The sequence below is a fragment of the Mycobacterium sp. MYCO198283 genome, from assembly GCF_021213805.1.
Taxonomy (GTDB): Bacteria; Actinomycetota; Actinomycetes; order Mycobacteriales; family Mycobacteriaceae; genus Mycobacterium.
Genome location: NZ_JAJQJI010000004.1, coordinates 339,936 through 383,574, shown reverse-complemented (window position 1 = coordinate 383,574; position 43,639 = coordinate 339,936). Strand labels below are relative to the sequence as shown.

Annotated in this window: 44 protein-coding genes, 1 tRNA gene and 1 other annotated feature (1 of these 46 running past the window's edge); of the genes, 9 read left to right on the top strand and 36 right to left on the bottom strand. The window is 71.1% G+C overall.

Annotated features, from left to right (window positions below):
- Window positions 1-507 precede the first annotated feature (507 nt).
- Window positions 508-4,317: a methionine synthase gene (gene metH, locus LV457_RS10760; protein ID WP_308192185.1), complete on the bottom strand. Its 3,810-nt coding sequence runs from the start codon at window positions 4,315-4,317 to the stop codon at window positions 508-510.
- A 93-nt stretch (window positions 4,318-4,410) separates the two neighbouring features.
- Window positions 4,411-4,623, bottom strand: a complete 213-nt coding sequence (locus LV457_RS10755) for a hypothetical protein (protein ID WP_232170868.1) — start codon at window positions 4,621-4,623, stop codon at window positions 4,411-4,413.
- A gap of 47 nt (window positions 4,624-4,670) precedes the next feature.
- Here LV457_RS10755 and LV457_RS10750 point away from each other — a divergent pair, with 47 nt between their 5' ends.
- Window positions 4,671-5,561 carry a PAC2 family protein gene (locus tag LV457_RS10750; RefSeq protein ID WP_232170866.1) on the top strand — a complete coding sequence of 297 codons (891 nt, stop codon included), beginning with the start codon at window positions 4,671-4,673 and terminating at the stop codon, window positions 5,559-5,561.
- A gap of 2 nt (window positions 5,562-5,563) precedes the next feature.
- Here the strand turns inward: LV457_RS10750 and mshC are convergent, their stop codons facing one another.
- The 7 genes from mshC to LV457_RS10715 all read right to left on the bottom strand — a co-directional run bounded on the left by mshC (window position 5,564) and on the right by LV457_RS10715 (window position 11,043).
- Window positions 5,564-6,802, bottom strand: a complete 1,239-nt coding sequence (mshC, locus tag LV457_RS10745) for a cysteine--1-D-myo-inosityl 2-amino-2-deoxy-alpha-D-glucopyranoside ligase (protein ID WP_232170863.1) — start codon at window positions 6,800-6,802, stop codon at window positions 5,564-5,566.
- Between the two features lie 24 nt (window positions 6,803-6,826).
- On the bottom strand, window positions 6,827-7,591 hold the full coding sequence (locus LV457_RS10740) for a 3'(2'),5'-bisphosphate nucleotidase CysQ (protein WP_232170861.1): 765 nt from the start codon (window positions 7,589-7,591) through the stop codon (window positions 6,827-6,829).
- Between the two features lie 118 nt (window positions 7,592-7,709).
- On the bottom strand, window positions 7,710-8,507 hold the full coding sequence (locus LV457_RS10735; RefSeq protein ID WP_232170858.1) for an SCO1664 family protein: 798 nt from the start codon (window positions 8,505-8,507) through the stop codon (window positions 7,710-7,712).
- A complete protein-coding gene (locus LV457_RS10730; RefSeq protein WP_232170855.1) occupies window positions 8,491-9,075 on the bottom strand; it encodes a DUF3090 domain-containing protein in 585 nt (194 codons plus the stop codon). The genes LV457_RS10735 and LV457_RS10730 overlap by 17 nt, the downstream gene beginning before the upstream one ends.
- Before the next feature lie 55 nt (window positions 9,076-9,130).
- Window positions 9,131-9,823, bottom strand: a complete 693-nt coding sequence (locus LV457_RS10725; RefSeq protein ID WP_232170852.1) for a histidine phosphatase family protein — start codon at window positions 9,821-9,823, stop codon at window positions 9,131-9,133.
- A gap of 16 nt (window positions 9,824-9,839) precedes the next feature.
- A complete protein-coding gene (locus LV457_RS10720; protein ID WP_232170993.1) occupies window positions 9,840-10,670 on the bottom strand; it encodes an undecaprenyl-diphosphate phosphatase in 831 nt (276 codons plus the stop codon).
- Between the two features lie 49 nt (window positions 10,671-10,719).
- Window positions 10,720-11,043 (bottom strand): hypothetical protein, encoded by a 324-nt coding sequence (locus LV457_RS10715; RefSeq protein WP_232170849.1) that lies wholly within the window; start codon window positions 11,041-11,043, stop codon window positions 10,720-10,722.
- Window positions 11,044-11,151: 108 nt separating this feature from the next.
- Between LV457_RS10715 and LV457_RS10710 the strand changes: the two genes are divergently transcribed.
- Genes LV457_RS10710 through LV457_RS10700 form a run of 3 tightly spaced genes read left to right on the top strand, consistent with a single transcriptional unit; the run spans window position 11,152 to window position 13,480 of the window.
- Entirely contained in the window at window positions 11,152-12,171 is a 1,020-nt protein-coding gene (locus LV457_RS10710; protein WP_239030560.1) for a hypothetical protein, read from the top strand.
- Window positions 12,168-12,410 carry a DUF5703 family protein gene (locus LV457_RS10705; RefSeq protein WP_232170846.1) on the top strand — a complete coding sequence of 81 codons (243 nt, stop codon included), beginning with the start codon at window positions 12,168-12,170 and terminating at the stop codon, window positions 12,408-12,410. The genes LV457_RS10710 and LV457_RS10705 overlap by 4 nt, the downstream gene beginning before the upstream one ends.
- A 2-nt stretch (window positions 12,411-12,412) precedes the next feature.
- Entirely contained in the window at window positions 12,413-13,480 is a 1,068-nt protein-coding gene (locus LV457_RS10700; protein ID WP_232170843.1) for a quinone-dependent dihydroorotate dehydrogenase, read from the top strand.
- 86 nt (window positions 13,481-13,566) lie between these two features.
- On the opposite strand, the gene LV457_RS10695 is transcribed toward LV457_RS10700, so the two are convergent.
- Together LV457_RS10695 and LV457_RS10690 are read right to left on the bottom strand one after the other, a co-directional pair.
- Entirely contained in the window at window positions 13,567-14,103 is a 537-nt protein-coding gene (locus LV457_RS10695; protein WP_232170840.1) for a YbhB/YbcL family Raf kinase inhibitor-like protein, read from the bottom strand.
- 25 nt (window positions 14,104-14,128) lie between these two features.
- Complete coding sequence (locus LV457_RS10690) at window positions 14,129-15,454, bottom strand: M20/M25/M40 family metallo-hydrolase (RefSeq protein WP_232170837.1); 1,326 nt, start codon at window positions 15,452-15,454, stop codon at window positions 14,129-14,131.
- Between the two features lie 74 nt (window positions 15,455-15,528).
- Between LV457_RS10690 and LV457_RS10685 the strand changes: the two genes are divergently transcribed.
- Window positions 15,529-15,614, top strand: a tRNA-Leu gene (locus LV457_RS10685).
- A gap of 265 nt (window positions 15,615-15,879) precedes the next feature.
- Here LV457_RS10685 and LV457_RS20280 read toward each other — a convergent pair.
- The 4 genes from LV457_RS20280 to LV457_RS10670 all read right to left on the bottom strand — a co-directional run bounded on the left by LV457_RS20280 (window position 15,880) and on the right by LV457_RS10670 (window position 17,504).
- Window positions 15,880-16,191, bottom strand: coding sequence for an integrase core domain-containing protein (locus LV457_RS20280; RefSeq protein WP_374198810.1), 312 nt, complete (start codon window positions 16,189-16,191; stop codon window positions 15,880-15,882).
- Window positions 16,139-16,810 carry an IS3 family transposase gene (locus tag LV457_RS10680; RefSeq protein ID WP_232170834.1) on the bottom strand — a complete coding sequence of 224 codons (672 nt, stop codon included), beginning with the start codon at window positions 16,808-16,810 and terminating at the stop codon, window positions 16,139-16,141. The genes LV457_RS20280 and LV457_RS10680 overlap by 53 nt, the downstream gene beginning before the upstream one ends.
- Window positions 16,732-16,849: a sequence feature (AL1L pseudoknot), on the bottom strand. (Overlaps the previous gene by 79 nt.)
- Window positions 16,807-17,124, bottom strand: a complete 318-nt coding sequence (locus LV457_RS10675) for a transposase (protein WP_232170833.1) — start codon at window positions 17,122-17,124, stop codon at window positions 16,807-16,809. Its footprint overlaps the feature before it by 43 nt. Before LV457_RS10675 ends, LV457_RS10680 begins: the two co-directional genes overlap by 4 nt.
- A gap of 239 nt (window positions 17,125-17,363) precedes the next feature.
- On the bottom strand, window positions 17,364-17,504 hold the full coding sequence (locus LV457_RS10670; RefSeq protein ID WP_232170832.1) for a hypothetical protein: 141 nt from the start codon (window positions 17,502-17,504) through the stop codon (window positions 17,364-17,366).
- 546 nt (window positions 17,505-18,050) lie between these two features.
- On the opposite strand from LV457_RS10670, the gene LV457_RS10665 reads away from it, so the two are divergent.
- Window positions 18,051-18,623, top strand: coding sequence for a hypothetical protein (locus LV457_RS10665; RefSeq protein WP_232170831.1), 573 nt, complete (start codon window positions 18,051-18,053; stop codon window positions 18,621-18,623).
- 330 nt (window positions 18,624-18,953) lie between these two features.
- Here the strand turns inward: LV457_RS10665 and LV457_RS10660 are convergent, their stop codons facing one another.
- From LV457_RS10660 to LV457_RS10645, 4 genes are read right to left on the bottom strand one after another with little or no spacing between them, the layout of a single operon-like run.
- On the bottom strand, window positions 18,954-19,343 hold the full coding sequence (locus tag LV457_RS10660; protein ID WP_232170830.1) for a universal stress protein: 390 nt from the start codon (window positions 19,341-19,343) through the stop codon (window positions 18,954-18,956).
- Entirely contained in the window at window positions 19,340-20,881 is a 1,542-nt protein-coding gene (locus LV457_RS10655) for a tripartite tricarboxylate transporter permease (protein WP_232170829.1), read from the bottom strand. The genes LV457_RS10660 and LV457_RS10655 overlap by 4 nt, the downstream gene beginning before the upstream one ends.
- A gap of 1 nt (window position 20,882) precedes the next feature.
- The gene (locus LV457_RS10650) at window positions 20,883-21,407 is read right to left on the bottom strand and encodes a tripartite tricarboxylate transporter TctB family protein (RefSeq protein WP_232170828.1); all 525 of its coding nucleotides are present in this window, start codon (window positions 21,405-21,407) and stop codon (window positions 20,883-20,885) included.
- Window positions 21,404-22,360 (bottom strand): Bug family tripartite tricarboxylate transporter substrate binding protein, encoded by a 957-nt coding sequence (locus LV457_RS10645; RefSeq protein WP_374198809.1) that lies wholly within the window; start codon window positions 22,358-22,360, stop codon window positions 21,404-21,406. Before LV457_RS10645 ends, LV457_RS10650 begins: the two co-directional genes overlap by 4 nt.
- 101 nt (window positions 22,361-22,461) lie before the next feature.
- Between LV457_RS10645 and LV457_RS10640 the strand changes: the two genes are divergently transcribed.
- Entirely contained in the window at window positions 22,462-24,084 is a 1,623-nt protein-coding gene (locus tag LV457_RS10640) for an ATP-binding protein (RefSeq protein ID WP_232170825.1), read from the top strand.
- Complete coding sequence (locus tag LV457_RS10635; protein WP_232170823.1) at window positions 24,081-24,749, top strand: response regulator; 669 nt, start codon at window positions 24,081-24,083, stop codon at window positions 24,747-24,749. Before LV457_RS10640 ends, LV457_RS10635 begins: the two co-directional genes overlap by 4 nt.
- Here the strand turns inward: LV457_RS10635 and LV457_RS10630 are convergent.
- Window positions 24,746-26,113 carry a TIGR01777 family oxidoreductase gene (locus tag LV457_RS10630; RefSeq protein ID WP_232170821.1) on the bottom strand — a complete coding sequence of 456 codons (1,368 nt, stop codon included), beginning with the start codon at window positions 26,111-26,113 and terminating at the stop codon, window positions 24,746-24,748. The genes LV457_RS10635 and LV457_RS10630 overlap by 4 nt on opposite strands.
- A 100-nt stretch (window positions 26,114-26,213) precedes the next feature.
- Between LV457_RS10630 and LV457_RS10625 the strand changes: the two genes are divergently transcribed.
- Window positions 26,214-26,882 carry a phosphoribosyltransferase gene (locus tag LV457_RS10625; RefSeq protein WP_232170819.1) on the top strand — a complete coding sequence of 223 codons (669 nt, stop codon included), beginning with the start codon at window positions 26,214-26,216 and terminating at the stop codon, window positions 26,880-26,882.
- Here the strand turns inward: LV457_RS10625 and LV457_RS10620 are convergent.
- From LV457_RS10620 to LV457_RS10545, 16 genes are all read right to left on the bottom strand, one after another.
- The gene (locus LV457_RS10620) at window positions 26,879-27,268 is read right to left on the bottom strand and encodes a hypothetical protein (protein WP_232170817.1); all 390 of its coding nucleotides are present in this window, start codon (window positions 27,266-27,268) and stop codon (window positions 26,879-26,881) included. The genes LV457_RS10625 and LV457_RS10620 overlap by 4 nt on opposite strands.
- Before the next feature lie 48 nt (window positions 27,269-27,316).
- A complete protein-coding gene (locus LV457_RS10615) occupies window positions 27,317-28,129 on the bottom strand; it encodes a DivIVA domain-containing protein (RefSeq protein WP_232170814.1) in 813 nt (270 codons plus the stop codon).
- A 229-nt stretch (window positions 28,130-28,358) separates the two neighbouring features.
- Complete coding sequence (locus LV457_RS10610; RefSeq protein ID WP_232170812.1) at window positions 28,359-28,652, bottom strand: YggT family protein; 294 nt, start codon at window positions 28,650-28,652, stop codon at window positions 28,359-28,361.
- A gap of 113 nt (window positions 28,653-28,765) precedes the next feature.
- A complete protein-coding gene (locus LV457_RS10605) occupies window positions 28,766-29,455 on the bottom strand; it encodes a cell division protein SepF (protein WP_232170810.1) in 690 nt (229 codons plus the stop codon).
- Window positions 29,452-30,276, bottom strand: coding sequence for a YggS family pyridoxal phosphate-dependent enzyme (locus tag LV457_RS10600; protein WP_232170808.1), 825 nt, complete (start codon window positions 30,274-30,276; stop codon window positions 29,452-29,454). The genes LV457_RS10605 and LV457_RS10600 overlap by 4 nt, the downstream gene beginning before the upstream one ends.
- 2 nt (window positions 30,277-30,278) lie before the next feature.
- Window positions 30,279-30,986: a peptidoglycan editing factor PgeF gene (gene pgeF / locus LV457_RS10595; RefSeq protein ID WP_232170806.1), complete on the bottom strand. Its 708-nt coding sequence runs from the start codon at window positions 30,984-30,986 to the stop codon at window positions 30,279-30,281.
- A 31-nt stretch (window positions 30,987-31,017) separates the two neighbouring features.
- A complete protein-coding gene (gene ftsZ / locus LV457_RS10590) occupies window positions 31,018-32,166 on the bottom strand; it encodes a cell division protein FtsZ (protein WP_232170804.1) in 1,149 nt (382 codons plus the stop codon).
- 307 nt (window positions 32,167-32,473) lie between these two features.
- Window positions 32,474-33,400, bottom strand: coding sequence for a cell division protein FtsQ/DivIB (locus tag LV457_RS10585; RefSeq protein WP_374198802.1), 927 nt, complete (start codon window positions 33,398-33,400; stop codon window positions 32,474-32,476).
- A complete protein-coding gene (gene murC, locus LV457_RS10580) occupies window positions 33,397-34,809 on the bottom strand; it encodes a UDP-N-acetylmuramate--L-alanine ligase (protein ID WP_239030623.1) in 1,413 nt (470 codons plus the stop codon). Before murC ends, LV457_RS10585 begins: the two co-directional genes overlap by 4 nt.
- Window positions 34,810-34,847: 38 nt before the next feature.
- Window positions 34,848-36,047, bottom strand: coding sequence for an undecaprenyldiphospho-muramoylpentapeptide beta-N-acetylglucosaminyltransferase (gene murG, locus LV457_RS10575; RefSeq protein WP_308192184.1), 1,200 nt, complete (start codon window positions 36,045-36,047; stop codon window positions 34,848-34,850).
- On the bottom strand, window positions 36,044-37,567 hold the full coding sequence (ftsW, locus tag LV457_RS10570) for a putative lipid II flippase FtsW (protein WP_232170982.1): 1,524 nt from the start codon (window positions 37,565-37,567) through the stop codon (window positions 36,044-36,046). The genes murG and ftsW overlap by 4 nt, the downstream gene beginning before the upstream one ends.
- A 26-nt stretch (window positions 37,568-37,593) precedes the next feature.
- Complete coding sequence (gene murD / locus LV457_RS10565; protein WP_232170799.1) at window positions 37,594-39,054, bottom strand: UDP-N-acetylmuramoyl-L-alanine--D-glutamate ligase; 1,461 nt, start codon at window positions 39,052-39,054, stop codon at window positions 37,594-37,596.
- Between the two features lies 1 nt (window position 39,055).
- Complete coding sequence (gene mraY, locus LV457_RS10560) at window positions 39,056-40,135, bottom strand: phospho-N-acetylmuramoyl-pentapeptide-transferase (protein WP_232170796.1); 1,080 nt, start codon at window positions 40,133-40,135, stop codon at window positions 39,056-39,058.
- Complete coding sequence (locus LV457_RS10555; RefSeq protein WP_232170793.1) at window positions 40,132-40,551, bottom strand: hypothetical protein; 420 nt, start codon at window positions 40,549-40,551, stop codon at window positions 40,132-40,134. Before LV457_RS10555 ends, mraY begins: the two co-directional genes overlap by 4 nt.
- Window positions 40,551-42,062, bottom strand: a complete 1,512-nt coding sequence (locus LV457_RS10550) for a UDP-N-acetylmuramoyl-L-alanyl-D-glutamate--2,6-diaminopimelate ligase (RefSeq protein ID WP_232170791.1) — start codon at window positions 42,060-42,062, stop codon at window positions 40,551-40,553. Before LV457_RS10550 ends, LV457_RS10555 begins: the two co-directional genes overlap by 1 nt.
- Before the next feature lie 75 nt (window positions 42,063-42,137).
- Window positions 42,138-43,639 carry the 3' portion of a peptidoglycan D,D-transpeptidase FtsI family protein gene (locus LV457_RS10545; protein ID WP_374198808.1) on the bottom strand. It continues 319 nt past the right edge of the window, so the window shows 1,502 of its 1,821 coding nt (coding positions 320-1,821); its start codon lies off the right edge, out of view; its stop codon occupies window positions 42,138-42,140.

Below are 43,639 nucleotides of genomic sequence, written 5' to 3'. Positions count from 1 at the left end.
TTCCGGCCCCCGTGGCCGGACACCATTGAGGCACAGATAGTCGTAGAACTTCGGGCGGAGGATGTCGGCTGATTCCGGCCCCCGTGGCCGGACACCATTGAGGCACAGATAGTCGTAGAACTTCGGGCGGAGGATGTCGGCTGATTCCGGCGCCCGTGGCCGGACACCATTGAGGCATGTAGCTCTGCTGCTTGGCGGTCCCGATCATGTCGACTGATTCCGGCCCCCGTGGCCGGACACCATTGAGGCTTGATCAGCACCTTCTGCATGGCGGGCTACCTTCTTCTGATTCCGGCCCCCGTTGCCGAACACCATTGAGGCACGTACGTGACGCGCGTCGAGTCGGATGCCGTGGCCTGATTCCGGCCCCCGTGGCCGGGCACCATCGAGTCGCTCCCCGTCCACCACCACCGAGCCCCCGAACTGATTCCGGTCAAGGACGCCACGGCCGGTGCCATGAAGCGGCACTAGTCGCCCACAATGCCGAACGAATACGAAGGAGAGGCGTCAGTCCTCCGGGTTGTAGCCGAGGTTCGGCGCCAGCCAGCGCTCGGCTTCCTGCAGCGTCCAGCCCTTACGGCGCGCGTAGTCGGCGACCTGGTCCTGCGCCAGCCGGCCGACCACGAAGTACTGCGACTGCGGATGCGAGAAGTACCAACCACTCACGGCGGCGCCCGGCCACATCGCCATCGACTCGGTCAGCTCGATGCCGGTGCGCTTCGTGACGTCCAACAGCGAGAACAACGTCACCTTCTCGGTGTGCTCCGGGCACGCGGGATAGCCAGGGGCAGGCCGGATTCCGCGGTATTTCTCGCCGATGAGCTCGTCGTTGTCCAGCTGCTCGTCGGGCTGATAACCCCAGAATTCCTTACGGACCCGCTGGTGCATCCGTTCGGCGAACGCCTCGGCCAACCGGTCGGCGACCGACTCCAGCAGGATCGCGCTGTAGTCGTCGTTGGCCGCCTTGAACTCCATGATCTTTTCCTGGCTGCCGATCCCTGCGGTCACGGCGAACGCGCCGATGTAGTCGGCGATCCCGGTGTCCTTGGGCGCGATGTAGTCCCCGAGCGACCGATTCGCGATGCCGTTGCGGTGCTCGCCCTGCTGGCGCAGGTTGTGCAGCACCGTCAGTACCTCGGTGCGGGTGTCGTCGGTGTAGACCTCGATGTCGTCACCCACCGCGTTCGCCGGGAAGAAGCCGATGACGCCGTTGGCGGTCAGCCAGTGCTCCTTGATCGCGGTGTCGAGCATCTCCTGGGCATCCTCGTAGAGCCTGCGGGCCGCCTCCCCCGAAGCCGGGTTGTTAAGGATGTCGGGGAAGCGACCCTTCATCTCCCAGGCGTTGAAGAACGGCTGCCAGTCGATGTACTCGCGCAGTTCCGACAGGTCGTAGTCCAGGAATTCGCGCACGCCGAGCCCTTGGGCAGGCACCGGCGGTGTGTAGCCGTCCCAATCGATCGGCGTGCGATTCGCGCGGGCCTTCTCCAGCGTCAGCATCGGCCGCTCGTTCTTCTGAGCGTGCCGTTCCCGCAAGGACGCGTAATCCTTTTCGGTGGCCTCCAGCAACGCCGGCCGCTGCTTGTCGTCGAGGAGGGCGGCCGCCACCGGCACAGAGCGCGAGGCGTCCTTCACCCAGACCACCGGGCCGGAGCGACGCGGCGCAACCTTCACCGCGGTGTGGGCGCGCGACGTGGTCGCGCCGCCGATCAGCAGCGGAATCTCAAGCCCCTGGCGCTCCATCTCCACGGCGAAGTTCACCATCTCGTCCAGCGACGGCGTGATGAGGCCGGACAGCCCGACGATGTCGGCGTCGTGCTCTTTCACCGCGTCCAGAATCTTCTGCGCGGGCACCATCACTCCGAGGTCGATCACCTCGAAGTTGTTGCACTGCAGCACGACCCCGACGATGTTCTTGCCGATGTCGTGGACGTCGCCCTTGACGGTCGCCATCACGATGGTGCCGTTGGTGTCCTTCTTGGCCGCCTCACCGGGCAGCGGTTCGGCCTTCTCCGCCTCGATGTAGGGCAGCAGGTATGCGACAGCCTTCTTCATCACGCGGGCCGACTTCACGACCTGCGGCAGGAACATCTTGCCCGAGCCGAACAGGTCGCCGACGACGTTCATGCCGTCCATCAGCGGGCCCTCGATCACCTCGATCGGCCGACCACCGGCCGCGGCGATCTCGGCCCGCAGCTCCTCGGTGTCGTCGTCGACGTGGGCGTCGATGCCCTTGACTAAGGCGTGGGTGATCCGCTCGCGGACGGGCAGAGAGCGCCACTCCGCCGCCGCCGGATCCTCGGACTTCTCCGACGAGTTGAACCGTTCCGCGATCTCCAGCAGCCGCTCCGCCGCGTCCGCTCGACGGTTGAGCACGACGTCTTCGATGCGCTCGCGCAGCTCGGGGTCGATCGAGTCGTAGGGCACCAGCGCACCCGCGTTGACGATGCCCATGTCCAGGCCTGCCTTGATGGCGTGGAACAGGAACACCGAGTGGATCGCCTCGCGGACCGGGTTGTTGCCGCGGAACGAAAACGACACATTCGAGATACCGCCGGAGATGTGCACCCCGGGCAGGTTCTCCTTGATCCAGGCGCAGGCCTCGATGAAGTCGATCCCGTAGGTCGCGTGCTCTTCGATGCCGGTCGCGAGCGCAAAGCAGTTCGGGTCGAAGATGATGTCCTCGGCGGGGAAGCTAACCTCCTCGGTCAGGATCCGGTAGGCGCGTCCGCAGATCTCCTTGCGGCGTTCCAGGTTGTCGGCCTGCCCCTGCTCGTCGAACGCCATCACGACGACGGCGGCGCCGTACTTGCGGCACAGCCGCGCCTCGCGGATGAACTTCTCCTCGCCCTCCTTCAGGGAGATCGAGTTGACGATCGGCTTGCCCTGCACGTTCTTCAGGCCGGCTTCGATGACCTCCCATTTGGACGAGTCGATCATCACCGGCACGCGGCTGATGTCCGGCTCGGCCGCGATCAGCTTGGTGAACCGGTCCATCGCGGCGACGCCGTCGATCATGCCCTCGTCCATGTTGATGTCGATGACCTGCGCACCGACCTCGACCTGCTGCAGAGCCACCGACAGCGCGCTGTCGTAATCCTCCGCCTTGATCAGGTTGCGGAACCGGGCGGAGCCGGTGATGTTGGTGCGCTCACCGATGTTCACGAACAGGGAGTCGTCGTCGATGTTGAGCGGCTCCAGGCCCGAGAGGCGGGTGGCCACCGGGATCGTCGGCACCTGGCGCGGCGGCTTGCCCTCGACGACCTTGGCGATTTCGGCGATGTGCGCCGGCGTGGTGCCGCAGCAACCACCGACCAGGTTGACCAGACCGGCGTCGGCGAACTCGGCGACGTAGGAGGCCTGCCGCTGCGCGGACTCGTCGTACTCGCCGAACGCGTTGGGCAGGCCCGCGTTGGGATAGCAGGAGACGAACGTGTCCGCGATCCGCGACAGCTCGGCGATGTAGGGCCTCATCTCCGGTGCACCCAACGCGCAGTTCAGGCCGACCGCGAGCGGTTGCGCGTGCCGGATGGAGTTCCAAAATGCTTCGGTGACCTGACCGGACAGCGTGCGACCCGAGGCATCGGTGATGGTGCCCGAGATGATCACCGGCCAGCGGCGTCCGCGCTCCTCGAACAGGGTCTCGATGGCGAACACCGCCGCCTTGGCGTTCAGCGTGTCGAAGATCGTCTCGACGATCAGCAGGTCGGCGCCGCCGTCGACCAGACCCGTGGCCGCCTCCTGATAGGCGGCAGCCAACTGATCGAAGGTGACGTTGCGGGCGCCGGGATCGTTGACATCGGGGGAGATCGACGCGGTGCGCGTCGTCGGGCCCAACGCGCCGGCGACGTAGCGGGGCTTGTCGGGGGTGCTGAACTCGTCGCAGGCTTTGCGGGCCAGGGCGGCGCCGGCGTAGTTGAGCTCGTAGCTGAGCTCCTCCATGCCGTAGTCGGAGAGCGAGATCGCGTTGGCGTTGAAGGTGTTCGTTTCCAGCAGGTCGGCGCCCGCCTCGAGGTACTCGCGGTGGATGCCCTCGATGATCTGGGGCTGCGTCAGCGTGAGCAGGTCGTTGTTGCCGACGACGTCGCTCGGCCAGTCCTTGAACCGCTCACCGCGGTAGCCGGCCTCGTCGGGCCGGTCGCGCTGGATCGCCGTGCCCATCGCACCGTCGATCACCAGGATCCGGCGGCGCAGCGCTGCTGTCAGCTCGTCGGTGCAGTCGGGGCGGATGTTCGGCTCGAACGCACCGGCTCGCCGGCCATCGGCAACCGTCGGCTCGACCGTGCTCGCATCGACAGGGCTCACGTGCACTCCTTCCATGACGGAAGGCGTCCTTGACTTCGCCGAGCGTGGCGGATGCCCGGGTAGCCCCGGATCCGTTGCAACGCCTCTCGACCCGGAAAGTCTACGTCGTCACCCGATCGACGTCTGGACGCCCGACGGGACGACCCGACCGCCGCCGACCCGCTCGGCGATCACGGTGTCCCCGCGCGACAGGCCGCGACTTTCGTCGACGATGCCGTCGCCATCAAGGTTAACCACCGCGCGGCCGGAAGTATTCGCCGGCGGCGTCGGCGCCGTCAGCTGCGACAGCGCCTCGGGGATCGCGGTGCGGCGGTCGGGCAATACCGCGCAACGGCTCCCCGCCAGGCGGATGGCCGTAGGCTGAGAAGGTGACCCCGTCGACCTTTGGCGGCCGTCAAGGCCCCGAATTACCAGAATTGCACGACACCGTTCTGGTGGCGGCGTTCGAGGGTTGGAACGACGCCGGGGACGCCGCCAGCGACGCGCTGGAGCACCTCGACGCCATCTGGGAAGCGCAGCCGCTGCTCGAGCTCGACGACGAGTCGTACTTCGACTACCAGGTCAATCGGCCGGTGATTCGGCAGGTCGACGGCGTGACGCGCGAGCTGGTGTGGCCGTCGATGCAGATCTCGCACTGCCGGCCGCCGGGCTCCGACCGCGACATCGTGCTGATGCACGGCGTCGAGCCGAACATGCGGTGGCGGACGTTTTGCGCCGAGCTGCTCGCCATCGCCGACAAGTTGAACGTGTCGACGGTGGTGATCCTCGGCGCGCTACTCGCCGACACCCCGCACACGCGGCCGGTCCCGGTGTCCGGCGCGGCCTACTCCCCCGATTCGGCGCGCCACTTCAACCTCGAGGAGAGCCGCTACGAGGGGCCGACCGGCATCGCCGGGGTGTTCCAGGACGCGTGCGTCGCGGCCGGCATTCCCGCGGTCACGTTCTGGGCGGCGGTCCCGCACTACGTGTCGCAGCCGCCGAACCCGAAGGCGACGGTGGCGCTGCTGCGCCGGGTGGAAGACGTCCTCGACATCGAGGTGCCGTTGGCGGATCTGCCGACCCAGGCCGAGGAGTGGGAGCAGGCGGTCACCGAGATGACCGCCGAGGACGACGAGATCGCCGAGTACGTGGCAGCGCTGGAGGAGCGCGGCGACGCCGAGGTCGACCTCACCGACGCGCTGGGCAAGATCGACGGCGACGCCCTGGCCGCGGAATTCGAGCGATATCTGCGCCGGCGCGGGCCGGGCTTCCGGGGCTGATCTCAGAGCGACACGCCCAGCAGCGCGTCCACGGCGGCGCGCACCTGCTCGGGCGCGTCGGCGTCGTGTCCGCCGTACTCGAGTGCGTCGGTGGTCCACCCGTCCACCGCGGCCAGCGCTCGCGGCGTATCGAGGTCGTCGGCCAAATAGCGGCGGAGCCGACCGATGAGATCGGTGGTGTCGGGCCCGGCGGGCAGCGTCACGGCTTGCCGCCACCGAGCGAGCCGCGCCTGCGCGTCCGCGAGCACCGCGTCGCTCCAGGACCGGTCGGCGCGGTAGTGCCCGGCCAGCAGGCCGAGCCGGACCGCGGCAGGGTCCACCCCGTCGGCGACGAGCCGGGACACCAGGACGAGGTTGCCGCGGCTCTTGCTCATCTTGTGGCCGTCCCAGCCGATCATCCCGGCGTGGACGTAGAGCCGCGCGAAACGCCGCTCGCCGGTGACACATTCGGCGTGAGCGGCGGAGAACTCGTGGTGCGGGAAGATCAGGTCGCTGCCGCCGCCCTGGATGTCCAGGCCGGTGCCGATGCGGCTCAGCGCGATGGCCGCGCACTCGATGTGCCAGCCGGGGCGGCCCGGGCCGAAGGGCGACGGCCAGCTGGGCTCGCCCTCGCGGGCCGCCCGCCACACCAGCGCGTCGAGCTCGTCCTGCTTGCCGGGCCGATGGGGATCGCCGCCCCGCTCGGCGAAGAGCTGCGCCATGGTGTCGCGGTCACAGCCGGATTCGTAGCCGAACTGCTCGGTCGCGGACGCGCGAAAGTAGACGTCGGGGTACTGCGGGTCGTCGACGACGTAGGCCGCCCCCGCCGCCAGCAGCTTCTCCACCAGCTCGACGATCTCGTCGATGACCTCGGTCGCGGCGATGTAGTCGCGCGGCGGCAGCACCCGCAGCGCCGTCATGTCGGAGCGGAACAGGTCGGTCTCGCGGTCGCCCAGCTCGCGCCAGCCGATGCCGTCGCGCGCGGCGCGCTCGAACAGCGGATCGTCGATGTCGGTGACGTTCTGCACGTAGTGCACGTCGTGGCCGGCGTCCAGCCACAGCCGGTGCACCAGATCGAACGTCAGATAGGTGGCGGCGTGGCCGAGGTGAGTGGCGTCGTACGGCGTGATCCCGCAGACGTACATCGTGGCCGTCGCGCCCGGTGAGACGGGCCGCACCTGCCGGTCGGCACTGTCGTAGAGGCGCAGCGCCGGACCACGACCCGGCAGCGTCGGCACGGACGCGGACGGCCAGGAATGCATGAGGACGACTTTAGGCGTCGGCCGTCAGGACACCGCCCGGCGGATGGCGTCGAGCAGCGGGCCCGCAACCTCCGGAAGGCACATCAGCAGGTCCGGTAGATAGGGGTCCAACCGGTTGTACCGCATCGGGGAGCCGTCCAGCCGCGACGCGTGCAAGCCGGCCGCCAGCACCACCCCGGCCGGCGCCGCCGAATCCCACTCCCATTGCCCGCCGGCGTGCACGTAGGCGTCCGCGTCACCCCGCACCACGGCCATCGCCTTCGCACCCGCGGAGCCGAGAGGCACCGGCTCGATGGGCAGGCTGCGGCTCATCCAGTACAGGATCGACGGCGCCCGGGTGGCGCTGACGGCGATGCGGATCGGGCGGTCGATCCCCGGTCGGCCGGCGACGGGCGCCGCGGCGACGGTGTCGCTGCGGTACACCTCGCCCTGGGCGGGCAGCGAGACGGCGGCGTCGGTGATCTCGGCGCCGCGCTGCCACAGTGCGATGTGCACCGCCCAGTCGGCGCGGCCCCGCGACGAGAACTCTCGGGTGCCGTCGAGCGGGTCGATGATCCACACCCGGTCGCGGCGCAGCCGCACCAGATCGTCGTGCGCCTCCTCGCTGAGCACGGCGTCATCGGGGCGCACCTCGCGCAGCCGCTGCAGGATCAGCGCGTTCGCCCGCCGGTCGCCGGCGGCCCCGAGCTCCCACGGGTAGTCGAACCCCACCTCGTCGCGCACGTCGAGGAGCAACTGCCCGGCCTCCTCGGCGAGCTGCGCGGCCAGTGCGGCGTCGGTCAGGGGCATGGCGATCAGTATTGCCGAATACTGGCGGGGCGAGCGAAGCGACGGCGGACGGTGGATCAGCTGACGACGGCTGGCCCTACCGCGTGACGCAGTACCGCTACGACGCGTCGGAACTTCTCTAGAACGCCGGCCACGGAATCGGTCGGCGGCGGTCGGGGCTCGGCATCACCGGGTTGCGCAGCAGGCCGCGGGCCCGGGCGCGGAGCGCGTCGACCTCGTAATCGGTGATCAGCGAGGCCAATTCGTCCGCGAGCGGACCGCCGAGCGCCGACAACAGCCCGTCCACCGCGGCCAGCGCGTCGTCGTCGACGGGTTTTCCGGCCCAGCCCCACAGCACCGTGCGGAGCTTGTCCTGCACGTGCAGGGTGACGCCGTGGTCGACGCCGTAGACCTGCCCGTCGACGCTCGTCAGCACGTGACCGCCCTTGCGGTCGGCGTTGTTGACGACCACATCGAAGACCGCCATCCGCCGCAACCGCTCGTCGTCGGCGTGCACCAGCAGCACCTCGTCGCCGGCATAGTCGTAGGCGCGCAGCACCGACAGATATCCGGGCGGCACCTTATCGGGCGGGAAAAGGTCCACCAGGTCCGGTGACGACGTCTCCGGGGGCTCGGGAATCCAGCGCTGAACCATGCCCTCACCGGCTGGCCCATCGCGGATGATGGTGTGCGGCACGATGTTCCAGCCCAGCGCCTCGCACACCAGGTACGACGCCCGTTCGCGACCGGCGAGGGTGCCGTCGGGGAAGTCCCAGAGCGGCTGCTCACCGGCGACGGGCTTGTACACGCACTGCGTGACGTGGCCCTGCCAACCGGCCTCGCACAAGTAGGTGGCGTTGCTGGCGGACCGGAGCCGCCCGACGACCGTCAGATCGCCCCGGCAAAGCGTGAGGATGTCGTCAGGACTCGGCGTCATCCGCCGGCCCGAGCCCGCCGCGGCGGTATCCGTTGGTGCGCACGCAGATGTGGCCGGCCGGATCGAGCGGCTCCTCACACAGCGGGCAGGGCGGGCGACCGGCAGAGATCACCCGGTTGGAGCGATTCGCGAACTGGCGGGCGGACTCCGGCGTCAGGAACACCCGCACGGCGTCGGGACCCTCCTCGGCGTCGTCCAGCACCACCGACGCGTCGAATTCGGTGTCGGTGACCGCCAGCAGCTCGACCACCACGGTCTGCGCCTCGGAATCCCAGCCGAGCCCCATGGTGCCCACCCGGAACTCCGCGTCGACCGGCGTGATCAGCGGGCTGAGATCCTCGACGTCGGCGGTCGCGGGCGGGATCGGCGTTCCGAACCGGCGGTGCACTTCGGCGAGCAGCGCGTCGATGCGCTCGGCGAGCACGGCGACCTGCTGTTTCTCCAGCACCACCGACACCACGCGGCCGTCGTGCACCGCCTGCAAGTAAAAGGTGCGGTTGCCGGGTTGCCCGACGGTCCCGGCCACGAAGCGGTCGGGTGAACGGAAGACGTGAATAGCGCGGGCCATGTCGATCACCAAAATACCGGCACTTCCGGTCCCGCCGTGAATCCGCGCGGTCCGGTCAGCCCGTCGAGCCGCCCACGGTGGCGTCGCCCGCGGCCGGGGCGTCCTCGGCCGGCGGCTTGACCACGACGTCGCCGGTCAGCCGGGGACCGGTGTGATTGACGTGCAATACGAACGGCCGCATCGGCGTGTACCGGACGACGCTCATCGAGGCGGGGTCGGCGGTGATGCGCTGGAAGCTGTCGAGGTGGGTGCCCAGCGCGTCGGCCAGCACCGCCTTGATGACGTCGCCGTGGGTGCAGGCGAGCCAGAGGACGTCGGCGCCGTGCTGCTCGGCCAGCCGGCGGTCGTGGTCCCGCACCGCCGCCACCGCACGCGCCTGCACCTGCGCCAATCCCTCGCCGCCCGGGAACACCGCTGCACTGGGCTGCGCCTGCACCACCTTCCACAGCGGCTCCTTCACCAGCTCGGCGATGCGCCGGCCGGTCCAATCGCCGTAGTCCACCTCGGCGAGCCGGTCGTCCACGACGGGGTCGATACCCAGCGCCGCGGCCAGCGGTTCGAGGGTGCGTGCGCAGCGCAGCAGCGGTGAGCAGACCAGCGCCTTGACGGGCAGGTCACCGACGCGTTCGACGAGCCCGGCCGCCTGCTCGCGGCCGCGGTCGTCGAGGTCGACGCCCTCGGTCCGGCCGGCCAGCGTGTGCGCCGCATTCGACGTCGAGCGGCCGTGGCGCAGCAGTATGACGGTCATCCCGGCGTCCCGCCGGTCACGCCGCCGCCAGGACGCCGGTGCCGAGCAGCACCATGACGACCACGCCCAGGACGATCCGGTAGGCGACGAACCAGTACATGCTGTGCGACACCAGGAACTTGAGGAACCAGGCCACTGCGGCGTAGCCGACGACGAACGCGATCAGCGTCGCGACCAGCAACTGCGGTCCGGTGGCGCTCATGCCCTCACTGACGGGGTTGAACGCGTCCGGCAGGGAGAACAGGCCGGAGGCGAAGACCGCCGGGATGGCCAGCAGGAACCCGAATCGGGCGGCGAGCTCGCGGTTGAGCCCGAGGAACAGGCCGGCGCTGATGGTGGCCCCCGAGCGGGATACGCCCGGCACCAGCGCAAGGCACTGCGCCAGCCCGACGACGACGGCGTCGCGCCAGGTCAGTCGTTCGACGTCGCGGAGCTGCCGGCCGACCCATTCGGCGACCGCGATGACGACGGAGAACACGATGAGGGCGACGGCGACGATCCAGAGGTTCCGGACGCTGCTGCGGATCGCGTCCTTGAACAACACACCGAGCACGCAGATCGGGATGGTGCCGATGATCACGTACCAGCCGAGCCGGTAGTGGGCGTCGCGGCGCTGCGGATTGCGCAGGCCGGCGAACCAGGCGGTGACGATGCGGACGATGTCGCGGGCGAAGTAGACCAGCACGGCCACCTCGGTGCCCAGCTGCGTGACGGCGGTGAACGAGGCGCCGGCATCACCGCCGAAGAACAGCCGCGACGCGATCGCCAGGTGGCCTGACGAGGAGACGGGCAGGAATTCGGTGAGTCCCTGCAGGACGGCGAGCACTGCGACCTGCGGCCATGACATGGCGGTCACCGAATCCACGCCGACGACCGTACCGGGTGGGGTTGGGCCGTCAGCCGAAGGGTTTGGTCGCGGGCCGCTCGACGGGCCGGGCCGCGGCCAGCGCGTCACGCACCGCGGCGACCACGCTGCGCTGATCGGTGAGGTCGATGTCGGTGAGCTTGCGCGAGGCGACCGCGACGACGTCGTCTCGCTGCGGCACCGGACCGGCCAGCCGCGGCCGGTACACCTCGACGACGAGGGTCTGCTTCTCCATGTGGAAGGCGAAGCTGCGGCCGCCGCTCAGGCGCCCGAACCCGCTGGCGTGGATGCCGGTGGAAATGTCTTCGAGCACGAACTCCGCATCGGCCGACGGCCCGTCGCCGACCACGTTCATGCCGGAACCGTACCGCCCCGGGAACCGCACATCGCGCGGGGCGCCGGAGGCCCTCCCCTACACTGACGATCCGATCGCCGCGCCCCTTGCACGCCTGAGAGCTACCCCTTGCCTTCGTCGCCAAACCCGGCCATTTCGGTGGTGTTGTCGCTGCTCGCTGTGCTGACCGCCTGCGGACCGACCGGCGAGGAGCCACCGCCGGCCACGATCACGCCGGCCACCGCGGTCGCGTCCCCACCGGCGCCCGGCCGGCCCGCCGGCGAGATCCGGCCGGTGGACGGCGCCGTGACCGCACTGATCTTCGACCCCGCCACCGGTTCGGCGGTCGCGCTGTCCGCGGCCCCGGCACCCGCGCTGACGGTGCTACCGGCCGCCGGCGGACCGGCTCGCCGCATCCCCGTGCCGCCGTCGGCGAACACCCTGACCGGCGACGGCCGCGGCGTCGCCTACCTGCCCGCCCGCGGCGGCTACCACCGCGTCGACCTCCGCTCGGCCGCCGTCACGACGGTCGCCGTCGAGGGGCAGCGCGACACCGACTTCACCGCCGTCGCCCACCGCGCCGACGGCAGGCTGGTGCTCGGCAGCGCAGACGGCGCCGTCTTCACGATGTCCTCCGAGACGCAGGTCGCCGAACGGCTGCCGATCTTCGCCCGCGTCGACGCGTTGGCGACCGTCGGCAACACCACCGTCGTCCTCGACCGCGCGCAGACGTCGGTCACCACCATCGACGCCGAGGGCCGCGGCGCCGAGCAGGCCCTGCGGGCCGGTGAGGGCGCCACCACGCTGGTCGCCGACCCGGCCGGCCGGGTGCTGGTCGCGGACACGCGCGGTGAGGAGCTGCTGGTGTTCGGCACCGACCCGCTGGTCATGCGGCAGCGCTACCCGGTGAGCGGCGGACCCTACGGGCTCGCCGGCTCCGCCGGGCTGGCGTGGGTATCGCGGACCGCGGTCAACGACGTCGTTGGTTACGATCTGTCGACCGGAATACCTGTCGAAAGGGCGCGTTATCCAGCCGTGCAGCAACCGAACTCCATGGCGTTCGACGACGCCACCGGCACCCTCTACGTGGCGTCGGCGACCGGCGCCGGCGTGCAGGTGATCGCGAACGCCACCGGCGGCGGCCGATGACGGCGGCGCGCGGCCGGATGCCGGCCGCCTGGGAAGCCGACCTCAGCGACGATTACGAGTGGATCCCGCTGCGGCTGCCGCCCGACGTGACCCGGCTGACCGCTTCGACGCGGCTGGCGATCGAGGCGGAGTACCGCGGCTGGGAGCTCACCCGGGTGCGGCTCTACACCGACGGCAGCCGACGGGTGCTGCTGCGCCGCCGCAAGCTCGCGCGCAACGCCGACCAGCCGGAGCTCTAGCCGTGGCGTATGGCGCGCTGCGGCGGCTGCTGTTTGCGCTGCCCGCCGAGCAGGTGCACCACTGGGTGTTCACGCTGTTGCGCATCGTCACCGCCACACCGCCGGTGCGCGCGCTGCTGCGCCGGCTGCTGGCGCCGCGCGACCCGCTGCTGCGCACGACGCTGTTCGGCGTCGATTTCCCCGGTCCGGTGGGTCTGGCGGCCGGCTTCGACAAGGACGGCCTCGGCCTACGCACCTGGGGCGCACTGGGTTTCGGGTTCGCCGAGGTCGGAACCGTCACCGCGCAGGCGCAGCCCGGCAACCCGCCGCCGCGGCTGTTCCGGCTGCCCGACGACCGGGGCCTGCTCAACCGGATGGGCTTCAACAACCACGGCGCCGGCGAGTTGGCGCTGCGGCTCGCGCGGCACGTGCCCGACGTGCCGATCGCGGTGAACATCGGCAAGACCAAGACCACCCCGCCCGCGGACGCCGCCGACGACTATCGGATCAGCGCGCGGCTGCTGGGGCCGCTCGCGGCGTTCGTCGTCGTCAACGTCAGCTCACCGAACACCCCGGGCCTGCGCGACCTGCAGGCCACCGAATCGCTCCGGCCGATCCTCGCGGCGGTGCTCGCCGAAACCGACGCACCGGTGCTGGTGAAGATCGCGCCGGACCTCTCCGACGCCGACGTCGACGCCGTGGCCGACCTCGCGGTCGAGCTGGGGCTCGCGGGCATCGTCGCCACCAACACCACGGTGTCGCGCGACGGGCTGCGCACCCCCGGTGTCATGGAGCTCGGCGCGGGCGGGGTGTCGGGTCCCCCGGTCGCGCGACGGTCGCTCGAGGTGCTGCGGCGGCTCCACGACCGGGCCGGCGATCGGCTGGTGCTCGTCAGCGTCGGCGGCATCGAGACCGCCGAGGACGCCTGGGAGCGGATCACCGCCGGCGCCTCGCTGGTGCAGGGCTACACCGGTTTCGTCTACCAGGGCGGGTTGTACGCCAAGCACATCAACGACGGGATCGCCGAGCGGCTGCGGGCCGGCGGGTTCAGCTCGCTCGCCGAGGCAGTCGGTTCGGCCGCGCGCCGCTGAGCGCCCGGTCATCCCTCGCGAGCGTGCGCGGCGGTACGGCAATGGCGGCGTGCCGGCGTACAGACACGCACGCTCGCGGAAACGGGTCAGCCCGCCGGCTGTTCGTAGGTGCCGTGGATGAGCGCGCGGGCGATCGCGTGCTGGAAGAGGTTGAACCCCAGGAACGCCGGGCTGGCGTCCTCGTCGATGTCGAGCTTCTCGACGTCGACAGCGTGGACGGCGACGATGTAGCGGTGCGGGCCGTGTCCCGGCGGCGGGGCGGCGCCGACGAAACGACGCGCCCCCGCATCGTTGCGCAGCGTGATCGCGTCGCCGGGCAGCGAGCTGCCGTCGCCGACGCCGGCCGGCAGGTCCGTCACCGTCGCCGGCAGGTTCGCGACCGCCCAGTGCCAGAAGCCCGACCCCGTGGGTGCGTCGGGGTCGTAGACGGTGACCGCGAAGCTGCGGGTCTCCTCCGGGAAGCCCGACCACGACAACTGCGGCGAGACGTCCTCGCCGCCGGCCCCCATCATGCCGCTGACCTGCGCATTGGCTAGCGGCTGTCCGTCGGTCACCGACTCCGAGGTGAGCGTGAAGCTCGGCAGCTGCGGCAGGAACTCGTACGGGTCGTAGGGGAAGGCCATCGGGGCGCTCCTTTTCGTCGTCTGGTCAGCTGTGCAACAGGAAGTGCTCGAACACCCGCGCCCCGAACTCCAGCCCGTCGACGGGCACCCGCTCGTCGATGCCGTGGAACAGCGACGCGAAATCCAGCTCGGGCGGCAGGCGCATGGGCACGAACCCGAAGCATCGGATACCCAGTCGGGCGAACGATTTCGCATCCGTGCCGCCGGACAGCATGTAGGGCACCGTGCGGGCGTCGGGATCGACCGCCAGGATCGCGTCGTTCATCGCGTCGACCAGGTCGCCGTCGAAAGACGTTTCATACGACGGCAGTTCGCTGATCCACTGCCGGCTGACGTTCGGGCCGATCAGCCGGTCGACCTCGGCTTCGAACGCGGCTTGACGGCCGGGCAGCACGCGGCAGTCGACCACCGCCTCGGCGGTCGACGGGATGACATTCGCCTTGTAACCGGCGCTGAGCATCGTCGGGTTCGCGGTGTCGCGCAGCGTGGCGCCGATGATCCGGGCGATGGGGCCGAGCTTGGCGATCGCGCCGTCGATGTCGGGTGAATCGACGTCGAAGGTGTAGCCGGTTTCCTCGGTCACCGCGGCCAGGAACTCCGCCACCGCCTCGGTCATGACGATCGGGAACTCGTGGCTGCCCAGCCGGGCGACCGCGGCGGCGATGGTGGTGACGGCGTTGTCGTCGTGGGTGAACGAGCCGTGGCCCGGCCGTCCCCGGGCGGTGAGCCGCATCCACAGCAGCCCCTTCTCGGCGGTCTCGATCAGGTACAGCCGCCGCTCGCCGCCGTCTCTGGTGGGCACCGTCAGCGAGAAACCGCCGACCTCGCCGACGGCCTCGGTGACGCCGGCGAACAGGTCGGGCCGGTTGTCGACGAGCCACTGCGCACCGAACCGGCCGCCGGCCTCCTCGTCGGACAGGAACGCGAACACCAGGTCGCGCGGCGGAACGATGTTGTGGCGCTTGAAGTGCCGGGCGACGGCGATCATCATCCCGACCATGTCCTTCATGTCGACCGCACCGCGGCCCCACACGTAGCCGTCGGACACCGCGCCGGAGAACGGGTGCACGCTCCACTCCGCGGGCTCGGCGGGGACGACGTCGAGGTGGCCGTGGATGAGCAGCGCGCCGCGGGACGGGTCGGCGCCGGGCAGCCGGGTGAAGACGTTCCCGCGGCCCGGCGCGCCGGCCTCGACGTACTCACACGTGTAGCCCACCTCTTCGAGCTGCTGAGCGACCCAGCGCGCGCACGCCTCCTCACCCTTGGTGGTGGCCGGCACGCCGGTGTTGGAGGTGTCGAAGCGGATCAGGGCGCTGACCAGTTCGACCACTTCGTCGGCGGGGCTGTGCACGACTGCTTTCCTACCACCTGAGCCGCGTTTGGGTTCGGCGCCGCTCGTCCGTTAGCCTTAGTCGCCTCGTACTGGTCCGAGTGGCGGAATGGCAGACGCGCTAGCTTGAGGTGCTAGTGCCCTATTAACGGGCGTGGGGGTTCAAGTCCCCCCTCGGACACATCCGGCGACACGACTCAAGTCGGCCGTCGCCTTGACTTGTCGCAGATGCGGATCGTCATCGAGGCGGAACCCCAGGCTCTCTTACACCTCGGCGCCCTCCGCCCCGGTAGCCGCACCAAGCACTGCTGGCAGCCCGCCCAATTCCTCAACCAAGTCGCTGATTTGTGCGGCAGACATGGCGCGAGGTCGCTCCGCGAAGCGCTCTGACTTTCCCGGAGGTTCGGGTTATTGGATTCCGACCATGAAGTACCCCAGGTTTGTTCCTAGTTGGTTGTGAGGGCCGGGGTTGGCTGGCTCACGGGGTGTGAGGTGCCGGTGAGGGCGGCCTCGTGTTCGGCCGGTGGAACGTACCCGACAGCTTGGTGCAGGCGTTCTGCGTTGTACCAGGCGACCCAGGCGGCGGTGGCCAGCTCGACGTCGTCGACGCTGCGCCAGGGTTTGCCGCGGTTGATCAACTCGGTCTTGTAGGCGGCGTTGACCGCCTCGGCGAGGGCGTTGTCATAGCTATCGCCGCGTGACCCCTCACCGAGGGCGCGATCCCGAGTTCGGCCAGCCGGTCGGTATAGGCGAGCGATAGGTATTGGGCTCCGCGGTCGGAATAATGGACCAACCCCACAGATTCGAATCGATTTGCCATACAGCATGATTGGCTTCCTGTAGTGGAAGGTCCTCGATGCGCATCGTCGCCGCGACGGCCCACCCGACGATGGCCTTGGTGCACGCGTCGGTGACGAACGCGCTGTAGCAGAACCCCTGCCAGGCCCGCACAAGAGTTGATATCGGGGCAACCCAGAGCCGGTGCGGCGCCGGCGCGCTGAACGGCCGGTCGACCAGATCCGCAGGCCGGCAGTCAGCTGGGTCGCTGATGGTGGTGAACACCGGCTTGCCCCGCTGAACCACGCGCAGGCAGGCCGTGCGCATCAGCCGGGGGATCTGCTTGCGACCGATCGACCAGCCCCGCCGTCTCATGGCGTGATGCATCATCTTGACGCCACAGACCGAGAACTTCTCCTCGTGGACGATCCTGAGGTCGGCGATGAGCAGTTCATCGCCGATCGCGCGGTCTGATGGCGGGCGGGCCTTCGCGGCCCGGTCACCACGGAAGGTGAGGAAACCGGTGAATGCTGCCCGCAGCACACCGCAGATGAGCTCGACCCCGAACTGATCGCGATGTGCGTCGATGAACGCGATCATTTCGTCGCGGGGCGGTCGAGCTCCGCTGCACAAAACGCAGACGCAGACTGCAGAATCTCGTTGGCCCTGCGCAACTCGGCGACCTCACGCTTGAGCTTGCGGATCTCGGCGTGCTCGGAGCTGGTGACACCGGGACGCTCACCGGCATCAACCTGCGCTTTGCGCCGCCACCGGCGCACCGACTCCTCAGAGATCCCGAGTCTGCTGGCTACAGACTTGATCGCCTCGAACTCAGACACTACCGAGGCTTCCACCGTGGTGATCAGCAACCGCAGCGCACGATCACGAAACTCCTTCGAATACTGACGGGGCAAGCTCCCGATCCTCCTACACGGATCGGAACAAGACCTGGGGTACATCACCTCGACCGCACACCACCGGTGCAGTTCGAGGCCCGCTACTACACTCAACAAGCGGCCGCCATGACAGAGGCACACCAGTAACCGAGTGTGCATGAGACCCAATGCGTTCTAAAGAGATTCGTGCGCGCCCCTGCCTCCGTCGGCGATATCGTCGGTGAAGCGGTGCCGTGCCGATGTCAGGAGGGGCGATGTCAGACGCAGTGCGGGTTGCCCCAGCCGACCTCCACCGATCGGCAGCCAAGGTCGACGACCATGCCGAGGAATACCAGGCTCGCCACGGCTCGGCCCACGTCCGGATCGCGCAATCGCAGCCCGGCGCCCCGGCCGGGCATGGAAGAGCTTCTTCCCCGGCGACGACTACTTCCTGAACCTGGCGAACCGGCAGCTCGCCGCCGCGGGTGATACGCCAATAGTCTGGCCGTTCGCCCAGCGGAACGCGGCGGAGAAAGTGGCCAAGCTGCTGCGGGCCAACGGCCTCGATACTTAAGTCATCTACAAACCCATGGGGTGAATCACTACTTATGGCGACGGCACAAATCAGCGCGTATTGGGGTCCCCGGGCGCAGTCGGTGAAGGCAGCCGTGCAGCAGCTGCAGCAGCTAATGGCGGCGCTGGCCGATAGCAGTCCGCTCCTCTCTGGGTAGCGCGATCAGGCGTTCTCGAAGAAGAACGCTCTTGAGTCATCCGTCGTCACCGCGAGTCCCGATGATCTGCGCAGCCGCCTGCTGGCCGGTCTTCGCGCCGCGGGCACTCTTGCGGACGATGCGATCCAGGATGGTGGGACATCGCTGTCATGGTGGAACGCCGCAGAAGAACCAGTCGCCGCGGTGCTGGCGGTTCGTCTTGGTATTACGAACCCACGGTTGGGCTTCAACGCAGTGACACTGCAACTGCCTGCTTCTGAGGGCGAACCGTCGCTTTACTCGCCGGACACCGCTCGCTCCCTGATGATGACGGCAATCGAAATCTTTACACCCGACCACGCGAATTGGATGACGCCGGACATCGAGCAGCTGCAAAAGTCCCCGAACCAGACACTTCCGGACGGCAGCGTCAAGATCGGCGTGATCACCGGGCGTGCGGCCGGCTGGGCGACGTATCTGAAAGACGGCGTGGACGCAGGCTTCGACCAGACGAAGCTACCGAATACTGCGGCCCTTACCCCTGTCGCCAACGGGACGCTGGTAACGCTGGGGGATGACTCCGTGAGTCCGCCACCGCGTGACATCTTGTCTGTCCGGACCGCGATGGGGTACGGCGATGCAGCTCCGGAGTCGGCAGGGGACCAGGCATCGCTACCACCGGTAACTGAACGTCCTCGCAGCGCTGGACTATCCGGGTCCGAGAAAGCGGACGTTCGACCCGTTCAACCGGCCCGCGACGCGGATGAGAGACAGTCTCAGGTTGGTCAGTCTGCACCAGCTGACCAGCCGCACAAGGGAAGCGACTGATCGTTACGGACACGTATCAGGGCGCGCAGAAGTGGTGCGCCGCGCGCAGACGGAGTAGACGCCAGACGCTCGCGGTGATCAAGCTACGCGACATGTCGAAACAATCGACCGAGCACTCGCACTCCTTGCGACGGTCACAGCGGTGGTGCGGCCTCGGTGGAGTGCCATCCACCCCGTTACTCGACGCGCTCCTTGACGAACGCTCCGGTCTGCTGCATGAGTAGGTGACATCTGAGTTGGCTTGCTCAGCGTGGGCAAGCTGGAAGACCTCAACTCGTGTCGCAGGTGGCCAAGTCCCCCCTCGGACACACTTTCCTTCGCGATTCACCTTCACTCCTCGGCCTTCACCGCCAGCACCGGCGTGCGGCATTCGAGCAGCAATTGCTGCGCGACGGAGCCCAGCAGCAGCTTGCCGACGGGGTTGCGGTGCCGCAACCCGATCACCAGCAGCTCGGCGTCGTCGCGGTCGGTCGCCGCCAGGAGCTCCCGTACCGGGTCGACGCCGACGGGCTGGCGGAACTCGTAGCGCACCCCACACGTCGCGAGCCGGCGCTCGACGTCCTGGGCTTCCGCCTCGGGCGCGAACCGGGCGTCGGCGTAGGAATCACCGCGGGTCGCGTTGATGACGAGTAGCTCGCTGTCGCGACGCTGCGCCTCGGCGATCCCGTGGTCGAGCGCCGCCCGGCCGTAGCGGTCCGCGGTGTACCCGACGACAATCACTGGTGCTCCGCCTTTTCTCGCTGGTCCGCGTCGTCCTCGACGATCAACAGGGACTCCTCGTCGCGATGCAGCAGCTTCAGCACCAGCGGCACCAGCAGCAGCACGGCCATCAAGATGTAGGTGACGATGGCGACGGGCTCGGTGAACAGGCTGCTCCACTCGCCGCCACCGAGCTGCAGACTCTGTCGCAGCTGCCGCTCGATGCGCGGCCCCAGGATCACGCCGATGATCAGCGGCAGGATCGGCAGCCCGAAGCGCCGCATCATCAGCCCGAGCAGACCGAACACCAGCAGCAGCGCCAGATCCAGCGGCTGCACGTTGACCGCGAGCGCGCCGAGCACGGCGAAGAACAGGATGCCCGCGTAAAGGTACGGCCGCGGGGTGCGCAACAGCTTCGCCCACACCGGCGCGAGCGGCAGGTTGATGATCAACAGCAACAGGTTGCCGATGAACAGGCTGGCGATCAACGTCCAGATGAGCAGCGGTTCGCTGTCGAACAGCGTCGGGCCCGGCTGGATGCCGTAGGACACGAACGCCGTGAGCATCACCGCGGCGGTCGCGTTGGTCGGCAGCCCGAGCGACAGCATCGGCACCAGGGTGCCCGCCGCGGACGCGTTGTTCGCCGCCTCGGGGCCGGCGACGCCCTCGATGGCGCCCTTGCCGAACTCCTCGGGGTGCTTCGTGAGCCGCTTCTCGGTGATGTAGGACAAGAACGTCGGCAGCTCGGCCCCGCCGGCGGGCAGCGCGCCGAACGGGAAGCCGTAGGCGGTGCCCCGCAGCCACGGCTTCCACGACCGGCGAAAGTCGTTGCGGCCCATCCACGGTCGGCCGACCGGGATGATCTCGGCGGGGCGGCGGCGCAGGTGCGCCGCAACCCACAGCGCCTCACCGACCGCGAAGATCGCCACCGCGATCACCACGATGTCGATCCCGTCGGAGAGCTGCGGGATGCCGAAGGTGGCGCGCGGCTGACCGGTGAGGAAGTCGATGCCGACCACGCCGATCGCCAGCCCCAGGAACAGCGAGATCGCGCCGCGCAGCTTCGAGGCACCCAGCACGGCGGTGACGGCGACAAGGGCAAACACCATGATCGCCAGGTACGACGGCGCGCCGAGTGTCACCGCGAACCGCGAGATGGGCGGCGCGAACGCGGCCAGCAGCGCCGTGCCGATGGCGCCGGCGACGAAGGACCCGATCGCCGCGGTGGCCAGCGCCTGCGACGCGCGACCGGCCTTGGCCATCTTGTTGCCCTCGATCGCCGTGATCACCGACGACGACTCACCGGGTGTGTTGAGCAGGATCGACGTGGTCGACCCGCCGTACATGCCGCCGTAGAAGATGCCGGCGAACATGATGAACGCGGCGCTGGGGCTGACGTTGTATGTCACGGGCAGGAGCAGCGCGACGGTCATCGCGGGTCCGATGCCCGGCAGCACGCCCACCGCGGTACCCAGCAGCACGCCGATGACCGCATACAACAGGTTCATCGGGGTGGCCGCCTCGGCGAAGCCCTGCTGCAGCCAGTCGAAGTTGTTCATGTCAGAGAATCCCGTCCAGAACGCCTGCGGGCAGCGGGATTCCGAGCCCGGAGTAGAACGCGTAGAAGCTGACCAGCGCCAGCACGAGGCCGATCGCGACGTTCGCGACGTAGCGCCGGCTGCCGAGAATGGTTGCGGCACCGGCGAACAGCGCCGTGCCCATGATCACCCAGCCGAGCGGTTCGACGAGCAAGATGGTCGCGACGAACACTGCGACGAGCAGGCCGACGGTCCGCCAGTCGCTGGGCGCCTCGGGATCGACGTCCTCGCCCGCGTCGGCCTCCCCCACCGAGCCGCGCGGGATGGCGATCGCCAGGGCGACCGCCAGCAGGATCAGCACGATGCCGATGGCGAGCGGAAACGCCTTCGGGCCGACCGGGTCGACCTTGGCGAAGCCGGCCTCCAACGTCACCGCGTCGTAGACGAGGAACGCGCCCACGATCACGAGCACCGCACAGACGACGTACTGCGCCCGGTCGACGTGCTGGCCTGTCTCAACAGTGTCGCGAGCGTCGGATGTGCTCATACCAGCCCCAATTCGGTCAGGGTCTCCGAAACCCGGTTGTCCTGGTCGACGAGGAACTGCTCGAACGCCGGCCCGGTGATGAAGGCGTCGGTCCAGCCGTTCTTCGCCAACGCGTCGCGCCACTGCGAGGTGGCGTGCATCTTCTCCAGCGCACGCACCATGGCCTGCTTGGCGTCGGCGGAGATGCCCGGCGGCGCCAGCACCCCGCGCCAATTGGCGAAGGTCAGGTCCACGCCGGACTCCTTGAGCGTGGGGGCGTCGACGCCGGGCACCCGCTGCTCGCTGGAGACGGCGAGCACCCGGAGCTGACCGGCATTGATCTGGTCGATGAATTCGCCCGGGCTCGACGTGCCGACGGTGATCTTCTTGCCCAGGAGCGCCGTCAGCAGGTCGCCGCCACCGTCGTAGGTGACGAAGTTGACCGCGCGCGGGTCTATGCCGACGGCCTCGGCGGTCTCCATGGGGAACAGGTGGTCCGGGCCGCCGGGCGACGAACCGCCACCGATGGTCACCGTCGACGGGTCGGCCTTCCAGGCCGCGATGAAGTCCTGCACCGTCCGGAACGGCGAGTCCGCGGGCACGAAGATGGCGCCCGGGTCCTCGATGAGCTTGGCCAGCGCGGTGGCTTCGGAGGTCTTGATGTTCGAGCCGTTGGTGTAGGTGGCGCCGACGACGCCGAGCCCCATTGTCATCATCAGGTCGCCGTTGCCGCGTTCGTTCATCAGCCGCGCCATGGCGACGGTGCCGCCGGCGCCGATGACGTTGAACACCTCGACGCGGCCGGTGATGTCCTGATCTTCCATGATCTTCACCGCCGTGCGCGCGGTGAGGTCGTAGCCGCCGCCGGGGCTGTTGGGCACCATCATCCGCAGCCGGTGCAGCCCCTCGGTCTCGTCGCCGCGCGTCACCCCGCACGCCGACACCAGCAGCACCGCGAGCAGCGCCAGCAGGATGCGTTTCACCGTCGTCTCCCGTTCCCGTTGTGATCTGGGGCAATACTGGAGGCAACATATGGCGTGAGTCACTCTTGAGGTCGCAAAGGACGTTGTGGTCATTGAGTTCACCGCCTAGGCCCGCACTGCGGGCGTTCGGCATCCGCAGCCTGGCCGGGCAGTTCCTGCTGTCGCAGCTCGCGGTGGTGGCCGTCGTGCTGTTTGCGGTCGCGGCGGTGTCGGTCGCCCAGTCGAGCGACGAGTTCCGGGCCAGCCGCGGACAGCGGATGGTGGCCGTCGCCGAGAACGTGGCCTCCACCCCGGTGGTGCGCGATCGCTACGCCGATTCGTTCGCGGCGACGGTGCTGGCGCCGGAGGTCGACCGCGCCGTCGCGCTCTCCGGTGCGCGCCTGGCCGAGCTGCTGGACCCGAGCGGCACCGTGCGGGCGTCGTCGGAGCCGTCGCGCGTCGGCACTTCCGTCGACCTGGGCGCCTCACGGGCCGACGAGGGGCGGGCGTGGTTCGGCGACGGCGACGTCGACGGCGTCCACAGTCTCATCGGGCAGGTGCCGGTGCTGTCGACCCGCGGTGAGGTGCTGGCGATCGCCTCGGTGAGCGAGCCCTACCCGTCGGTGTGGCAGCTGCTGAGCGGCGCCGGTGAAGGGCTGCTGCTGTACCTGGGGCTGGGCGCGGCGCTGGGCGTGCTCGCGGCGTGGGTGCTGTCACGGCGCATCAAGCGGCACACCCGCGGGCTGGAGGTCTCGGAGATCGCGAGCCTCGCCGACCACCGGGAAGCGTTGTTGCACAGCATTCGTGAGGGCGTGCTCGCCGTGAATACCGACGGCGTCATCACGGTGCTCAACGACAGCGCCCGCGAGCTCTTGGGCCTGCCGGATACGACCGTGGGCAGCCGGATCGACGAGGTCGGGCTCGACGACGCCGTCGTCGACTACGTGCTGTCCGGTGACGACGGGCGCAGCCCGGCCGAGACCGTGATCGCCACCGGCACAAGGCTTCTCGCGCTCAACCGCCGCACCGCACGCAGCGGCGGCGCCCACATCGGCACGGTGACCACGATGCGCGACAGCACCGAGCTCGCCGCGATGCGCGCGCAGCTGTCGTCCCACAAGAGCGTCACCGACACCCTGCGGGCGCAGACCCACGAGTTCGCCAACCAGCTGCACACCATCTCGGGTCTGGTGGAGCTCGGTGAATACGACGCGGTGCGCGACCTCGTCGGCACACTGACCCGTCGGCGCGCCGAGATCTCGGCCGAGGTCACGCGGCGCATCTTCGACCCGGCGGTCGCCGCACTGCTCATCGCGAAGACCTCGCTGGCCGCCGAGAACGGGGTGACGCTGCGGGTGTCGACGCGGTCGCGGCTCGCCGCCCTGGAGCCGGCGCTGGCCACCGACGTGATCACCGTGCTGGGGAACCTGATCGACAACGCGGTCGAGGTGTCGGCGGACACGGTGACGGTCACGGTCGACGACTCCGACGGCCTGACCATCGAGGTCGCCGACTCCGGCCCGGGGGTGCCGCCGCCGCTGCGGGAGGCGATCTTCGCCCGCGGGGTGACGTCCAAACCGGACGTCGCGGGCGGCCGCGGCATCGGCCTTGCGCTGGTGCGCCTGGTCACCGCGCAACACGGCGGCGAGGTGTCGGTGAGCGACCGCGCCGGCGGCGGGGCGGTGTTCACGGTGCGGCTGCCGGTCCGCACCGCCGTGCCGACGGGTGGATCATGACGCGCGGCGTGCTGGTGGTGGACGACGACTTCATGGTCGCCGACATCCACCGCCGGTTCGTCGACCGCGTCGACGGCTACCGCGCTGTGGGGGTGGCCCGCACCGGCGCCGACGCGTTGACGCAGACGCGCGAGCTGGCACCCGACCTACTGCTGCTCGACGTCTATCTGCCCGACATGACCGGCCTGGCGGTGCTGCACCAGCTGCGGGCGCAGCGCAATCCCGTCGGCGTCATCATGATCACCGCGGCGCGGGAGCTCGACACCGTCGGCGCCGCACTGGCCGGCGGCGCGGCCGACTACCTGATCAAGCCGTTCGAGTTCCACCAGCTGCGCGCGAAACTCGAGGCGTTCGCGGCCCGCGCCGCCGCCCTGGACGCCGCCGGCGGGGCCGACCAGTCGACGATCGATGCGCTGTTCGGTCGCGGCGCCACACCCCCGGCCGACGTGCTGCCGAAGGGCCTGGGCGCCGAGACGGGCCGGGTGGTGCTGGCCGCGGTGACTGCGGCCGGTGAGGTGTCCGCCGCGGAATGCGCTGAGCGGGTGGGTATCTCGCGGGTCAGCGCCCGGCGCTACCTGGAGCACTACCTGCAGACCGGTGTGCTGGAGTTGCGGCTGCAGTACGGCACCGGCCGCCCCGAACGCCGCTACCGTGCCGTGCACTAGCCGGATCGCGATTCCGTGCGACCGAGCTGGTGGCGCAGCGCAGCCTCGACGTCGGGGTGGCGGAACCGGTGGCCGAGTTCGGTGAGCCGGGCCGGCACCACGCGCTGATCCGCCAGCGCCAGTTCGCGGGCACCGACGTCTCCCAGCAGCAGCTTCGGCCCGAACGCCGGTACCGGCAGGACCGCCGGTCGGCGCAGCGTCGCGCCCAGCGCCGCGGTGTAGTCGGTGTTGCGGACCGGGTTGGGCGCAACGGCGTTCACCGGACCGGCCAGCCGATCGTCGTAGATCGCCCGGTAGTAGACGTCGAGCAGATCGTCGATGCCGATCCAGGACAGCCACTGGGAGCCGTCGCCGAGCCGGCCGCCCAGACCGGCGGCGAACAGCGGCCGCAGCAGCCGCAACGTCCCGCCGCGGGCGGCCTGCACGATCCCGGTGCGCACCGCAACGACCCGCAGCCCCCCGTCGACGGCGGGCGCGGTGGCCGCCTCCCAGTCGGCGACGACGTCGGCGAGAAAGCCCGCACCGCGGGCCGCGGCTTCGGTGAGCGGCTCGTCGCCCCGGTCGGCGCCGTAGAACCCGATCGCCGACGCGCTGACGAAGACGGTCGTGTCGCCGGCGGCCGCCGCGGCGCGCGCCAGCTTCTCCGTCGGGCCGATGCGGCTGTCCCGGATGCGGCGCCGATGCTCGGCGGTGAACCTCCCGGCGATCGACTCCCCCGCCAGGTGCACGACCGCGTCGACCCCGTCGAACAGGCCCGGTGCCGGATCCTGCGGATCCCAGCGGCGCTCGTCGGGCGACGACGCCGCCCTGCGCACCAGCCGGATCACCCGGTGACCGCCGGCAGTCAGCATGGCCGCGAGCGCCGACCCCACCAGTCCCGATGCGCCGGTGATCGCGATGGTCGACGGCCGCAGGCCACGCTCGGCGGCGTCGCGGTGCGCGGCCAGGTCCCCGGCGACCTGCCGGTGGCGGTAGCCGAACATCGGCCGCAGCGCCGCCGCCGGCACCGGGGCGTCGATGCGGTCGGTGAGCCGCGTGGCGTCGGGCCCCTCGGCGGCGAACTTGTGGGTGTGCCGCCACCGGCCGACCAGCCGCGGCGGCCACGACGCGGGGCCGCGGTCGCTGGACAACACGTCGACGAACCGGTGCGGCGGGCGGTACTCGTCGGGTTGATGCTGGGCCACCCACCGCAGACCGCCCGGCAGCCCGAGCTCCGCGGTGCCGTCGGCCAGCGAGCGCGCCTCGGCCCGCACGGTCATCGGCTGCCACGGCGGAACGAGCCGCGGCATGGCGCCGGGGCGGGCATGCCAGTCGAACACCTCGCGCAGCGGGAAGCCGACGACGCCCGTGTACTCGATGCCCATGACCGCTCCTCGTCTTCGCCGCCGGGTCTTCCGCTAAAGCATTCGGAGCCGGAGCGCATCCGGACGGTCCGGTCGCGTTCTACCCTGGACGGACCAGCCCATGTCCGCTCTCCGACGCGCTCTCTCGCGGCGGCCGTTCGAGGACCGCCGCGACGCCGGACGTCTGCTGGCGGCCGAGCTCGCGGCGGTGCCCAGGGACCGGCTGTTGGTGCTCGGCCTGGCGCGCGGCGGTGTGCCGGTGGCCGCCGAGGTCGCGGCGGCGCTGCAGGTTCCGCTCGACGTCTTCGTCGTCCGCAAGCTCGGCACGCCGGGGCGGCCGGAATTGGCCTGCGGGGCCATCGCCGCGGCGAGCGGCGACGAACCGCTGGTGGTGATGAACGACGACGTCGTCGCCCGGTTCCGGCTCGGCGCCGACGAGATCGCCGCCGTCATGGCCGCCGAGACCGCAGAACTGCGCCGCCGCGTGACGCTGTACCGCGGGGACCGCCCGCCGCCGGCACTGGCCGAGGCCGACGTGCTCCTCGTCGACGACGGCGTGGCGACCGGCGCCAGCATGCTCGCCGCGATCCGCGCGGTCCGGCTCGCCGCGCCGCGCCGCATCGTGGTGGGGGTGCCGGTGGCTCCGCCGACGGTGTGCCGGCAGCTCGGCCGGGTCGCCGACGAGGTGGTCAGTGTGTGGACGCCCGAATCGTTCCTCGCCGTCGGCGAGGCGTACGCCGACTTCCGACAGACCGCAGACGACGAGGTTCGGGCGCTGCTGCGCGGTTAGCGCGGGTCGCGGCGGGAGGCCGCGTCGTCACCGGTAGCCGGCGAGCCCGACGTGCGGACCCCCTCGGTGGGCGGGTCGCCGGCCACCGGAAGCACAGCGGTGGCCTCCCCCGGCTCCGCCGCGTCCGTCGGGTACTCGGCGTCGAAGGTCTCATAAGTCGACTCGGCGCCCGTCCCCCGGCCGGCGCCGTCCGCGGTGGCGTCGTCGTCATCCGACGGGGAAGCGTCGGCGCCCTGACGTTCGCGGATGGCGTCGATGATGAGCACCACCACCCCGATGACGCTCGCCGCGATGCAGACCCAGGCGATGATCTCGTTACCCGACACGATGGCGGCGACCAGCGCCGCGAGGCCGATCACGGCCATGGTCAACGCGACGATCAGCATCGTTCACCCCTGCGCCGGAACATCACTCGCCCGCCGAAACCCGCCGGATCAGTTGTTGCCGCGGTTGAACTGGTTGAAGGCGGCGCTGTCGCTGTTGGCGCTCGAATCGACCGGTGCCGCCGATCCGCGCTGACCGAGCTCCTCGAGCTGCGACTCCAGGTAGGTCTTGAGCCGCGTGCGGTATTCGCGCTCGAAGGTGCGGAGCTGCTCCAACCGGCCTTCGAGGACCGTGCGCTGCTGATTGATGGTGCCCATGATCTCGGAGTGCTTGCGTTCGGCGTCGGCCTGCAGGGCGTCGGCCTTCTCCTGCGCCTGGCGCAGCTGCGTCTCGGAGCGCTGCTGGGCGTCGGCGAGCATGGCCTCGGCGCGCTGCCGGGCCTCGGTCACCGTGGCCTCGGCCTCGCGGCGCGCCTCACTGAGGATCTGGTCGGCGTTCGCCCGGGCGTCGGCGATCATCTTGTCGTGCTCGGCCTTGGCGGAGCTGGTCAGCCGGTCGGCGGTGTCCTGCGCCAGCGCCAGCACGCGGGCGGCCCGCATGCTCGCCTCTTCGTCGGGCACTGCGGCCGGCGCGGGCGGCGGCGGCGGCGCCTCGTAGACCGGCTGCGGCTCCGGCTCGGGCTCGACGTAACTGGGGATGGTCTGCGTCGGCTGCGCGGAACCGGCGCCGGACCGTGCGGACGCCAACTCCTGATCGAGCTCGGCCACCCGCTGCCGCAGGTCGGCGTTCTCCTCGATGAGCCGTGTCAGCTCGGCCTCCACCAGATCGAGGAAGGCGTCGACCTCGTCCTCGTTGTAACCGCGTTTGCCGATCGGCGGCTTACTGAAGGCGACGTTGTGAACGTCGGCTGGCGTTAGCGGCATTGTCTGCCCCCTAGTCTGGACGGTCGAGCCGATCACGAAGTGTAGATCGACGGAATAGCCGTACTGTAACTGGCGTCCATCCTGTCACACCAGACCCGGCGGTTGCAGGCAAGACCGCTAAAAGGGGTGAAGCTCCGGTGCCGTCCCGGCGGCGGACGGACCGAAGTGTCGTAGTGTTCGCCGGCTCAGCGCGTCGGCGACCGAGGTGGGACGACCCCCTCGGGGACCGTCAGGATTGCGCCGCGCCGAAGGCGAAGTTCATGCCGATGAACGTCACCAGCAACAACACCATGATCGACAGATCGAACCGGACGTTCCCCAGCGTGAGCTGCGGAATGATGCGGCGGAGCAATTTCACGGGAGGATCGGTCAGCGACATGATCACCTCCAGGATCACGACGGTGATCCCGCGCGGTCGCCAGTCCCGGCTGAACGACCGAATGAACTCGATGACCACCCGCGCGATCAGCAGCAACCAAAACGCGAACAGCGCCAACGCGATGATGTTGAAAAGGGGCGCCAACTAGCCCGTCCTTCGGAAGTGTGACATTGCCGACAAGGCCCGGTCCGCCGTGGTGGCGGACCAATGCCAGCCTACCGACCTGGCGGCGAGTGCACGCGTCGCTCATCGGTTGGCTACTGGTAGGCGTAGAAGCCGGTCTCCGCGAGGCGCCGACGCTGCTCAGGCGTCACCTCGACGTCGGCCGGGGACAGCAGGAACACCTTGGTCGCGACCTTGTCGAAGGATCCGCGCAGCGCGAACGCCAGGCCGGCCGCGAAGTCGACGAGTCGCTTGGCGTCGGCGTTGTCCATCGACACCAGGTCCATGATCACCGGCGTGCCGTCCCGGAACCGCTCACCGATGGTGCGGGCCTCGCTGTAGTCCTTCGGCCGCAGGGTGGTGATCTTCGACAGCGGGCTGCCGGCCTCGAAGATCTCCGCCATGCGCCGCGGGTCCATCGCGAGCGAGCCGCGGCTGCTGGGGCGGACGACGCCGAACCGGGGAGCGGGCCGGTCGAAGTCCCGCGGGCCGCGCAGCCGCGCCTCGAAGCGGGGGTCGTCGCCGTAGCCGCGGTAGCCGGGCGGATAGTCGTCGGGCCGGTCACCGCGGTCGTCGTAGTCGTGACCCTTGTAGTCGCGGCCTTCGAATTCGCGGCCCTCGTAGCCGGCGCGGCCCTCGAAGCGCCGGTCGTCGCGGGCGTCGTGGTCACGTTCGCGGCGCGGGTAGCTGCGGCCGGCGGCGTGGTCGTCGTCGTAGTACTCGTCGTCGTAATCGTCCATCGGCGCCATGCCGAAGTAGGCCTTGACCTTGTGCAGAGTGCTCATCGGTGACCTTTCGGGGTAAAGCTCGGTGATAAAGATGTGACTGGAGTGACTACTGATGGTGACCGTAGCGGGCGTTGTCCCATCAGCGCGGTACCGACACGCACAACGGTGGAGCCGTGTCGCACCGCGCTCTCCAGGTCGGCCGACATGCCCGCGGACAGCCCCGTCGCGCCGGGATGGTCGCCCGCGATTCGCTGCCGGGCGGCCGCCAAGGCCGCGAACGCCTCGTCGGGGTCGGCGCCCACCGGCGGTATGCCCATCACCCCGGCCAGCCGCAGCGCCGGCTGCCCGGCGACCTCGGCGCACAGCGCGTCGACGGCGGCCGGGTCGGCGATGTCGACGCCGCCTCGCGCCGGGTCGCCGTCGAGGCTGAGCTGCACGTAGATCTGCAGCGGCGCGCTGCGCTCCCCGGCGGCGAGCGCCCGGTCGGCCGCCCGCCCGAGTGCGCCGACGAGCCGGGGCGAATCGACCGAGTGCACCGCGAACGCCCAGCGCGCCACCGAGTTCGCCTTGTTGCGCTGGACGCTGCCGATCATGTGCCAGCGCAGCGGCTCGGGAACGCGGCCCGCGAGCTCGGCGATCTTGGCGGCGGCCTCCTGGTCGCGGCTCTCGCCGACGGCGCGACAGCCCAGCCGGGCGAGGATCTCGACGTCGGAGGCCGGGAAGAACTTGGTGACGGGCAGGAGTTCGACGTCGCCGGGGTCCCGGCCGGTCGCGGCGGCGGCGGCCGCGAGCCGGTCGCGCACCGCGCGCAGGGCCGTCGCCAACTGCTCTTCGCGGGCGGTGTTTCCCCCCCGTCGCTCCGCTCGCCCCGGTGCCACGTTCACTCCATCCAGACCACGGAGGCCAGGCGGCCGGTCGGGGCGCCGCGGCGATGGCTGAACAGCGCCGGATCGTCGACCGTGCAGCGCGGGTCGATGTCGACGGCCGTGACGCCAACCCGCCTGAGCTGCACCGCGATACCGGCACGCAGGTCCAGCCCGGCGGTGCCGCGGGACGTGGTGGTGCGGCTGCCGGGGAGGGCGGCCTCGACCTCGTCGGCCATGGCGTCGGGCACCTCGTAGTTGCGGCCGCTCACCGCCGGGCCGAGGAACGCCGAGATGTCGGCGGGCGTGGCGCCGAGACGGGTCATCTGCTCGATGGCCCGCACCACCACGCCGTTGGCCGCGCCGACCCGGCCGGCGTGCACGGCGCCGACGACACCGGCGCGGGCATCCGCCAGGAGCACCGGCACGCAGTCGGCAGTGACGACCGCCAGGGCGAGCCGCCGCTCCGCCGTCACCAGGCCGTCGGTGTCGTCGGGCGCCGGGGTTCGGGGTTCGCGGACGGTGACGACGCGGTCGCCGTGGGTCTGGTTCATCCACACCACGCGGTCCGAACCGAGCCCGATCGCATCGGCGAGCCGCCGGCGGTTGGCGGCGACGGCCGCCGGATCGTCGCCGACGTGGTCGCCGAGGTTGAAGGTGTCGAACGGCGGGCGGGAGACGCCACCCGCACGGGTGGTGGTCACGCGACGCACACGAACACTCACGGACGCCAGTATCCCGGTGCCGCCGCGGGTGTCAGTGGCGCATGAACGGCGGCACGTCGACGTCGTCGTCGGAGATGCCGCCGTCGTTCGGGCCGCCGATGCGCACCGTGGCGCCGTTGTTCTGGTTCGGCACCGCGCCGGCCTCGACCGGCTCGAAGAGCGTCGACTTGACCTTGCCGGCCTCGCCGCTGCTGATCGTCGCTCCCGACCCGGCAGGCGCCGCCGGCTTGCGACCGGTCGCGTCGAACCCGGCGGCGATGACGGTGACCCGCACCTCGTCGCCGAGCGAGTCGTCGATCACGGTGCCGAAGATGATGTTCGCCTCGGGGTGTGCGGCCTCCTGGACCAGCGACGCGGCCTCGTTGATCTCGAAGAGCCCGAGGTCGCTGCCGCCGGCGACCGACATCAGCACGCCTTGCGCGCCCTCCATCGACGCCTCCAGCAGCGGCGAGTTGATCGCGATCTCGGCCGCCTTGAGTGCCCGGCCGTCGCCGCGGGCCGCGCCGATGCCCATCAGCGCGGTGCCGGCGCCGCTCATGATGCCCTTGACGTCGGCGAAGTCGACGTTGATGAGGCCGGGCGTGGTGATGAGGTCGGTAATGCCCTGCACGCCGTTGAGCAGCACCTCGTCGGCGCTGCGGAACGCGTCCATCAGCGACACGGCGGCGTCGCCCATCTGGAGCAGCCGGTCGTTGGGGATGACGATCAGCGTGTCGCAGCTCTCGCGCAGCGCGGCGATCCCGGCCTCGGCCTGGGTGCTGCGGCGCTTGCCTTCGAAGCTGAAGGGACGGGTCACGACGCCGACCGTCAGCGCGCCGAGCTTGCGGGCGATGGTCGCGACGACCGGTGCGCCCCCGGTGCCGGTGCCGCCGCCTTCGCCCGCGGTGACGAAGACCATGTCGGCGCCGCGCAGCAGCTCTTCGATCTCGTCTTTGGCGTCCTCGGCGGCCTTGCGGCCGACATCGGGATCGGCGCCGGCGCCGAGGCCGCGCGTCGAGTCGCGGCCGACGTCGAGCTTCACGTCCGCATCGCTCATCAGCAACGCCTGGGCGTCGGTGTTGATGGCGATGAACTCGACGCCCTTGAGCCCCTGCTCGATCATCCGGTTGACGGCGTTCACGCCGCCGCCACCGATGCCGACAACTTTGATGACGGCGAGGTAGTTGTGCGCAGGCGTCATGACTGTCCGCTCTTCCCGCAAGCGCTCATGGCGATCGCCTTCCTCCCAGTTAGACATTCGAAGCGGGTCACTTGACCGGTGCAAACCCTCAACCTCAACCACAGGCTTAGAGTTATGTCAAGTTGTTCCGCGCAACCAGAACGGTATGGGCCGGTGCCGCCGCAACACCGCAGGCGCGCCGAAACGCCGGCCCATTTTCTGCTGTGACGGCCGACGCCGCCCACTCGCGCCCGCCGACCGTGCGCGCCGTACCCGGCCGCCGCGGCGTGTCGGCGTACAGACACGCACGCTCGCGGAAACGGGGCGACTACTTGACGGTCGGGAGGTCGGGGGTCGAGACGTCGTAGGTGTGGCCCGGGCGGGTGAGCAACGCCGCGAGCTTGTCGGCCTTCTCCGCGGTGCGGTCGGTGGTCCCCCACACCACGACCCGGCCGTCGGTGAGGGTCAGCGTGATCGCCGCGACCGACGGGGCCGCCACGGCGGCGACCTGACCGGCGACCTCGGGCCGCAGCGCGGTGAGCACCTGCAGCGCGGCGCGCGTCGGCGGATCGTTGGGCCCGGGCCGCTCGACGTCGAGCAGCGGCAGCCCGGGCGGCGGCGGCGCGGTGGCGAAGTCGACGCCGTCGCGGTCGAACAGGTGCGGGCCGTCGGGATAGTCCTTGACCACCACCGGGATGCGCTCGACGACGGCGATCCGCAGCGTCGACGGGTACTCCCGCCGCACGCGGACCTCCGCGACCCGGCGGATGGCGGCGACCCGGTCGGCGACCAGCGCCGTGTCGACCTGCAGGAGCGGCGTGCCCGGCGGCACGGCGGCGGCGGCGAGCACCTCCTCGCGGGTGACGACGCCGGTGCCGGTGACCGCGAACGTCCGCGCCGACATGACCGGCGTGAAGTACAGCAGCAGGCCCAGCCCGACGGCCACCACGACCGCGACCACCGTCCAGACCAGCACCTTGAGGCCGCGGACCACGCCGCGCGGCGGTGTCGTGGCGGCCTCGAGCGCCGGCATGCCGGCCTTGCGTTTGGCCTCGCGGCGGGCCTGCTCGATGGCGATCGCCCGCTCCTGGGCGGCGCGGCGCTCGGCGCGCTCGCGGCGGGCGCGGCGGCGCGGTCCCTCGAATTCGCCGCCGGGCACCTCGTCGGCGGGCGCCGGCGCGCCGAGCCGCAACGGCTGCGTTTCGGTGTTGTCCGACAGCGGCGCGTCGTCCGACTGCCCCGTCGGCCCGGTCACCGGACGTCCTGCCGCGGCAGGTTGCGGTTGGCCCGCAGCCGCAACGCGGTGAGGATCTCGCCGCCGAGCATCGTCACGTCGCCGGCGCCCATCGTCACGATGACGTCCCCGGGCCGGCTCGCGCGGGCCACCGCGTCGGCGACCGCGGACATGTCGGGCAGGTAGTGCACCGGCACGCTGACGTGTTCGGCCACCGTGGCGCCGCTCACCCCGGGCCGGGGCTGCTCCCGCGCGCCGTAGACGTCGAGGACGAACACCAGGTCCGCTCCGTCGAGCGCTGCCCCGAATTCGCGCGCGAACACCTCGGTGCGCGAATACAAGTGGGGCTGGAAGACCACCACCGCGCGGCCGACGCCGGTCTGGCGGACCACCTCGCGCAGCGCGGCGAGGGCGGCGCGGACCTCGGTGGGGTGGTGGGCGTAGTCGTCGAATACCCGCACCGAATCCGCGGAGCCGACGAGCTCGAACCGGCGGCGCACGCCCTCGAACCCCGCGATGCCGTCGAGCACCGCCTCGGCCGGAGCGCCGGCCGCGATCGCCGCGACCAGTGCACCGAGCGCGTTGAGCGCCATGTGTCGGCCGGGCACCGACAGCCGCATGACGCGCGGCAGCCGCTCCCCCGCCAACCCGACGTGCGCGACGGCGCCCGTCCCCTGCTGCTCCCAGTCGAGCAGGACGCCGGCGCCCGCCGCGGCGGGATCGCTGCCGTAGCGCAGCACGCGGATGCCGCGGGCGGCCGCGCGGTCGCCGAGTGCGGCGGCGCCGGGATCGTCCGCGCACACCACCAGCGCACCGCCGGCGACGATGCGGTCGGCGAACGCGTCGAACACCGCGGTGTAGGACTCCTCGCTGCCGAAGAAGTCGAGGTGGTCGGCGTCGATGTTGGTGACCACCGCGACGTCGGGCGTGTACTCCAGCAGCGAGCCGTCGCTCTCGTCGGCCTCGGCGACGAAGTAGGAACCGCTGCCGTGGTGCGCGTTGGTCCCCGCCTCGCCGAGGTCGCCGCCGACCGCAAAGGACGGGTCGAGGCCGCAGTGCTGCAAGGCGACGATCAGCATCGACGTCGTCGAGGTCTTGCCGTGCGTGCCGGTCACCATGACGGTGCGGTAGCCCGACATCAGCCGGGCGAGCACCGCGGGCCGCAGCACGACGGGCACGCCACGCCGGCGCGCCTCGACGAGTTCCGGATTGTCCTTCGGGATCGCGGCGTGGGTGGTGATGACGACGGTCGGGCCGCCGGGCAGCAGGTCCAGCGCGCCGGCGTCGTGCCCGATGCGGATGAGCGCGCCGCGCGCCCGCAGCGCCAGCACGCTCCGGGACTCCTTGGCGTCGGAGCCCGACACCTGCCCGCCCCGGTCGAGCAGGATGCGGGCGATACCCGACATGCCGGCACCGCCGATGCCCACCATGTGCACGCGGCGCAGCTCGTCGGGCAGCGGCTGGCCGCTCACCGGCGACCCCACCGGCGCGGCGGGCCGCCGGTGTCGCGGGCGGCGCGCGCCGCGCGGGCGATCTCCAGCGCCACCTCGGCCACCCGGCGTGCGGCATCGGAGTGCCCGACGGCCGCCGCGGCCGCCGTCATGGCCGCGAGCCGCGGCTCGTCGGTCAACAGGTCGACGACGGTCTCGGCGACATAGGCCGGCGTGAGCAGGGCGTCCGGCACCAGCAGCCCGCCGCCGGCGTTGACCACCGGCAGCGCGTTGAGCCGCTGCTCGCCGTTGCCGATGGGCAGCGGCACGTACACCGCGGGCAGGCCGACCGCGGACACCTCGGCGACGGTCATGGCGCCCGCGCGGCAGATCGCGAGATCCGCGGCGGCGTACGCCAGATCCATCCGGTCGAGGTAGGGCACCGCGACGTACGGCGCCGGCGGCGACGGCGCGGGCAGCTCCAGGCGGTTCTTGGCGCCGTAGGCGTGCAGCACCGAGATCCCCGCCGCCGCAAGCTCTTCGGCCGCACCGGACACGGCATCGTTGATGCGCACCGCGCCCTGCGAACCGCCGAACGCCAACAGCACGCGGGCATTTTCGGGGAATCCGAAGTAGGCGCGCGCCCGGGTGCGCAGCGCGGCGCGGTCCAGCGACGTGATCGCGGCGCGCAGCGGGACGCCGACCACCTCGGCGCCGCGCAGCCCCGGATCGGGGACCGCCGAGAGCACGCGGCGTGCCGTGCGGGCGCCGACCCGGTTCGCGAGGCCGGCGCTGGCGTTGGCCTCGTGAATCACCACCGGCACCGGTCGGCGCCGCACGCCGCCGCGGGCGGCGAGGTAGGCCGGCAACGCGACATAGCCGCCGAACCCGACGACGACGTCGGCGTCGACCGCGTCGAGCACCGCGCGGGCCTGCGTCACGGCCTGCCGGATGCGGGCCGGCAGTCGCGCGAGGTCGCCGGAGGGCTTGCGCGGCAACGGCACCGGCGTGATGAGCTCCAGGTCGTAGCCCCGGGCGGGTACCAGCGACACCTCGAGCCCGCGTGACGTGCCGAGGGCGGTGATGCGTACGGCGGGATCGAGCGCGGTCAGCGCGTCGGCGACCGCCATCGCCGGCTCGACGTGCCCGGCCGTGCCACCGCCCGCCAACACCACCGACACCGAGGCGGACCGCGGCGCTTCACCGGTCGTCGTCGACGGCCGGACCTCGTCGTTCACCCGTGACGCTGACCTTCCCGATCTCGGGCGCGGTCGCCCCGACGTCGGGGCGGGTTCGCGCGCCGCTGGCCTGCCCGGTTCTGGGCGCCTCCATGATGCCTTGCCGCCGCGCGCTCCGGCCGTGCGGGCGGGGTGGACGTGCGGCCGCCGCCGCGGCGTTCGGTTGCCGACCGGCCGCGGGTGGCAGGCCGCACCGAGGTGGACGGACCGGCCGGCGCCGGGCGGGACCGTAGCCGGTCGCGCAGCGCTTCGACGCGGGTGGGCACGTACGGCTCGGGCGGCGGCAGCCGCAACAGCCGATTCATGCGGTCGTCGCGGCCGGCCCGCAGTGCGGCGACCGCCTCCGGTTCGTGCCGCGCGGCGTTGGCGATCAGCCCCATCATGAACAGCGTGGTGGCGGTCGAGGTGCCGCCCGCGGAGATCAGCGGGAGCTGCAGGCCGGTGACCGGCAGCAGGCCCACGACGTAGCCGACGTTGATGAACGCCTGGCACAGCACCCACATGGTGGCCGTGGCGGTGAGCAGCCGCAGGAACGGATCGACCGAGCGCCGCGCCACCCGCATCCCGGTGTAGGCGAACAGGCCGAACAGCCCCAGCAGCCCGCAGGCGCCCACGAAGCCCAACTCTTCGCCGATGATCGCGAAGATGAAGTCGTTGTGCGCGTTGGGCAGGTAGTTCCATTTCGCGGTGCCCTGTCCGAGGCCGTCGCCGAACCACCCGCCGTTGGCGAGCGCGAACTTCGCCTGCCGGGCCTGATAGCCGGCGCCCTGGGCGTCGGCGCCGGGATCGAGCCACGACTGCACCCGCGCGGAGCGGTAGCCCTCGACCATCGCCAGCACCGCCGCCGCGACGAGAGCGAAGAGCGTGGAGGTGATGAACACCCGCAGCGGCAGCCCGGCGTACCAGAGCAGCGCGAGCAGGATGATGCCGAGGGACACCGTCTGCCCCAGATCGGGCTGCAGGACGATCAGGGTGAGGGCGAGGATCGCGGCGGGCACCAGCGGCACCAGCAGTTCGCGCAGCGATGCCCGTTCCATCCGCCGGGTGGCCAGCAGGTGCGATCCCCAGATGACGAAGGCGATCTTGGTGAGCTCCGACGGCTGCAGGGAGAGGCCGTTGACGACGAACCAGCCGCGCGAGCCGTTGGCCACCTGACCGATGCCGGGCACCAGCACCAGCACCAGCATGACGATTGTGATGGCGAACGCGCTGAACGCGACCCGCCGGATGAACCGCACGGACATCCGCAGCGCGAACCAGAACGCCACCAGGCCGACCGCCGTCCACATGAGCTGGCGGCCGAAGATCGCCCACGCCGATCCGCCGTCGTCATAGGACGTCACACCCGACGCCGAGAGCACCATCGTGAGGCCCAGCGTCGTCAGCAGGGCGGCGACCGCGACGACCAGGTGAAACGACGTCATGGGCCGCCCCAGCCAGGCACCCATCCGGGTGCGCGGTCCGGTGGCCACCCCGGTGCCGGCGGTGTCGGCCGGTCCGTCGGTCGCGGCGCGCCGCAGCCGGGGCACCCGAATGCGCACGACGGTTACCGTCCGGCGGGCAGCGCGCGGACCGCGGCGGCGAACGCGTCACCGCGTTGGCCGTACCCGGCGAACTGGTCGAACGACGCACCGGCGGGCGCGAGCAGCACCGTGTCGCCGGGCCGGGCCAGGCTGCGGGCAGCAGCGACCGCCGCGGCCATCACCCGATCGCCCAGCGGCGCGTCCCCGTCTTCCACCCATCGAGTCTCATATGTAACAGCAGACTCATGCGTCTCGTGCACCACAGGATCCTCCCGCGTCGCCACGGTGATCACCGGGACATCGGGGGCGTGTCGCGATAACGCCTCGGCAACTGCGGCGCGGTCACGGCCGATCAGCACGGCACCGGCCAGCCGGTGCCCGACCGCTGCCACCGTCTGATCGACCGAGGCGCCCTTGAGCATGCCGCCCGCCAGCCAGATCACCCGCGGATGGGCGGCGATGGACGCCTGCGCGGCGTGCGGATTGGTCGCCTTGGAGTCGTCGACGTAGCGCACGCCGTCCACCTGCGCCACGAACTCGGCGCGGTGGCGGCCGACCTCGAAGCCGCGCAGCGCCGCGGCGATCGCCCCCGCGTCGACGCCCACGGCCCGCGCGAGGGCCGCCGCCGCCAGCGCGTCCAGCACGCCCACCGGGCCGGCCACCGGGATGTCTGCCGCCGCGACGAGCGGCACCGCATCGCCGAACGCCCGGTCGAGCAGCACACCGTCGCGCACGCCGAGCTCGCCGGGCGCGGGGACGCCGAGCCGGAACCCGACGCGGGTCGGCGCCTCGGCGGCCGCGAGCAACTCGGCGGCGATCGGGTCGTCCACGCCGCCGACCGCGACGCGGCCGCGCAACACGCGCGCCTTCGCCGCGGCGTACGCCGCCATGGACCCGTGCCAGTCCAGGTGGTCCTCGGCGACGTTGAGCACCACACCGGCGTCCGGCCGCAGCGACGGCGCCCAGTGCAGCTGAAAGCTCGACAGCTCGACGGCCAGCAGATCCGACGGCTCGGCCAGCACGTCGAGCACGGGACGGCCGATGTTGCCGCACAGCGCGGCCCGCCGGCCGGCCGCGACCAGCATGGCGTGCAGCATCGAGGTGGTCGTGGTCTTGCCGTTGGTGCCGGTCACCGCGAGCCACCGCCGGGGCGCGCCGAAGCGGCCGGATGTGTCGAGGCGCCAGGCCAGTTCGACGTCGCCCCACACCGGAACGCCCGCGGCGGCGGCGGCCGCGAGCACCGGCGCGCCGGGCGGGAAGCCGGGGCTGGTGACGACCAGGGCGAAGTCGCGGATCCGCGCGGCGGCCTCGGCGCTCCGGATGACCGGCGCGTCCAGCGGGACGGCGCCGGGGTCGTCGTCGCACAGCGTGGCGACCACCCCGAGCGGCCGCAGCGCCGCCAGCACCGACCGCCCGGTGACGCGGGCGCCGGCGATGAGCACCGGCACTCCGGGTGCGAGCGGCGCGAGCGGGTCCGCAGGCACGTCAGGCCCCGATGGCCGCGAGCCACTCGCCGTAGAACAGCGCCACGCCGAGCCCGCACGCGATCGCGGTGAGCAGCCAGAACCGGATGATCACCGTGGTCTCCGCCCACCCGACGAGCTCGAAGTGGTGGTGGAACGGTGCCATCCGGAACACCCGGCGCCCGGTGGTGCGGAACGCCAGGATCTGGATGACCACCGAGACGATCTCGGCGACGAACAGCGCGCCCAGCACCACCGCGACGATCTCGGTGCGGCTGGTGACCGACAGCCCGGCGATGACGCCGCCGAGCGCCAGCGAGCCGGTGTCCCCCATGAAGATCTTGGCCGGGGCGGCGTTCCACCACAGGAACCCGATGCAGGCGCCGGCGGTGGCGGCCGCCATCAGCGCCAGGTCGAGGGGATCGCGCACGTTGTAGCAGCCGACGCCGGGGGCGGTCGCGCACGCGTTGCGGTACTGCCAGAACGTGATGATCACGTAGGCCGCGGTGACCATCGCCATGCACCCGGCGGCCAGCCCGTCGAGCCCGTCGGTGAAGTTCACCGCGTTCGACCAGGCGCTGACCAGCACGACGCAGAACAGCACGAACAACGCGGGCGGCAGCGTGACGGTCGCGATCTCGCGCACATAGGACAGCTGCTGGCTGCCCGGCGTCAGGCCTTCGGCGTTGCGGAACTGCAGGACCAGAATGCCGAAGATCACCGCCGACACCACCTGGCCGACGGTCTTCGCGGTCTTGTTGAGCCCCAGGTTGCGGGCCTTGCGGACCTTGATCAGGTCGTCGAGGAAGCCGACACCGCCCAGCGAGGTGGCGAGCGCGAGCACCAGCATGCCCGACGCCGACGGCCCGGCGCCGTCGAGCGCGACGCCCACCAGGTGGGTGCCGAAGTAGCCGGCCCAGATGCCCGCGAGGATCGCGACGCCGCCCATGGACGGCGTGCCGCGTTTCTTGGCGTGGCTGGCCGGGCCGTCCTCGCGGATCTCGTGGCCGAAGCCTTGGCGCGTGAAGAACTTGACGAGCAGCGGCGTCAGCATGATCGACACCGTCAGCGCGAAACCGACGGCGATCAGCACCTGCCTCATCCGGTGGAACCTGCGAGCTCAGCGGCCAGCGCCGGCAGCCCGGACCCGTCGGTCCCGGCCAGCAGGACCACGTCGTCGGCGCCCAGGTCGGCGTCGAGCAGGGCGCGCGCGGCGGTCACGTCGGCGAGCAGGAGCGCCTCGGACCCCCACGATCCCTCCATGACCGCACCCTGGTGCATGGCGCGCATAGGCCTCCCGGTTCCGACGACGACGAATCGAGAGACATCTAATCGCACCGCGAGGCGGCCGACGGCATCGTGGGCGGATATCGCGGCGTCGCTGCTGTCGGCGAGTGGGCCCACGACGGCCCAGCTGCGCAAACCGCTTCTGGCCTCGCGGGCGCGCCCTGCCAGCTCCTTCAACGCGGCGCGCACCGCGTCGGTGGTGGGCTCGGCGGTGAGGACGACGCGGGCCATCAGCGCCGGGCCTCCAGCGCCCGTGCCAGTTCGATCCGGTCGTCGAACGGCGTGGTGCGGCCGGCGGCGGTCTGTCCGGTCTCGTGGCCCTTGCCCGCGATCAGCACGGTGTCTCCCGGCCGCGCCCATGCGACGGCGTAGTCGATGGCCGCGCGCCGGTCGCCGATCTCGACCACCGCGGCCGCGCCGGCTCCGGTGCCCGCGAGGATCGCGGCGCGGATGGCCGCCGGGTCCTCGTCGCGCGGGTTGTCGTCGGTGACCACGACGAGGTCGGCCAGCGTCGCCGCCAGCTCCCCCATCGGCGCGCGCTTGCCCGGGTCGCGGTTGCCGCCGGCGCCGAAGACGACGGCAAGCCGGCCGCCCAGTGGCAGCTGGCCGCGCAGCGTGGCGAGCACCGCCTCCAGCGCGCCGGGCTTGTGGGCGTAGTCGACGAGCGCGAGGAAGTCCTGCCCCCGGTCGACGGTCTCCAGCCGCCCGGGCACCGCCGCCTCGCGCATGCCGGCGATCACGTCGGCCGGCGGCACCCCGATCGCCGCCAGCAGCGCCACCGCGACGAGCGCGTTGGCGACGTTGTAGCGGCCGGGCAGCCGCAGGCTCGCCGGGTGGGCGCTGCCCGCGGGGGCGACCACCGTGAAGTGCTGCGCGCCGCCCGGCCCGGTGCGAATGTCGGTCGCGGTCCAGTCGGCGCCGGCGGTGAGACCGACCGTTACGGCGTCGCCAGCCCGCCGCGCCATCGCGACACCCGCGTCGTCGTCGACACAGACCACGGTCCGCGCTCCGCGCAGCGGCGAGGCCGGGTCGAAGAGCATCGCCTTGGTGTTGAAGTAGTGCTCCATCGTCGGGTGGAAGTCGAGGTGGTCGCGCGACAGGTTCGTGAAGCCGGTGGCCGCGAACGACGTGCCGTCGACCCGGCCCAGCGCCAGGGCGTGGCTGGACACCTCCATGACGACGGTGTCGATGCGCTGCTCGACCATCGCCGCGAGCATCGCCTGCAGTGCCGGCGCCTCGGGAGTGGTGAGCGCGCTCGGCTCGTCGGCGCCGTCGATGCGGATGCCGACGGTGCCGATCAGGCCGGCCCGTCGGCCGGCGGCGCGCAGGCCCGCCTCCATCAGATAGGTGGTGGTGGTCTTGCCGGACGTGCCGGTGACCCCCACGACGTCGAGCGTGCGCGACGGGTGGCCGTAGACCGCCGCCGCGGCGGTGCCCAAGACGGCGCGGGGCTCGGGGTGCACCAGCACCGGCACGTCCAGCTCGCCGAGCGGGGCGGCCGGATCGGTGAGGACGGCGACCGCGCCCCGGCGCACCGCGTCGCCCGCGAACACCGCGCCGTGAGCCCGGGCGCCGGGCAGGGCGGCGAACAGGTCACCGGGGGCGGCGTCCTGGGCCCGCAGCGTGACCCCTGTGACCCGGACCGATTGCGCCGCGCCACCCGTCGGCGCGGCGCCCAGCATCGCGCCGAGCTCGTCGAGCCGCAAACCCGCGGATGCGTGGGGACGCAGCGCAGGCGACATCGCTTCCCCCTTCGCGTCTGCGGCCGAGCGTTCGGCAGCCGGAACCGGCTGCCACACAGTACCGGCCGGCAGGCCTCAGGCCTGCAGCACGAGCGGCGGTCCCGGATCGGGTGAGAGCGGGACGTTTTCGCGCTGCAGCAGCCAGCTGGCGATGTTGTGGAACAGCGGCGCGGCCGACGACCCGGGGCTACCGTCGGCGGCCCGATGCGGCGCGTCCATCATGATGCCGACGACGTAGCGGGGATCGTCCACCGTGGCCATCCCGGCGAAGGTGATCCAGTAGACGTCGTCGTAGTAGCACCCGCAGCCGGGATTGATCTGCTGCGCGGTGCCGGTCTTGCCGGCGATCTGATAGCCCTCCACCCCCGCTTGCGGGCCGGTGCCCTGCTGGGAACCTCTCGGATCGCGCTGGACCACCGCGCGCAGCATGTTGCGGACGGTCCGCGCCGTGGGCGCCGACACCACCTGCACGCCCTCGGGCCGGGGTTCCTCGGTGCGGGTGCCGTCGGCGGCGGTCACCGCGCGGACGATGCGGGGCGGGATGCGCACCCCGTCGTTGGCGATGGCCTGGTACATACCGGCCATCTGCAGCAACGTCATCGACAGGCCCTGCCCGATCGGCAGGTTGGAGAACGTGCTGCCCGACCACTGGTCGATCGGCGGCACCAGGCCCGCGCTCTCGCCGGGCAGCCCGACGCCGGTGCGCTGGCCGAGCCCGAACTTGGCGAGCATGTCGTAGTAGCGCTCCGGCCCGATGCGCTGCGCCAACATCAGCGTGCCGACGTTCGACGACTTCCCGAACACGCCGGTGGTGGTGTACGGCATCACGCCGTGGCCCCAGGCGTCGCGGACGTTGACGCCGCCCATCGTGATGGACCCGGGCACCGACAACACCTCGTCGGGGTTGGTCAACCCCAGGTCGATGGCGGTGGCGGCGGTGACGATCTTGTTGACCGACCCCGGCTCGAACGGCGAGGACACCGCAAGGTTGCCCAGCTGCCGCTCGCCTTGGCGGCCGAGGTCCTGCGACGGGTCGAAAGTGCTGTCGTTGGCCATCGCGAGCACTTCGCCGGTCTTGGCGTCGAGCACGACCGCGGACACGTTCTTGGCGCCGGAGGCGTCCTTGGCGAGCTGGACCTGCTGCTGGACGTGGAATTGGATGTCGTCGTCGAGCGTCAGCTCCACCGTGGCGCCGTCGACCGCTTCGTGGCGGTTGCGGTAGCTGCCCGGGATCACCACCCCGTCGGAGCCGCGGTCGTAGGTCAGCGAACCGTCGGTCCCGGCGAGCACGCTGTCCATCGCGTCCTCCAGGCCCAGGAGCCCGTGGCCGTCCCAGTCGATGCCGCCGACGACGTTGGCGGCGAGCGAGCCGCCGGGATACTGCCGGATGTCCTGGCGTTCGGCGCCGACCTCCGGGAACTTCGCGACGATCGCCCCGGCGATCGTCGGGTCGACCGCACGCGCGAGGTAGACGAAGGAGTCGTTGCTCTGCAGCTTGCGCAACACCGTCGCGGTGGTGGGGTTGTTGCCCAGCTGCGCGGCCACCCCGGCGGCGATGTCGCGCAGCCGCTGCTGCG

What these genes read in the sequence shown, in the direction of transcription:
- LV457_RS10655 (WP_232170829.1), bottom strand. Translation starts at nt 20,881, where the DNA reads ATGAACAACTTCGACTGGCTGCAGCAGGGCTTCGCCGAGGCGGCCACC.
- LV457_RS10735 (WP_232170858.1), bottom strand. Translation starts at nt 8,507, where the DNA reads ATGACGCCGAGTCCTGACGACATCCTCACGCTTTGCCGGGGCGATCTG.
- LV457_RS10615 (WP_232170814.1), bottom strand. Translation starts at nt 28,129, where the DNA reads ATGCCGCTAACGCCAGCCGACGTTCACAACGTCGCCTTCAGTAAGCCG.
- mshC (WP_232170863.1), bottom strand. Translation starts at nt 6,802, where the DNA reads ATGCATTCCTGGCCGTCCGCGTCCGTGCCGACGCTGCCGGGTCGTGGT.
- LV457_RS10730 (WP_232170855.1), bottom strand. Translation starts at nt 9,075, where the DNA reads ATGGCCCGCGCTATTCACGTCTTCCGTTCACCCGACCGCTTCGTGGCC.
- mraY (WP_232170796.1), bottom strand. Translation starts at nt 40,135, where the DNA reads ATGAGGCAGGTGCTGATCGCCGTCGGTTTCGCGCTGACGGTGTCGATC.
- LV457_RS10605 (WP_232170810.1), bottom strand. Translation starts at nt 29,455, where the DNA reads ATGAGCACTCTGCACAAGGTCAAGGCCTACTTCGGCATGGCGCCGATG.
- ftsZ (WP_232170804.1), bottom strand. Translation starts at nt 32,166, where the DNA reads ATGACGCCTGCGCACAACTACCTCGCCGTCATCAAAGTTGTCGGCATC.
- LV457_RS10720 (WP_232170993.1), bottom strand. Translation starts at nt 10,670, where the DNA reads ATGTCATGGCCGCAGGTCGCAGTGCTCGCCGTCCTGCAGGGACTCACC.
- LV457_RS10555 (WP_232170793.1), bottom strand. Translation starts at nt 40,551, where the DNA reads ATGGCCCGCGTCGTCCTCACCGCCGAGCCCACCACCGACGCGGTGCGC.
- LV457_RS10620 (WP_232170817.1), bottom strand. Translation starts at nt 27,268, where the DNA reads ATGCTGATCGTCGCGTTGACCATGGCCGTGATCGGCCTCGCGGCGCTG.
- LV457_RS10635 (WP_232170823.1), top strand. Translation starts at nt 24,081, where the DNA reads ATGACGCGCGGCGTGCTGGTGGTGGACGACGACTTCATGGTCGCCGAC.
- LV457_RS10695 (WP_232170840.1), bottom strand. Translation starts at nt 14,103, where the DNA reads ATGGCCTTCCCCTACGACCCGTACGAGTTCCTGCCGCAGCTGCCGAGC.
- LV457_RS10705 (WP_232170846.1), top strand. Translation starts at nt 12,168, where the DNA reads ATGACGGCGGCGCGCGGCCGGATGCCGGCCGCCTGGGAAGCCGACCTC.
- LV457_RS10715 (WP_232170849.1), bottom strand. Translation starts at nt 11,043, where the DNA reads ATGAACGTGGTCGGCGACGGGCCGTCGGCCGATGCGGAGTTCGTGCTC.
- LV457_RS10670 (WP_232170832.1), bottom strand. Translation starts at nt 17,504, where the DNA reads ATGCCCGGCCGGGGCGCCGGGCTGCGATTGCGCGATCCGGACGTGGGC.
- LV457_RS10625 (WP_232170819.1), top strand. Translation starts at nt 26,214, where the DNA reads ATGTCCGCTCTCCGACGCGCTCTCTCGCGGCGGCCGTTCGAGGACCGC.
- LV457_RS10630 (WP_232170821.1), bottom strand. Translation starts at nt 26,113, where the DNA reads ATGGGCATCGAGTACACGGGCGTCGTCGGCTTCCCGCTGCGCGAGGTG.
- LV457_RS10550 (WP_232170791.1), bottom strand. Translation starts at nt 42,062, where the DNA reads ATGTCGCCTGCGCTGCGTCCCCACGCATCCGCGGGTTTGCGGCTCGAC.
- LV457_RS10680 (WP_232170834.1), bottom strand. Translation starts at nt 16,810, where the DNA reads ATGATCGCGTTCATCGACGCACATCGCGATCAGTTCGGGGTCGAGCTC.
- murC (WP_239030623.1), bottom strand. Translation starts at nt 34,809, where the DNA reads ATGGTGGGCATCGGCGGTGCCGGCATGTCGGGTATCGCCCGCATCCTG.
- LV457_RS10650 (WP_232170828.1), bottom strand. Translation starts at nt 21,407, where the DNA reads ATGAGCACATCCGACGCTCGCGACACTGTTGAGACAGGCCAGCACGTC.
- metH (WP_308192185.1), bottom strand. Translation starts at nt 4,317, where the DNA reads ATGGAAGGAGTGCACGTGAGCCCTGTCGATGCGAGCACGGTCGAGCCG.
- LV457_RS10740 (WP_232170861.1), bottom strand. Translation starts at nt 7,591, where the DNA reads ATGCCCCTGACCGACGCCGCACTGGCCGCGCAGCTCGCCGAGGAGGCC.
- LV457_RS10725 (WP_232170852.1), bottom strand. Translation starts at nt 9,823, where the DNA reads ATGACCGTCATACTGCTGCGCCACGGCCGCTCGACGTCGAATGCGGCG.